At 72.0% G+C, this 56,374-nt stretch carries 51 protein-coding genes, 1 tRNA gene and 1 pseudogene (2 of these 53 cut by a window edge); 33 read left to right on the top strand and 20 right to left on the bottom strand.

What is annotated here, in order from left to right; all coding sequences use genetic code 11:
- The 7 genes from ACFZBB_RS03705 to ACFZBB_RS03675 all read left to right on the top strand — a co-directional run.
- Positions 1-888, top strand: partial view of a helix-turn-helix domain-containing protein gene (locus ACFZBB_RS03705; protein WP_391117364.1) — the 3' portion only. 117 nt of this gene lie to the left of the window's left edge; the window shows 888 of its 1,005 coding nt (coding positions 118-1,005); its start codon lies off the left edge, out of view; it ends in the stop codon at positions 886-888.
- 176 nt (positions 889-1,064) lie between these two features.
- On the top strand, positions 1,065-2,417 hold the full coding sequence (locus ACFZBB_RS03700) for an MFS transporter (protein WP_391117362.1): 1,353 nt from the start codon (positions 1,065-1,067) through the stop codon (positions 2,415-2,417).
- A gap of 165 nt (positions 2,418-2,582) precedes the next feature.
- Complete coding sequence (locus ACFZBB_RS03695) at positions 2,583-3,758, top strand: uroporphyrinogen-III synthase (RefSeq protein ID WP_391117360.1); 1,176 nt, start codon at positions 2,583-2,585, stop codon at positions 3,756-3,758.
- Positions 3,759-3,866: 108 nt separating this feature from the next.
- Positions 3,867-4,484 (top strand): ABATE domain-containing protein, encoded by a 618-nt coding sequence (locus ACFZBB_RS03690; RefSeq protein ID WP_391117358.1) that lies wholly within the window; start codon positions 3,867-3,869, stop codon positions 4,482-4,484.
- A gap of 161 nt (positions 4,485-4,645) precedes the next feature.
- Positions 4,646-6,910, top strand: coding sequence for a UvrD-helicase domain-containing protein (locus ACFZBB_RS03685; RefSeq protein ID WP_355342985.1), 2,265 nt, complete (start codon positions 4,646-4,648; stop codon positions 6,908-6,910).
- 405 nt (positions 6,911-7,315) lie between these two features.
- Positions 7,316-8,761 (top strand): malic enzyme-like NAD(P)-binding protein, encoded by a 1,446-nt coding sequence (locus ACFZBB_RS03680; RefSeq protein ID WP_391047160.1) that lies wholly within the window; start codon positions 7,316-7,318, stop codon positions 8,759-8,761.
- A gap of 222 nt (positions 8,762-8,983) precedes the next feature.
- On the top strand, positions 8,984-9,265 hold the full coding sequence (locus ACFZBB_RS03675) for an HU family DNA-binding protein (protein WP_355342991.1): 282 nt from the start codon (positions 8,984-8,986) through the stop codon (positions 9,263-9,265).
- A 113-nt stretch (positions 9,266-9,378) separates the two neighbouring features.
- Here ACFZBB_RS03675 and murA read toward each other — a convergent pair whose 3' ends face one another.
- Positions 9,379-10,728: a UDP-N-acetylglucosamine 1-carboxyvinyltransferase gene (gene murA, locus ACFZBB_RS03670; RefSeq protein WP_391117355.1), complete on the bottom strand. Its 1,350-nt coding sequence runs from the start codon at positions 10,726-10,728 to the stop codon at positions 9,379-9,381.
- A gap of 279 nt (positions 10,729-11,007) precedes the next feature.
- On the opposite strand from murA, the gene ACFZBB_RS03665 reads away from it, so the two are divergent.
- The 7 genes from ACFZBB_RS03665 (at position 11,008) to ACFZBB_RS03635 (ending at position 20,422) form a co-directional block, all read left to right on the top strand.
- Positions 11,008-11,586: a YqgE/AlgH family protein gene (locus tag ACFZBB_RS03665; protein WP_391117352.1), complete on the top strand. Its 579-nt coding sequence runs from the start codon at positions 11,008-11,010 to the stop codon at positions 11,584-11,586.
- Positions 11,587-11,597: 11 nt separating this feature from the next.
- On the top strand, positions 11,598-11,897 hold the full coding sequence (locus tag ACFZBB_RS03660) for a DUF3039 domain-containing protein (RefSeq protein ID WP_093716639.1): 300 nt from the start codon (positions 11,598-11,600) through the stop codon (positions 11,895-11,897).
- Between the two features lie 36 nt (positions 11,898-11,933).
- Positions 11,934-13,205, top strand: a complete 1,272-nt coding sequence (locus ACFZBB_RS03655) for a hypothetical protein (RefSeq protein WP_391117350.1) — start codon at positions 11,934-11,936, stop codon at positions 13,203-13,205.
- Between the two features lie 287 nt (positions 13,206-13,492).
- On the top strand, positions 13,493-15,124 hold the full coding sequence (locus tag ACFZBB_RS03650; RefSeq protein WP_391117348.1) for a family 20 glycosylhydrolase: 1,632 nt from the start codon (positions 13,493-13,495) through the stop codon (positions 15,122-15,124).
- A gap of 267 nt (positions 15,125-15,391) precedes the next feature.
- On the top strand, positions 15,392-16,264 hold the full coding sequence (locus ACFZBB_RS03645) for an FAD binding domain-containing protein (protein WP_391117346.1): 873 nt from the start codon (positions 15,392-15,394) through the stop codon (positions 16,262-16,264).
- Positions 16,261-18,015, top strand: a complete 1,755-nt coding sequence (locus tag ACFZBB_RS03640; RefSeq protein ID WP_391117344.1) for a 2Fe-2S iron-sulfur cluster-binding protein — start codon at positions 16,261-16,263, stop codon at positions 18,013-18,015. Before ACFZBB_RS03645 ends, ACFZBB_RS03640 begins: the two co-directional genes overlap by 4 nt.
- A gap of 97 nt (positions 18,016-18,112) precedes the next feature.
- Entirely contained in the window at positions 18,113-20,422 is a 2,310-nt protein-coding gene (locus tag ACFZBB_RS03635; RefSeq protein WP_391117342.1) for a molybdopterin cofactor-binding domain-containing protein, read from the top strand.
- Positions 20,423-20,724: 302 nt separating this feature from the next.
- Here the strand turns inward: ACFZBB_RS03635 and ACFZBB_RS03630 are convergent, their stop codons facing one another.
- From ACFZBB_RS03630 to ACFZBB_RS03605, 6 genes and pseudogenes are all read right to left on the bottom strand, one after another.
- Entirely contained in the window at positions 20,725-21,474 is a 750-nt protein-coding gene (locus ACFZBB_RS03630; protein ID WP_391117340.1) for an isocitrate lyase/phosphoenolpyruvate mutase family protein, read from the bottom strand.
- A complete protein-coding gene (locus ACFZBB_RS03625; protein ID WP_391117338.1) occupies positions 21,471-21,917 on the bottom strand; it encodes a carboxymuconolactone decarboxylase family protein in 447 nt (148 codons plus the stop codon). Before ACFZBB_RS03625 ends, ACFZBB_RS03630 begins: the two co-directional genes overlap by 4 nt.
- A 118-nt stretch (positions 21,918-22,035) precedes the next feature.
- Entirely contained in the window at positions 22,036-22,719 is a 684-nt protein-coding gene (locus tag ACFZBB_RS03620; RefSeq protein ID WP_391117336.1) for an NAD(P)-binding domain-containing protein, read from the bottom strand.
- 58 nt (positions 22,720-22,777) lie between these two features.
- Positions 22,778-23,026: pseudogene (locus ACFZBB_RS03615) on the bottom strand (TetR/AcrR family transcriptional regulator); the annotation flags it as partial.
- Complete coding sequence (locus tag ACFZBB_RS03610) at positions 22,948-23,265, bottom strand: hypothetical protein (protein WP_391117334.1); 318 nt, start codon at positions 23,263-23,265, stop codon at positions 22,948-22,950. The pseudogene ACFZBB_RS03615 and the gene ACFZBB_RS03610, both read right to left, overlap by 79 nt.
- Positions 23,266-23,425: 160 nt before the next feature.
- Positions 23,426-23,500 (bottom strand) — tRNA-Cys (locus ACFZBB_RS03605).
- A gap of 301 nt (positions 23,501-23,801) precedes the next feature.
- On the opposite strand from ACFZBB_RS03605, the gene ACFZBB_RS03600 reads away from it, so the two are divergent.
- From ACFZBB_RS03600 to ACFZBB_RS03585, 4 genes are all read left to right on the top strand, one after another.
- Positions 23,802-25,214, top strand: coding sequence for an MFS transporter (locus tag ACFZBB_RS03600; protein WP_391117528.1), 1,413 nt, complete (start codon positions 23,802-23,804; stop codon positions 25,212-25,214).
- Between the two features lie 180 nt (positions 25,215-25,394).
- Positions 25,395-27,185 (top strand): DEAD/DEAH box helicase family protein, encoded by a 1,791-nt coding sequence (locus ACFZBB_RS03595; protein WP_391117332.1) that lies wholly within the window; start codon positions 25,395-25,397, stop codon positions 27,183-27,185.
- Positions 27,186-27,427: 242 nt separating this feature from the next.
- Positions 27,428-28,168 (top strand): helix-turn-helix domain-containing protein, encoded by a 741-nt coding sequence (locus ACFZBB_RS03590; RefSeq protein WP_355343033.1) that lies wholly within the window; start codon positions 27,428-27,430, stop codon positions 28,166-28,168.
- Positions 28,169-28,738: 570 nt separating this feature from the next.
- Positions 28,739-29,533, top strand: coding sequence for a S16 family serine protease (locus ACFZBB_RS03585; protein WP_391117330.1), 795 nt, complete (start codon positions 28,739-28,741; stop codon positions 29,531-29,533).
- On the opposite strand, the gene ACFZBB_RS03580 is transcribed toward ACFZBB_RS03585, so the two are convergent.
- From ACFZBB_RS03580 to ACFZBB_RS03550, 7 genes are all read right to left on the bottom strand, one after another.
- Positions 29,530-30,885 (bottom strand): MFS transporter, encoded by a 1,356-nt coding sequence (locus ACFZBB_RS03580; protein ID WP_391117328.1) that lies wholly within the window; start codon positions 30,883-30,885, stop codon positions 29,530-29,532. The two genes, ACFZBB_RS03585 and ACFZBB_RS03580, sit on opposite strands and share 4 nt — an antisense overlap.
- Before the next feature lie 120 nt (positions 30,886-31,005).
- A complete protein-coding gene (locus ACFZBB_RS03575) occupies positions 31,006-31,617 on the bottom strand; it encodes a helix-turn-helix domain-containing protein (protein ID WP_391117326.1) in 612 nt (203 codons plus the stop codon).
- Between the two features lie 102 nt (positions 31,618-31,719).
- Positions 31,720-32,691 (bottom strand): glycine betaine ABC transporter substrate-binding protein, encoded by a 972-nt coding sequence (locus ACFZBB_RS03570; protein ID WP_391117324.1) that lies wholly within the window; start codon positions 32,689-32,691, stop codon positions 31,720-31,722.
- A complete protein-coding gene (locus ACFZBB_RS03565) occupies positions 32,688-33,635 on the bottom strand; it encodes an ABC transporter permease subunit (RefSeq protein ID WP_391117322.1) in 948 nt (315 codons plus the stop codon). The genes ACFZBB_RS03570 and ACFZBB_RS03565 overlap by 4 nt, the downstream gene beginning before the upstream one ends.
- Positions 33,632-34,927, bottom strand: coding sequence for a betaine/proline/choline family ABC transporter ATP-binding protein (locus ACFZBB_RS03560; RefSeq protein WP_391117320.1), 1,296 nt, complete (start codon positions 34,925-34,927; stop codon positions 33,632-33,634). The genes ACFZBB_RS03565 and ACFZBB_RS03560 overlap by 4 nt, the downstream gene beginning before the upstream one ends.
- Positions 34,920-35,567, bottom strand: coding sequence for an ABC transporter permease (locus ACFZBB_RS03555; protein ID WP_355343051.1), 648 nt, complete (start codon positions 35,565-35,567; stop codon positions 34,920-34,922). The genes ACFZBB_RS03560 and ACFZBB_RS03555 overlap by 8 nt, the downstream gene beginning before the upstream one ends.
- A gap of 41 nt (positions 35,568-35,608) precedes the next feature.
- Complete coding sequence (locus tag ACFZBB_RS03550; protein WP_391117318.1) at positions 35,609-36,079, bottom strand: Lrp/AsnC ligand binding domain-containing protein; 471 nt, start codon at positions 36,077-36,079, stop codon at positions 35,609-35,611.
- 124 nt (positions 36,080-36,203) lie between these two features.
- Here ACFZBB_RS03550 and hppD point away from each other — a divergent pair, with 124 nt between their 5' ends.
- Both hppD and ACFZBB_RS03540 read left to right on the top strand, forming a co-directional pair.
- Positions 36,204-37,319 carry a 4-hydroxyphenylpyruvate dioxygenase gene (gene hppD, locus ACFZBB_RS03545; RefSeq protein WP_355343054.1) on the top strand — a complete coding sequence of 372 codons (1,116 nt, stop codon included), beginning with the start codon at positions 36,204-36,206 and terminating at the stop codon, positions 37,317-37,319.
- A gap of 66 nt (positions 37,320-37,385) precedes the next feature.
- Positions 37,386-38,756, top strand: coding sequence for an FAD-linked oxidase C-terminal domain-containing protein (locus ACFZBB_RS03540; RefSeq protein ID WP_391117316.1), 1,371 nt, complete (start codon positions 37,386-37,388; stop codon positions 38,754-38,756).
- Positions 38,757-38,781: 25 nt separating this feature from the next.
- On the opposite strand, the gene ACFZBB_RS03535 is transcribed toward ACFZBB_RS03540, so the two are convergent.
- Positions 38,782-39,261 (bottom strand): SsgA family sporulation/cell division regulator, encoded by a 480-nt coding sequence (locus ACFZBB_RS03535; RefSeq protein WP_355343286.1) that lies wholly within the window; start codon positions 39,259-39,261, stop codon positions 38,782-38,784.
- Between the two features lie 319 nt (positions 39,262-39,580).
- On the opposite strand from ACFZBB_RS03535, the gene ACFZBB_RS03530 reads away from it, so the two are divergent.
- From ACFZBB_RS03530 to ACFZBB_RS03520, 3 genes are all read left to right on the top strand, one after another.
- Positions 39,581-40,774: an RDD family protein gene (locus ACFZBB_RS03530; RefSeq protein WP_391117314.1), complete on the top strand. Its 1,194-nt coding sequence runs from the start codon at positions 39,581-39,583 to the stop codon at positions 40,772-40,774.
- A gap of 117 nt (positions 40,775-40,891) precedes the next feature.
- Positions 40,892-41,635: an RDD family protein gene (locus tag ACFZBB_RS03525; RefSeq protein WP_391117312.1), complete on the top strand. Its 744-nt coding sequence runs from the start codon at positions 40,892-40,894 to the stop codon at positions 41,633-41,635.
- 74 nt (positions 41,636-41,709) lie between these two features.
- The gene (locus tag ACFZBB_RS03520; RefSeq protein WP_391117309.1) at positions 41,710-42,183 is read left to right on the top strand and encodes an RDD family protein; all 474 of its coding nucleotides are present in this window, start codon (positions 41,710-41,712) and stop codon (positions 42,181-42,183) included.
- Between the two features lie 96 nt (positions 42,184-42,279).
- On the opposite strand, the gene ACFZBB_RS03515 is transcribed toward ACFZBB_RS03520, so the two are convergent.
- Entirely contained in the window at positions 42,280-42,624 is a 345-nt protein-coding gene (locus ACFZBB_RS03515; RefSeq protein ID WP_391117307.1) for a hypothetical protein, read from the bottom strand.
- Between the two features lie 316 nt (positions 42,625-42,940).
- On the opposite strand from ACFZBB_RS03515, the gene ACFZBB_RS03510 reads away from it, so the two are divergent.
- Both ACFZBB_RS03510 and ACFZBB_RS03505 read left to right on the top strand, forming a co-directional pair.
- On the top strand, positions 42,941-45,349 hold the full coding sequence (locus ACFZBB_RS03510) for an immune inhibitor A domain-containing protein (RefSeq protein WP_391117305.1): 2,409 nt from the start codon (positions 42,941-42,943) through the stop codon (positions 45,347-45,349).
- A gap of 166 nt (positions 45,350-45,515) precedes the next feature.
- Positions 45,516-45,839: a hypothetical protein gene (locus tag ACFZBB_RS03505; RefSeq protein WP_391117303.1), complete on the top strand. Its 324-nt coding sequence runs from the start codon at positions 45,516-45,518 to the stop codon at positions 45,837-45,839.
- Positions 45,840-45,999: 160 nt separating this feature from the next.
- On the opposite strand, the gene ACFZBB_RS03500 is transcribed toward ACFZBB_RS03505, so the two are convergent.
- Positions 46,000-46,590 carry an isochorismatase family protein gene (locus ACFZBB_RS03500; protein WP_391117300.1) on the bottom strand — a complete coding sequence of 197 codons (591 nt, stop codon included), beginning with the start codon at positions 46,588-46,590 and terminating at the stop codon, positions 46,000-46,002.
- A gap of 229 nt (positions 46,591-46,819) precedes the next feature.
- Positions 46,820-48,148 (bottom strand): nicotinate phosphoribosyltransferase, encoded by a 1,329-nt coding sequence (locus ACFZBB_RS03495; protein ID WP_391117298.1) that lies wholly within the window; start codon positions 48,146-48,148, stop codon positions 46,820-46,822.
- Between the two features lie 153 nt (positions 48,149-48,301).
- Here ACFZBB_RS03495 and clpS point away from each other — a divergent pair, with 153 nt between their 5' ends.
- From clpS to ACFZBB_RS03455, 8 genes are all read left to right on the top strand, one after another.
- Positions 48,302-48,613, top strand: coding sequence for an ATP-dependent Clp protease adapter ClpS (clpS, locus tag ACFZBB_RS03490; protein WP_188282151.1), 312 nt, complete (start codon positions 48,302-48,304; stop codon positions 48,611-48,613).
- Positions 48,613-49,170, top strand: a complete 558-nt coding sequence (locus ACFZBB_RS03485; RefSeq protein ID WP_391117526.1) for a DUF2017 family protein — start codon at positions 48,613-48,615, stop codon at positions 49,168-49,170. Before clpS ends, ACFZBB_RS03485 begins: the two co-directional genes overlap by 1 nt.
- A 191-nt stretch (positions 49,171-49,361) precedes the next feature.
- Positions 49,362-50,834 (top strand): amino acid permease, encoded by a 1,473-nt coding sequence (locus ACFZBB_RS03480; protein WP_391117295.1) that lies wholly within the window; start codon positions 49,362-49,364, stop codon positions 50,832-50,834.
- 55 nt (positions 50,835-50,889) lie between these two features.
- Positions 50,890-51,300 carry a Mov34/MPN/PAD-1 family protein gene (locus tag ACFZBB_RS03475; protein WP_391117293.1) on the top strand — a complete coding sequence of 137 codons (411 nt, stop codon included), beginning with the start codon at positions 50,890-50,892 and terminating at the stop codon, positions 51,298-51,300.
- Between the two features lie 59 nt (positions 51,301-51,359).
- A complete protein-coding gene (locus tag ACFZBB_RS03470) occupies positions 51,360-51,464 on the top strand; it encodes a putative leader peptide (RefSeq protein ID WP_317452711.1) in 105 nt (34 codons plus the stop codon).
- 96 nt (positions 51,465-51,560) lie between these two features.
- Positions 51,561-51,839, top strand: a complete 279-nt coding sequence (locus tag ACFZBB_RS03465; protein ID WP_391117290.1) for a MoaD/ThiS family protein — start codon at positions 51,561-51,563, stop codon at positions 51,837-51,839.
- Positions 51,839-52,789 (top strand): cysteine synthase, encoded by a 951-nt coding sequence (locus tag ACFZBB_RS03460; RefSeq protein WP_355343092.1) that lies wholly within the window; start codon positions 51,839-51,841, stop codon positions 52,787-52,789. Before ACFZBB_RS03465 ends, ACFZBB_RS03460 begins: the two co-directional genes overlap by 1 nt.
- A gap of 258 nt (positions 52,790-53,047) precedes the next feature.
- The gene (locus ACFZBB_RS03455) at positions 53,048-53,800 is read left to right on the top strand and encodes an MBL fold metallo-hydrolase (RefSeq protein ID WP_188282156.1); all 753 of its coding nucleotides are present in this window, start codon (positions 53,048-53,050) and stop codon (positions 53,798-53,800) included.
- A gap of 79 nt (positions 53,801-53,879) precedes the next feature.
- Here the strand turns inward: ACFZBB_RS03455 and ACFZBB_RS03450 are convergent, their stop codons facing one another.
- Together ACFZBB_RS03450 and ACFZBB_RS03445 are read right to left on the bottom strand one after the other, a co-directional pair.
- Entirely contained in the window at positions 53,880-55,139 is a 1,260-nt protein-coding gene (locus tag ACFZBB_RS03450) for a PTS transporter subunit EIIC (protein WP_391117287.1), read from the bottom strand.
- Between the two features lie 211 nt (positions 55,140-55,350).
- Positions 55,351-56,374, bottom strand: partial view of a PTS transporter subunit EIIC gene (locus ACFZBB_RS03445; RefSeq protein ID WP_391117284.1) — the 3' portion only. Its footprint extends 275 nt past the window's final position; the window shows 1,024 of its 1,299 coding nt (coding positions 276-1,299); its start codon lies beyond the right edge, outside the window — the gene reads right to left on this strand; the stop codon is at positions 55,351-55,353.

Raw genomic sequence — 56,374 nt, 5'->3', positions numbered from 1 at the left:
ACCGCGCTGTCGGCGCTGACCGGTCTCGTCGCCAAGGCCATGGCCAGTGCCTCCGACGGCCGGCCGCCGCGCTACCGCGCCTACCCGCCCGATGTGGCGCTGCTGCCGCAGCTCAAGCACCGGGCCGACGCCCTGGACCTGGCGCGCTCGGCGGCGGCCGACCTGCTGGAGAGCTACCGGGCCACCGCGCGCCGCCGTGACGCCGGGCTGCTGATCGAGGTCATCACCGGGGCGGAGGCGCTGCGCCAGCGGCTGCGGCAGATCCAGGCGGACGCGCGCGACGAGATGCTGTGGTTCTGCAAGGCGCAGTACGTGGCGATGCCGTCGGGCAGCAACACCGCCGAGTTCGACGCGCTGGAGCGCGGGGTCCGCTACCGGGTGCTCTACGAACGGGACTTCTTCGACGACGAGAGCGCCGTCGGCAACATCGCGGCGGCCGTGCGGAAGGGCGAGATCGCCCGCGCCGTCCCGCACCTCCCGCTGCGGCTGGCCGTCGCCGACCGCTCGGTGGCGATCTTCCCGCTGGTCCCCGGCGGCCCGCACGGCAGCCCCGAGGAACCGTCCACCGCGCTGGTCCGCGACAGCAGCCTCCTCGACGCGCTCATCGCGCTCTTCGAGCGCTACTGGGAGGACGCCGTACCGCTGCACGTCGACGCCTCGGGCGCGGTCACCGGCGCGGCCGACGTCGGCCCCGCGGACCCGTTGTCGTCCACCGACCGGCGGCTGCTGTCGCTGATGGTCGCCGGGGTCGCGGACAAGGCGATAGCCACCCAGATGAACCTCAGCCGCCGCACCCTCCAGCGGCGCGTGCAGAGCATGATGGAGCTGGCGGGCGCCACCACCCGCACCCAGCTCGCCTGGCAGGCGGCCCGCCGCGGCTGGCTCTGAGACCACGCCCCGGCACCAAGACCAGGCACCGGCTGCTGCACCCACCACGAGGGCCGGCTCACAGCCGGGCGCGGACGCGGGTGAGTGCATGGTTGCGCTCGTGTCACCTCGGGGCACGGGGCGGTAACGCGGCGTTTCTAGTGTCGGGCCCGACAGTCCACCCTGGGAGGCGCGTGATGAGTCGCTGGATCGAGCAGTGGGACCCCGAGGACGAGCGGTTCTGGAACGAGGGCGGCGGCAAGCGGATCGCCCGCCGCAATCTGGCCTTCTCGGTGCTCGCCGAGCACATCGGCTTCTCGATCTGGAGCCTGTGGTCGGTGATGGTGCTGTTCATGGGCCCCGCGTACGGGGTCGACCCGGCGGGGAAGTTCTTCCTGGTGGCGATGCCGACGCTGGTCGGCGGGATCATGCGGGTGCCGTACACCTTCGCGGTCGCGAGGTTCGGCGGCCGGAACTGGACCGTCGTCAGCGCCCTGCTGCTGCTCGTGCCGACCGTCACGGCGGCGTTCGTGATGAAGCCCGGGGTCTCGTACACCACGCTGATGGTGGTCGCGGCGCTGACCGGCGTCGGCGGCGGGAACTTCGCGTCGTCCATGACGAACATCAACTCCTTCTACCCGCTCCGGGAGAAGGGCTGGGCGCTGGGGCTCAACGCGGGCGGCGGCAACATCGGGGTGCCCGTGATCCAGCTCGTCGGGCTGCTGGTGATCGGCACCGCGGGCGCCGCCCACCCGCGGGTCGTGCTCGCCGTCTACATCCCGCTGATCGTGGTCGCGGCCACGCTCTGCGCGCTGTCCATGGACAATCTGGCGCCCGTGCGGAACGACACCGGCGCGGCCCTGGACGCGGCCAGGGACCCGCACACCTGGATCATGTCGTTCCTGTACATCGGCACGTTCGGCTCGTTCATCGGCTACAGCTTCGCCTTCGGGCTGGTGCTCCAGAACCAGTTCGGCCGCACCCCGCTCCAGGCCGCCGACCTCACCTTCATCGGCCCGCTGCTCGGCTCGCTGATCCGCCCGGTCGGCGGAAGGCTCGCCGACCGCTACGGCGGCGCCCGCATCACGCTGTGGAACTTCCTCGCGATGGCCGTCGCGACCGGTGTCGTCGTCCTCGCCTCGGAGCGGAAGTCGCTGGCGCTGTTCCTCGTCGGCCTCATCGCGCTGTTCGTGCTCACCGGCGTCGGCAACGGGTCGACGTACAAGATGATCCCGGGCATCTTCCAGCGCGAGGCCGAGGCGCGCGGTCTGGCGGGCGAGGAGGCCGCCGCGCACGGGCGCAGGCTGTCGGGCGCCGCGATGGGGCTGATCGGCGCGGTCGGCGCGCTCGGCGGCGTCGGCATCAACCTCGCCTTCCGCGAGTCGTTCCTGAGCCGCGCCACCGGCACCCCCGCCTTCGTCTCCTTCCTCGCTTACTACGCGCTCTGTTACGCCGTCACGTGGGCCGTATACCTGCGGCGACCGGCGCGGGCGGCGGACGGGGCCGGGCGGACGGCGCCTGCCGGGACCGCCGTCCACGCGCGGGTGTGAGCGGCGGAGGCGTCCGTAACATCCGGGTCATCCCGGTGAATCGAACCCGTCACCCCGCCTTGGGACGATGCGGCTCCGGCGGGGCGGCCGGGAGGGCGGCGGCGGATCAGGGACGGTCCGCCCGCCGTCCGGTACGCGTAACTCCAGCAAAAGTGGGGCGGAGCCATGCAGGCGCAGGCGACCAGGAACAGCGATCCGGGCCGGGGCGGTGGGGTGCCGCCCCTGGCCGGGTTCACCGTCGGGGTGACGGCGGCCCGCAGAGCCGACGAGCTGGCCGCGCTGCTGGAGCGGCGCGGCGCGGTCGTGCTGCGGGCGCCCGTCCTGCGCATCGTGCCGCTGCCCGACGACACCGAACTGCTGGAGACCACCAGGCGACTCATCGCCGACGCACCCGATATCGTGGTCGCCACCACCGCGATCGGCTTCCGCGGCTGGATCGAGGCCGCCGACGGCTGGGGCCTGGGCGAGGCGCTGCTGCGCAGGCTCGGTGAGGTCGAACTCCTCGCCCGCGGGCCCAAGATGCGTGGCGCGGTGCGCGCGGCCGGGCTGCGCGAGGCGTGGTCACCGGCCTCGGAATCGATGGCCGAGGTCCTGGAACGCCTGCTGGACCAGGGAGTCGAGGGCCGCACCGTCGCCGTCCAGCTGCACGGCGAGCCGCTGCCCGGCTTCATCGAGTCGCTGCGGGCGGCCGGGGCGACCGTTGTGGCGGTGCCGGTCTACCGCTGGATGCCGCCCGAAGACCTCGGGCCCGTCGACCGGTTGCTCGACGCCGTCCTGTCCCGGTCGGTCGACGCGCTGAGCTTCACCAGCGCCCCGGCCGCCGCCTCCTTCCTCGACCGGGCCCGGCAGCGCGGCCGTCGCGACGCACTCCTCGCCGCGCTGCGCCATGACGTCATGACCGCCTGCGTCGGCCCGGTCACCGCGCTGCCGCTCCAGGGCCACGACGTGCCCACCCGGCATCCCGAACGCTTCAGGCTCGGACCGCTGGTGCAGCTCATCGCCAGCGAACTGCCCGGCCGCGTACGGCCGTTGCCCGTCGCCGGGCACCATGTCGAGATCCGCGGGCACGCCGTCGTCGTGGACGGGACGCTGCGGCCGGTGCCGCCCGCGGGCATGGCCCTGCTGCGGGCGCTGGCCCGCCGCCCCGGCTGGGTCGTCGCCCGCGGCGACCTGCTGCGCGCCCTGCCCGGCTCCGGCCGCGACGAACACGCCGTCGAGACCGCGATGGCCCGGCTCCGTACCGCCCTGGGCGCCCCCAAGCTGATCCAGACCGTCGTCAAACGCGGCTACCGGCTCTCCCTCGACCCGCACGCGGACGACAAATACGGCTCGGCGCCGTAAGCCGGTCAGGCAAGCGCGGGCACAGCGGTCCGGACACGCCCTAGACCCCGCGACGGCCGCCGGGCACCCTGGGGGGAAGGTGACGGGCGGGCGGGAAGGCGGCTGACCATGAGTGGAACGAGCCCGCTACGGTTCGACACCGGCCGGCTGTGTCTCGATCTCGTCGCCACCCGCACCGGCCGCCCCGAGCAGGAGCGGCTCGGCACGCCCGACCGGCTGGCCGCGTGGCTGTACGGGACCGGCCTGGTGCCGCGCGCGCCAGGGGAGGCGGCGCGGCCCGACCTCGCCGTGGACGACGGCTGGCTGAGCGGATTCCGCGGCCTGCGCGCCGTCGTCTGCCGAGTCGTGACCGCCGAGGTCGCCGGTGAGCGGCCTGCCGCCGCCGACATCGCCGAGCTGAACGCGACGGCGCTGGCCGCCCCGCCCGCCCCGCGCGCGGTCCCCGACGAGGGCGGCGCCCTGATCCGTACGCTGGCCGCGCCCCCGGAACCCGCGGGACTGCTCGCGGCCGTCGCCCGCGACGCCGTCGCGCTGTTGACCGACCCGCTGGCCCGTACGCAACTGCGCCGCTGCGAGGGTGAGAGCTGCTCGCTGGTCTACCTCGACACCTCCCGCGGCCGGCGCCGCCGCTGGTGCAGCAGCGAGATCTGCGGAAACCGCGAGCGCGTCGCCCGGCACCGCCGTCGCACCACCACGCGCGGGACTCTCACCTCGCCCCAGGGCTGACCCGCCGGGGTCCCCGGCCCGCCGGAAAACTGACCGCGCCTCAGACCCGACCGCACGGCGGAGTGTGCAGAAGCCCGCAGGTCGCGTACGGTTGCAGGCTGCCCCACGTGCCCCGTCACGTACGTGGGCGGCGCATGACGCAATGAAGAAGGGGGTCCTGCGTGGCCGCGCAGACCACAGCCCACCTGGGGGTCCGGGATCAGGAGATCGCCGTCGAGCAGGCGCATCTGGACCGGGTGTACCACCGCCTCGAAGAGAAGATCGACGAAGCCGAGTTCCTGATGAAGGACGCCGCCCAGCGCGGCCACGTCGGCACGCCGGGCGCGCTCGCCGAACGCGACGCGCAGGTCTTCCGCGCGGGGGTCCACCTCAACCGGCTGAACAGCGAGTTCGAGGACTTCCTCTTCGGCCGGATCGACCTGCTGCGGGGCAAGGACGGCAAGAAGGGCGCCGACGGCGCCTTCACCTCCGTCGAACCCGCCGACGACGCCGTCCGCGAGGACCGGACCGCCGACATCGCCGAGACCCTGCACATCGGCCGGATCGGCGTCCTGGACAGCGAGTACGCGCCGCTGGTCATCGACTGGCGGGCCCCGGCCGCCGCGCCCTTCTACCGCTCCACCCCGGTCGCGCCGGGGCGCGTGGTGCGCCGCCGGGTGATCCGCTCCAAGGGCCGCAAGGTGCTCGGCGTCGAGGACGACCTGCTGCGCCCCGAGCTGACCACCGGGCTGCCGGTCGTCGGCGACGGCGCCCTGATGGCGGCCCTCGGCCAGGCCCGCAGCCACACCATGCGGGACATCGTGGCGAGCATCCAGGCCGAGCAGGACATGGTGATCAGGGCACCCGCCGCGTCCGTCACCGAGGTGACCGGCGGCCCCGGCACCGGCAAGACCGCGGTCGCCCTGCACCGGGCCGCGTACCTGCTCTACCAGGACCGGCGGCGGTACGCGGGCGGCATCCTGTGCGTCAGCCCGACCCCGCTGCTGGTGTCGTACACCGAGGGCGTGCTGCCGTCGCTCGGCGAGGAGGGCCAGGTCGCGATCCGCGCCGTCGGTTCGCTGGTCGACGGCGTCTCCGCCGATCTGTACGACGAGCCCGCGGTCGCCCGGATCAAGGGCTCGCTGCGGATGCAGAAGGTGCTGCGCAACGCGGCCCGCGGCGCGCTCGACCTGACGCCCGGCCGCCCGGCGACGCTGCGCGTGGTCGCCTTCGGCCGCCGAGTGGAGCTGTCGGAGCAGGAACTGGCGGGCATCCGCCACAACACGCTCGGCGGCACCGCGCCCGTCAATCTGCTGCGCCCGCGCGCCCGCCGCCTGCTGCTGGACGCGCTGTGGCGCAAGACCGGCCGCCGCTTCGACGATCCGGAACTGGCCGCGGAGGAACGCCAGGGCTTCGACGAGGACATCAGCACCGAGCAGGACTTCACCGACTTCCTCGACGCCTGGTGGCCGGTGCTCCAGCCGCGCGCCGTGCTGGCCGCGCTCGCGGACGAGAAGCGGCTGGCCCGCTGGGCGCGCCGGGTGCTGTCCCCGCCGGAGGTCCGCCGGGTGGCGCGCTCGCTGCGCAGGACCGGCGCCACCGCGCACGACGTGGCGCTGCTGGACGAACTCGACACGCTGCTCGGGCCGGTGCCGCGCCCCAAGCGCCGCGAGGCCGACCCGCTGGACCAGCTCACCGGCCTGGACGAGGTCACGACCTTCGCCGACCGGCACGACGCGGGTCGCCGCAGCCGGGCCGAGCGCCTGGACGAGGAGCGCACCGAGTACGCGCACGTCATCGTGGACGAGGCGCAGGACCTGACGCCGATGCAGTGGCGGATGGTCGGGCGCCGCGGCCGTACGGCCACCTGGACGATCGTCGGCGACCCGGCGCAGAGTTCCTGGACGGACGTGGACGAGGCGGCGCGGGCGCGCGACGAGGCGCTCGGCACCCGGCCCCGGCGGCGCTTCACCCTCACCGTCAACTACCGCAACCCCGCCGAGATCGCGGAGGTCGCCGCCACCGTGCTGGCGCTCGCCATGCCCGGCATGCAGTCGCCGCGCGCCGTGCGCTCCACCGGCGTACTGCCGCAGTACGCGGTCGCGGGCGACGACCTCGGCGCGGACGTACGCCGGTCCGCCGCGCGGCTGTTGGAGGAGGTCGACGGCACGGTCGGCGTCGTCGTCGCCATGAACCGCCGCGCCCAGGCCCGCGGTTGGCTCGAAGGACTCGGCGAGCGCGTCGTGGCGCTGGGCAGTCTGGAGGCCAAGGGCCTGGAGTACGACGCCACGCTCGTGGTGTCCCCCGCCGAGATCGCGGAGGAGTCGCCCGCGGGGCTGCGGGTGCTGTACGTGGCCCTGACGCGGGCGACGCAACGCCTGATGGTCCTCGCGGCCGAGGGCGATTTGCCGGACGCCGAGGGAGTGCCGGACCTGCTGCGCCCCTGACCGGGCCGTGGGTCCGAGAACGGGTCCGGGCACGGATCCGACAACGGATACTGGCACGGTTCCGAAAACGCCGTGGGCGCCCCCTCGGGAAGAGGGGGCGCCCACGTGACGTATACGACACCGGCCCGCCATGCTCGCCTCGCGGCAAGTGGGCGCTCGAAGCGCCTAAGGTTGGGCCCGGGGGCTTGGATCGAGCCGGTGCCGTACTCAGGCTAACAAACGGCTCCGGGAACCTCTTCCCGGCGGACGAAAATCTCTTCCTCGGTCCACCCGGTTGCGCCGCTCCCGCATCGCGGAAGTATTCTTCCAATCTTCACCCCACGCGGGTTTACGCGTACCCGTCGGTAGGTGCAACGATCGACGGGCAGCACCACCAGCAGCAGAGGAACCGGAAGAAGGTCCGTCATGGCAACGGCGCCAAGCGTCTCGTACTCGATCACGGTACGGCTGGAGGTCCCCGCCAGCGGGACCGCGGTCAGCCAGCTCACCACCGCGGTGGAGTCCTCGGGCGGTTCGGTCACCGGCCTGGACGTCACCGCGTCGGGTCACGACATGCTCCGCATCGACGTCACCGTCGCCGCCAGCTCCACCGCGCACGCCGACGAGATCGTCGGCAAGCTCCGCGGCATCGAGGGCGTCGCCGTGAGCAAGGTCTCCGACCGTACGTTCCTCATGCACCTCGGCGGCAAGATCGAGATGCAGTCCAAGCACCCGATCCGCAACCGTGACGACCTCTCCATGATCTACACCCCCGGCGTCGCCCGGGTCTGCATGGCCATCGCGGAGAACCCCGAGGACGCCCGCCGTCTGACCATCAAGCGCAACAGCGTGGCCGTCGTCACCGACGGCTCCGCCGTTCTCGGCCTCGGCAACATCGGGCCGAAGGCCGCGCTGCCGGTCATGGAGGGCAAGGCGGCCCTCTTCAAGCGCTTCGCCGGCATCGACGCCTGGCCGCTGTGCCTCGACACCCAGGACACCGACGAGATCGTGGCGATCGTCAAGGCCATCGCCCCCGGCTTCGCGGGCATCAACCTGGAGGACATCTCCGCGCCGCGCTGCTTCGAGATCGAGGCCCGGCTGCGCGAGGCTCTGGACATCCCGGTCTTCCACGACGACCAGCACGGCACCGCCATCGTGGTGCTCGCCGCGCTCACCAACGCGCTGCGCGTGGTCGGCAAGCAGATCGGCGACGTACGCGTCGTCATGTCCGGCGCGGGCGCGGCCGGTACGGCCATCCTCAAGCTGCTGCTGGCCGCCGGAGTGAAGCACGCGGTGGTCGCCGACATCCACGGCGTGGTGCACTGCGACCGCGACGACCTGGTGGAGGCGTCGCCGGACTCGCCGCTGCGCTGGATCGCCGACAACACCAACCCCGAGGGCGTCAGCGGCACCCTGAAGGAGGCCGTGACCGGCGCCGACGTCTTCATCGGCGTCTCCGCGCCCAACGTCCTGGACGGTACGGACGTGGCGCGGATGGCGGACGGCGCGATCGTCTTCGCGCTCGCCAACCCCGACCCCGAGGTGGACCCGGGCGTGGCCCGCGAGACCGCCGCCGTGGTCGCCACCGGGCGCAGCGACTTCCCCAACCAGATCAACAACGTCCTGGTCTTCCCCGGCGTCTTCCGCGGCCTGCTGGACGCCCAGTCCCGCACCGTGAACACCGAGATGATGCTGGCCGCCGCGCACGCCCTCGCGGACGTGGTGGGGGAGGGCGAGCTGAACGCCAACTACATCGTCCCCAGCGTCTTCAACGACAAGGTCGCGGGCGCGGTCGCCGACGCCGTACGCGACGCGGCCAAGGCGCAGGGACCGGCGGTGGCCGCCGCGGCGACCGCGCCGGGGGCGGTCTGACAATCCGTCCGACAAACGGATTCGATGCGTCGACCATGTGACGACAATCCGTCATCCCCGTGGTGTCCCCGTGCAATCGCATCGTTTTTTGTGCGACTCGCGCGGTCGGTGGATTGGCTTTCCCCCCATATATGGGGGCAGGATGCACACCTGGGCAGTGAGGCACACAGCAACAGCTTCGAGCTCGCGCCCCCATGGCAGAAAGAACACGGGAGTACAGATATGAACCGCAGTGAGCTGGTGGCCGCTCTGTCCGAGCGCGCCGAGGTGACCCGCAAGGACGCCGACGCCGTACTGGCCGCGTTCGCTGAGACCGTCGGTGAGATCGTGGCCAAGGGCGACGAGAAGGTCACCATCCCCGGCTTCCTGACCTTCGAGCGCACCCACCGTGCCGCTCGGACCGCGCGTAACCCGCAGACCGGTGAGCCGATCAACATCGCGGCCGGCTACAGCGTGAAGGTTTCGGCGGGCTCCAAGCTCAAGGAAGCCGCCAAGGGCAAGTAATCACATCGCCAAAGGGCGGCTTCTCCCGGGGGAGAAGCCGCCCTTTCGCATGGGACGGGCCGCACGACAGCGGTACGGCGGGCCGCACGGTCGGCGTACGGCTGCCGTACCGCTCAGGAAGCGACCGCGCCCGCGGGCTGGGGCAGCTCGATGTGGGCGCCCAGGCTCTCCAGCTTGGCGAGGAAGTTCTCGTAGCCCCGGTTGATCAGGTCGATGCCGTGCACGCGCGAGGTGCCCTGCGCGGCCAGCGCCGCGATCAGGTACGAGAAGCCGCCGCGCAGGTCGGGGATGACCAGGTCGGAGCCCTGGAGCTTGGTCGGGCCCGACACGACCGCGGAGTGCAGGAAATTGCGCTGCCCGAAGCGGCAGGCGGAACCGCCCAGGCACTCGCGGTAGAGCTGGATGTGCGCGCCCATCTGGTTGAGCGCGGAGGTGAAGCCGAGCCGGGACTCGTACACCGTCTCGTGCACGATGGACAGCCCCGACGCCTGGGTGAGCGCCACCACCAGCGGCTGCTGCCAGTCGGTCTGGAAACCGGGGTGCACGTCGGTCTCCAGCGCGATGGCGTTGAGCGGGCCGCCCGGGTGCCAGAAGCGGATGCCGTCGTCGTCCACCTCGAAGGCCCCGCCGACCCGGCGGAAGGTGTTGAGGAAGGTCATCATCGACCGCTGCTGGGCGCCGCGGACGTAGATGTTGCCCTCGGTGGCCAGCGCCGCGCTCGCCCAGGAGGCGGCTTCGAGGCGGTCGGGGAGGGCCCGGTGATTGTAGCCGCCGAGCTTGTCGACGCCGGTGATCCGGATCGTCCGGTCGGTGTCCATCGAGATGATCGCGCCCATTTTCTGCAGGACGCAGATCAGGTCCTCGATCTCCGGCTCGACCGCCGCGTTGGACAGCTCCGTGACGCCCTCGGCCAGCACCGCGGTGAGCAGCACCTGTTCGGTCGAGCCGACCGACGGGTACGGCAGCCGGATCTTGCAGCCGCGCAGCCGCTGCGGCGCCTCCAGGTACTGGCCGTCGGCGCGCTTCTCGATCGTGGCGCCGAACTGCCGCAGCACGTCGAAGTGGAAGTCGATCGGCCGGCCGCCGATGTCGCAGCCGCCCAGGCCCGGGATGAAGGCGTGGCCGAGCCGGTGCAGCAGCGGGCCGCAGAACAGGATCGGGATCCGGGAGGAGCCCGCGTGGGCGTCGATGTCGGCCACGTTGGCGCTCTCGACGCGCGTCGGGTCGAGGACCAGCTCGCCCGGTTCCTCACCGCTCTGCACCGTCACGCCGTGGAGCTGGAGCAGCCCGCGTACGACGCGTACGTCACGGATGTCGGGGACATTGCGGAGTCTGCTCGGTCCGCTGCCGAGCAGGGCGGCGACCATGGCCTTGGGCACGAGGTTCTTCGCACCGCGGACACGGATCTCGCCCTCGAGGGGGGTTCCGCCATGAACAAGCAGTACATCGGCGATGTCGGTCATGGATCTCGCGATCTTCGGAACGGTTGGTACGGGGGAGGCCGGGCGCGGCCGGGGTGCTCGCCGCGCGGAGCGCAGGAAGAAATGGTAATGCGCCTACTGACCCGTCCCGGCTGCCGTGAACCTCGGCCAGTGTCATGACTTCGCTACAGCGCGGTGCGTGGCGGACCGCACACCGTCCGCTGCCACGCGCGCCGTACCGCGTGTCGCGCCGTACCGGCGGATGTCCGGGAGTGGCGGTTGCCGCTCCGCCCAGCGGGTTTGTGCGGGATCATGTGTCCCATGACCGAGGTGTCCTCGCTCACCGGAAGACTGCTCGTCGCCACACCGGCGCTCGCCGACCCCAACTTCGACCGGGCAGTGGTGCTCCTCCTCGACCACGACGTGGAGGGGTCGCTCGGCGTCGTCCTGAACCGGCCCACGCCGGTCGGCGTCGGCGACGTCCTGCTGCCCTGGGCGCCGCTGGCGGGCGCGCCCCCGGTGGTCTTCCAGGGCGGCCCGGTCTCGCTGGACTCCGCGCTGGGCCTGGCCGTGGTGCCGGGCGACGTCCGCGAGGGCGAGGACGCGGACCCGCTGGGCTGGCGGCGGGTGCACGGCGCGATCGGCCTGGTCGACCTGGAGGCGCCGCCCGAACTGCTCGCCGCCGAGCTGGGCTCGCTGCGGATCTTCGCCGGATACTCCGGCTGGGGGCCCGGCCAGTTGGAGAAGGAACTGGTCGACGGCGCCTGGTATGTGATCGAGTCCGAGCCGGGCGACGTGTCCTCGCCCGATCCCGAACAACTGTGGCGCTCGGTGCTGCGCAGGCAGCGCAATGAGCTGGCCATGGTGGCCACGTATCCCGACGATCCGTCTCTCAACTAGTCTTGAGTCTTATGAGCACTCTTGAGCCCGAGCGCGGGGCGGGCACCGGCACTCTGGTCGAGCCGACCCCGCAGCTCTCCCATGGTGACGGCGACCACGAGCGCTACGCGCACTATGTCCAGAAGGACAAGATCATGGCGAGCGCGCTGGAAGGCACGCCCGTCGTCGCGCTCTGCGGCAAGGTCTGGGTCCCGGGACGCGATCCGAAGAAGTACCCGGTCTGCCCGATGTGCAAGGAGATCTACGAGGGCATGCCGCTGGGCGGCGGGGACAAGGACAAGTCCGGCAAGGGCAGCGGCGGCAAGAGCTGACGTCCGCGCTCCTCGCCGGCGGAAACAGGGGCGGACGTGGACAGCGGTCAGGGTGACGACGGCGCGTTCGGCGCGGCGGACGCGCCCGGCGACGACGACGCGAGCGACGGCGAGCGGGTGCACTCGCTCGTCGCGCAGAGCCGGTTCGCCGAGGCGCACGCCCTCGTCAGCGACGCCTTCGTGGAGCGCAACGGCAGCGCGGGCTACCTGCTGCGCGCCTGGATTCTCGCGCAGGAGAAGCGGCGCCCCGAGGCCCGCGAGTCGGTCGACTGGGCACTGGCGCTCGCCGGGCCCGCGGAGGCGGCCGATGTCTTCGTGCTGGCCGGGGTCGTGCTGCTCTCGCTGGACGAGCCGCACGCGGCGTTGACCGTCGCGCTGCGCGCCACCGGCGCCGACCCCGACGGCTGGGAGCCGTCGGTGCTGCTCTCCGATGTCTACCGGCGGCTGGGCCGGGTGCCCGACGCGGTGGCCGCCGCCCGCCGCGCGGTCGCGCTCGCCCCGCAGGAGGCCGAGGCGCAGGTCGCGCTGGCCCGTTCGCTGACCTCGGGGCGCGGGCTGCTCGGCCGGGTGCCCAAGCGGCACCGCGCCGAGCACCAGAGCGCGGTGGAGCGGGCGCTGATGCTCGGCGCCGACCCCAGCCAGCTCACCGCGCCGCGCGGCGGGGCACTGGCCGGGATCATCGCCGTCGTCCTGTTGGTGGGCGTGCAGCTCTTCCGGATCGCGACCGGTGACGTCTGGCAGATCATCGCCACCGCCGCCGGGGCCGCGGCGGCCCTGGTCCTGATCGTGGTCCTGCTGACGGTGGCGGGGCGCCGCTCCGGTACGCCGCTGCCCGCCCGGCTGCGGGGCATCCGTGCCACCGTCCGTACGGAGCTGGCCGCCGATCCCTGGCTGCGGCGGGTCCGTGAGATCAACGCCGTCGCCGTACTCCCGCTGGTGCCGTTGGTCACCACCGTGCTGCCCTGCGTCAAGGAACGGCAGCGCGCGCCGTGGCCGCTGTGGGCGGTCTCCGCCGTGACCGCGGCCGGTCTGGCCGCCGTGGTCGTCGTCGGCCTCGCCGTCCGCTGGTGGTACGGCGGGCCCTTCGCCGAGCGCGCGTTCCTGCGGAGCTGGAACGGGCGTGTGCAGCTCGCGGCCGTGCTCGCGCTGCTGGGTGCCACCCTCGCCCTGGCCTCCGCCCCCGACGTGCCCCACTCCGCGTGGCAGGCTCTCACCGTCGCCCACTTGGCGTGGCTGCTCCTCGGTGTGACCCTCACCGTCCTGCTGGCCGTGCGCGCCCAACGCGAGAGGGCGGCTGCCGCCTTCTGACCGCGGGTCCCGAAAACGGGGGTACGCTCCCCCGCCGCCTTTCCCCGCACCCGGGTGAGGGCTGGTCGCGCAGTTCCTCCCCCAGCTACCGCCGGGAGGTGTCCCCAGCGCCCCTCGGGGCCCGTTTGCCGGGGCACGTTTGCCGCGGGCGGGTGAGCCGAGCTTTTCAGGGGCGCGGGGAACTGCGCGACCAGGCGTGACGCTTCCGCGGTCGGAGAACGGTCCTCGGCCGGGCAGCTGCGGGATTGGTCTATGCCAATCGCGGATTACGGGTCAGGATGGCCCCCATGGACCTCATTCCGGCCCCGCGCCATCAGACCCCGTACGGCACCGACGACGCCTTCGTCCTCGGGCCCGAGACGACCCTCACCGCGACTCCCGGCGCCGAAGGCGCCGCGCGCTGGCTGCGCGGAGTGCTCGCGGCAGCGACGGGCCTGCCGCTGGCGCCGGTGGAGCCGTCCGGGAAGGACGTGATCCGGCTGGCGGTGGACGACGCGGTGGCCAGGGACCTGGGCCCCGAGGGCTACCGCATCATGGCGGCGCCCAACTCCGGCGTGCACGTCTTCGGCGGGAGCCCCGCCGGCGTCTTCTGGGGCGCGCAGACCCTGCGCCAGCTCCTGGGGGCCGACGCCTTCCGCCGGGCGCCCCTGGGAGAGCGCGAGTGGCGCGTGCCGACCTGCCAGATACAGGACGCGCCCCGCTTCGCCTGGCGCGGCTTCATGCTCGACGTGGCACGGCACTTCATGCCGAAGGACGTCGTGTTCAAGTACCTCGACCTGATGGCCGCCCACAAGCTGAACGTGCTGCACTTCCACCTCACCGACGACCAGGGCTGGCGGGTGGAGATCAAGCGCTACCCGAAGCTGACCGAGGTCGGCGCGTGGCGCGAGCGCACGAAGGTCGGGCTGCGCGAGTCGCCGCTGTGGGACGAGCGCCCGCACGGCGGTTACTACACCCAGGACGACATCCGCGAGATCGTCGCGTACGCCGCCGAGCGGCACATCACCGTCGTCCCCGAGGTCGACATCCCCGGCCACTCGCAGGCCGCCATCGCCGCGTACCCGGAGCTCGGCAACACCGACGTCGTCGACACCTCGGCCCTCTCCGTGCTGACCACGTGGGGCGTCAACCCCAATGTGCTCTCGCCCGCCGAGAGCACCCTGCGCTTCTACGAGAACGTCTTCGCCGAGCTGTTGGAGCTGTTCCCCGGCGAGTTCTTCCACGTCGGCGGCGACGAGTGCCCCAAGGACCAGTGGCGCGCCTCGCGTTCGGCGCAGGAGCGGATGCAGGAGCTGGGCCTGGAGGACGAGGACGAGCTGCAGAGCTGGATGATCGGCCACTTCGACCACTGGCTGACCGAGCGCGGCCGGCGGCTGATCGGCTGGGACGAGATCCTGGAGGGCGGCCTCGCCGAGGGCGCCGCCGTGTCGTCGTGGCAGGGATACGCCGGCGGCATCGCGGCTGCCAAGGCCGGACACGACGTGGTGATGTGCCCCCAGACCCATGTCTACCTGGACTGGCGGCAGTCGGAGGACCCCGAGGAGCCGGTGCCGATCGCGCACGCCCGCGGCCTGGAGGACGTCTTCCGCTTCGAGCCGGTTCCGCCGCAGCTCACCGAGAAGGAGGCGGCGCACGTCATCGGCGCCCAGGCCAACATCTGGACCGAAGTCATGGACTCCGTACGGGTGCTGGACTACATGGCCTTCCCGCGGCTCGCCGCCTTCGCCGAGGTCGCCTGGTCGGACCTGCCCGCCGCCGACGAGCGCGACTGGCCGGAATTCGAAGCCCGGATGCGGACCCACTACGCCCGCCTGGACGCCCTGGGCGTGGAGTACCGGCCGCCGGGCGGCCCGCTGCCGTGGCAGCGCCGCCCCGGAGTCCTCGGCCGTCCCAAGGACGGTCCGCCCCCGATCGTGTGACTGATTCCGCAACTTCCGCACCCGGCGCGGGCGGAGCTGGCACGGTGGAGTGGCGTACCGTCGCAACACACCCGAAGGATGGCAATTCCGGCACAGCGGTTGATTCCGTCAGGGCCGTACGATCGCGCCCGTGACGGACGGATCGGTACTTCGTGGACCCTCGCGTTGACCACCGTGGAACATGTGCCAGAGTTGCCACGTCCAGGCTGTGAGCACGTACGGTACGGCTACCGCGCGACGGAGGAAGGCCGGGAAGGGGCAGGCTGCGTGAGCACGTATGCACGGCAGACGGCGGAGAACGTGACGCTGCCGTCCTCGCTCGACGAGGCGGTGGAGGCGCTCGCCGCCATGCCCAGCGCCGTGCCCGTCGCAGGCGGCACCGACCTGATGGCGGCGGTGAACTCCGGGCTGCTGCGCCCGGACGCGCTGGTCGGCCTCGGCCGGATCAGTGAGATCCGCGGCTGGCAGTACGCGGACGGCGCGGCGCTGCTCGGCGCCGGACTGACCCACGCGCGGATGGGGCGGCCGGACTTCGCCGCCCTCATCCCCGCGCTCGCCGCCGCCGCCCGCTCCGCGGGACCGCCGCAGATCCGCAACGCGGGCACCCTCGGCGGCAACATCGCGACCGCGGCCCCGACCGGCGACGCCCTCCCGGTGCTCGCCGCGCTGGAGGCCAGCGTCATCGTCGCCGGACCCGAGGGCGACCGCGAACTCCCGGTCAGCCACCTGCTCACCGGCATGGACCCGCTGCGCCCCGGCGAACTCCTCGCCTTCGTGAGGATTCCGCTGCTGCACGCGCCGCAGACCTTCCTCAAGGCCACCGGGCGCACCGGACCGGGGCGCGCGATCGCCTCCGTCGCGCTCGTGGTCGACCCCGCGCGCCGCCAGGTGCGCTGTTCGGTGGGCGCGGTCGCGCCGGTGCCGCTGCGGCCCCTGGAGGCCGAGCAGTGGGTCGCGGGCCTCATCGGCTGGGACGGCGACCGCAATCTCGCCCCCGAGGCGTGCACGGCCTTCGGCGAGTACGTGGCCGCCGCGTGCATCCCGGACCAGGAAGGTGTCGAACTGCCGCCCGCCGCCGTCCAGCTACGCCGTACCGTGGCCGCACTGTCCCGTCGAGCGCTCGGGAGGGCACTGGCATGACCGACCAGCCGCAGCCGCAGCCGGGCGCACCCGGCACCGACGACAGGTCGGGCACGTCCGGCGGGTCCGGTACGTCGTCCGGCACGTCGGGGACCTGGCAGCCCGTGCCCGGCGGCGGGGACTACGACCCCGACCAGACCATGCACGTCTCCTTCGCGGCCCAACTGCCGCCGGAGCCGCGGCCGGGCGAGGACCCGCTCGGCGCGCACGGCCCGGCGGGACCGCCCGTCACCGGTGAGGGCGACCCGGTCACCCAGTGGTCGATCCCGGTCATAAAGGACGACGCGGACGGCGACTCGGGGGAGTTCTCCGTCGGCTCCTTCGCCTCGCCGTGGGACCAGGCGCCGTCGCCCGCGCCCACGCAGTCCTTCCCCGCCGGGATGTTCGGGCAGGGCGCGGCGGCCGCCGCGCAGGCCCAGGCGGCCGCTCAGGCCGCCGCCCAGGCGCAGGCCGGGCAGGGGACACCGCAGGACCAGCTCACCGGGCAGTGGGACTTCAGCGGCGTCGGCACCGGCATCGACCCCGGTACGGGCCTGGGCACCGGCCTGGGCGCGGGAGTTGACGAGGGGCTGCCCTGGCCGCCCACCCAGGCCGCCTGGTCCGCCGCCGTCGACGACCCGGAGGGCCCGCCGCCCGGCGCGGGACACCAGGCCACCGCCGACAGCGCGTTCACGCACCACGGCCTCGACGCCGACTACGACACCGGCCACGACCCGGCGGCCAGGACGCGCGCCCCCGGCGACCCCGAGAGCCCCGGCAGCGCGGGCGCGCTGCACGACCCCGAGGGCCTGTCGGACGGCCTCACCCCGCTCACCGGGATCGGCGCGCTCGACGGCGTCGACGGCCTGTCCGCGCTCGACGGTCTCAGCGGCCTCGACGCCCTGCCGGGCGGTCTGGACGGCCTGTCCGCGCTGCCCGCGCTCGACGGCGGCGAGGAACTGGTGGCGAACGGCCACGTATCGGACGGCCACGTATCGGACGGACTCGGGCCGGACGGCCTCGCGCCGGGCGAACTGCCCCCGGCCGGGCCGCTCCCCGACGCCGTGGACGGCCTCACGCCCGACCCCCTCGCCCCCGACCCCCTCGCCCCGGATTCCGGTACGGCGGAGGCGGACGGCGACCTCGCGGCCGACGAGGCCGAGCGGGAGCCGGAGCCGGAACCCGTCGAGGAGACCCACAGCGAACACCCCCTCGCCTCCTACGTCCTGCGCGTCAACGGCGCCGACCGCCCGGTGACCGACGCCTGGCTCGGCGAGTCGCTTCTCTACGTGCTGCGCGAACGCCTCGGCCTCGCCGGCGCCAAGGACGGCTGCGAACAGGGCGAGTGCGGAGCCTGCTCCGTCCAGGTCGACGGCCGTCTGGTCGCCTCCTGCCTGGTGCCCGCGGCCACCGCGGCGGGCAGCGAGGTCCGTACCGTCGAGGGCCTGACCGTGGACGGCCGCCCCTCCGACGTCCAGCGCGCGCTCGCCGAATCCGGCGCCGTACAGTGCGGCTTCTGCATCCCCGGCATGGCGATGACGGTGCACGACCTGCTGGAGGGCAACCACAAACCCACCGACCTGGAGACCCGCCAGGCGCTGTGCGGCAACCTCTGCCGCTGCTCCGGCTACCGCGGCGTCCTCGACGCCGTCGACCAGGTCATCGCCGCCCGCGAGGCCGCCGCCGACGACCCCGACAACCCGTCGTCCGCGGCCTCCTCCACCGCCGCCCGCGTCCCGCACCAGGGCGGCCCCTCGGGAGGCGCCGCATGACCGGCGACGCCGCCGTCCGGCCCCCGCGCCTCACCTCGTTCACCCCCTCTGCCGTCACACCCCCTGCCATCACCGACCGGCCGTCCGGAGGCGCCGTATGACCGGCATCATCGACGGACCGGGGCCCGTCGCGGAGACCCTGGCGGGCGCGGGGGCGGTACGGGGGATCGGCGCGTCGCTGCCCTCGGCCGACGCGCTCCAGAAGGCGCAGGGCACCTACCCGTACGCGGCGGATCTGTGGGCCGAGGGGCTGCTGTGGGCGGCCGTGCTGCGCTCGCCGTACCCGCACGCGCGGATCACCCGGATCGACACCAGCGAGGCCGTCGCGATGCCCGGCGTGCGGGCCGTCGTCACGCACGAGGACGTGCCGGGCGACGCGATGCACGGCCGCCGGGTCGCGGACCGCCCGGTCTTCGCCGAGGACCTGGTCCGGCACCACGGCGAGCCGATCGCCGCCGTCGCCGCCGACCACCCCGACACCGCCCGGCTGGCCGCCGCCGCGATCCTCGTCGAGTACGAGGTGCTGGAGCCGGTCACCGACCCCGAGAAGGCGTTCGCCGCCGAGCCGCTGCACCCCGACGGCAATCTGATCCGGCACATCCCGCTGCGCTTCGGCGACCCCGACGCGGTCGGCGACGTCATCGTGGAGGGCCTGTACCGGGTCGGCCGCCAGGACCCGGCCCCGATCGGCGCCGAGGCCGGACTCGCCGTCCCGCGCCCGGACGGCGGCGTCGAGCTGTACGTCGCCTCCACCGACCCGCACGCCGACCGCGACCTGGCCGCCGCCTGCTTCGGCCTCGAACCCGACCGCGTCAAGGTCGTCGTCACCGGCGTGCCCGGCGCGATGGGCGACCGCGAGGACTCCGGGGTCCAGCTCCCGCTCGGCCTGCTCGCGCTCAAGACCGGCTGCCCGGTCAAATTCGTGGCCACCCGCGAGGAGTCCTTCCTCGGCCACGCCCACCGCCACCCCACCCTGCTGCGCTACCGCCACCACGCCGACGCCGAGGGCCGCCTGGTCAAGGTCGAGGCCCAGATCCTGCTCGACGCGGGCGCGTACGCCGACGCCTCCTCCGACGCGCTCGCCGCCGCCGTGGCCTTCGCGGCCGGTCCCTACGTCGTCCCGCACGTCTTCGTCGAGGGCTGGGCCGTACGCACCAACAACCCGCCGTCCGGCCACGTACGCGGCGAGGGCGCGCTCCAGGTCTGCGCCGCGTACGAGGGCCAGATGGACAAGCTCGCCGCGAAGGTCGGCCTGGAGCCGGCCGAGATCCGGATGCGGAACGTCCTGGCCACCGGCGACCTGCTGCCCACCGGCCAGACCGTCACCTGCCCCGCGCCCGTCGGCGAGCTGCTGAAGGCCGTACGCGACGCCGAGCTGCCCCCGCTGCCCGACGGCGACGACGAGTCGCAGTGGCTGCTGCCCGGCGGCACCTCGGGCGCGGGCGAGCCGGGCGCGGTACGGCGCGGGGTCGGCTACGCGCTCGGCATGGTCCACGTGCTCGGCGCCGAGGGCGCCGACGAGGTGTCGACCGCGACCGTACGCGTCCACGACGGCCGCGCCACCGTCATCTGCGCCGCCGTCGAGACCGGCCAGGGATTCACCACGCTGGCCCGGCAGATCGTCCAGGAAGTCCTCGGCATCGACGACGTCCAGGTGCTGCCGTCCGACACCGACCAGCCGCCGTCGGGACCGTCCGCGCGCGGACGCCACACCTGGGTGTCCGGCGGCGCCGTCGAGCGCGCGGCCAAGATGGTCCGCACCCAGCTGCTCCAGCCGCTCGCCGCCAAATTCGGCATGTCCGTCGAGCTGCTGTCCATCGCCGACGGCAAGATCACCTCGTACGACGGTGTGCTGTCCACCACCGTCGCCGAGACCCTCGACGGCAAGGAGCTGTGGGCCACCGCGCAGTGCCGCCCGCACCCCACCGACCGGCTCGACGACACCGGCCAGGGCGACGCCTTCGTCGGCCTCACCTTCTGCGCGATCCGCGCCGTGGTCGACGTCGACATCGAACTGGGCGCCGTGCGCGTGGTGGAGATGGCCGTCGCCCAGGACGTCGGCCGCATCCTCAACCCCCGCCAGCTCGCCGCCCGCATCGAGGCCGGGATCACCCAGGGCGTCGGCCTCGCCCTGATGGAGGACCTCCGCGCGCCCCGAGGCATCGTCAAACGCCCCAGCCTCACCGGATACTCCCTGCCGACCGCCCTCGACGCCCCTACGGTCCGCATCATCCGGCTGGTCGAGGAGCGCGACGTCCTCGCCCCCTTCGGCGCCAAGGCCGTCTCCGCCGTCCCCGTCGTCACCGCCCCCGCCGCGGTGGCCGCCGCCGTCCGCGCCGCCACCGCCCGCCCCATCCCCCGCCTCCCCATCCGCCCCCAGGCCGCGGTGGTCAAGCCCCAGAACTAGGGCCTGTCCGGCGGATCATGGGCGGTCCAGGCGGCGTCTGGTGCTCCCCCGGACTCCGTCCGGGGGGGACCCCTGAGCGCAAGGCGCCGGGATGGCCTCATGGCGGAGCTATTCGGGTATGCGGCAACGCGGCGGGCGTGCGGGCCAGGTGCCGAAGGGGCCGTTCGTGATCCGCCGGACAGGCCCTAGCCCCTCCGGGGCGGGTTGAGCCTTTCAGGGGCGCGGCCGCGGCTGAGCGTGCCGGTCCACCGCGCCCCTGAACAACGTGGCCCGGCGCCTTTACGCGGCGCGCGCCCGGCGGGTCACAGGCGCATGCCGGCTGCCATGTCGCGGACGGCTTCCAGGGCTTGTTGCTGGAGGCCGCCGCCGAAGGTGACGCGGGTGGCGCCGAGGAAGCCCAGCTCGCGGGGGGAGGGCCCGCCGGGACGGCAGAGGGCGTTGAGGGGGAGCGGGACGGCTTCGGCGATCTCGGCGAGGAGGGCGGGCGGGGCGAGGATCGGGTAGACGCAGTCGGCTCCGGCGGCGGCGTAGAGCAGCCCGCGCTCGACGGCGGCGCCGGTCGTACGGTCACCGCGCAGAAACGTGTCGATGCGCGCGTTGACGACCAACGCGTCCCCGGCGGCGGCGCGTACGGCCGCGAGCCGGTCCGCCTGCCGCCGGGGCTCGACCAGCCCCCCGGGCCCCGGCTCGGAGTCCTCCAGATTGCACCCGACGGCCCCGGCCTCCAGCAGCCGCTCGACCAACTCCTCGGGCGCCAGCCCGTATCCGGCCTCGACGTCGGCCGACACGGGGACGTCCACGGCCCGCGTGATCCGCCGGATCGCGGCGAACATCTCGTCGGCGGGCGCCTCGCCGTCCTCGTACCCCAGCGACGCCGACACCCCGGCGCTGGGCGTCGCCAGCGCCGGGAAGCCCGCGTCCGCGAACACCCGCGCGCTGGCCGCGTCCCACGGCCCGGGCAGCACCAACGGATCGGCGGCGTCCCGCCCGTGATGCAGCGCCAGCAGCGCCTTCGCGCCCCCCGCCCCCGCCCCGGCCCCCGCGCCGCTCACGCGCTCGCCGCCGGCTGCGTCCTGAACGTCACGTTGAACCGGTTCCACGCGTTGATCGCCACGATCGCGGCCCCCAGCCGCGCCAACTCGTCCGCGTCGAAGTGCTTCGCCGCCCGCGCGTACACCTCGTCCGGCACGAACCCGTCCGTCAGCAGCGTCACCGCCTCCGTCAGCGCCAGCGCCGCCCGCTCCTTCTCGCTGTAGACGCCGTCGACCTCTTCCCACGCGCTCAGCAGGAAGATCCGCTGGTCGCTCTCCCCGGCCTTCCGCGCGTCCTTGATGTGCATGTCAAGGCAGAACGCGCACCGGTTGATCTGCGACGCCCTGATCTTCACCAGCTCCGCGACCACGGGGTCGAGCCCCTTCGCCGCCGCCTGGCTGAACCCCAGCATCGCCCGGAACGCGTCCGGCGCGTGCTTCGCGTAATCCACTCGCTCACTCATACCGATGACGCTACGGCCTGATCGCCCCGCGCCCTTGTACCACTCCCGCCCCAAATCCCTGGGCCAGTCGCGGCGGGAGCGGAAGGGCGGCCCGGTTTAGGGCCCGGCTGACCCGGCTTCAGCTCTCCGCCGCCGCCAGGGCCGCCTCGATGTCGGCGACGGAGGCCGGCACCGGGGGCTCTGCCATGAAGTCGGCCACCGACTTGTCCGCGTAGGGCAGCCCGTACGCCGCCGTGCCGGGCTGGAACCGCCGGCCCTCGGCGAGCGGCCCGGCGTCCACGGTGTCGAAGCCGAGCAGATCGAGCAGCTCAGCGGCGTACGCCTTCGCGTCGGCGTCGTCACCCGCGATGGGCAGGGCGCTGCGGTCGGCCGCTCCCGCCGGACGCGGCAGCGCCGCCAGGTGCTTGAAGAAGATGTTGTTGAACGCCTTCACCACGTGGGCCCCGTCCAGATACCCCTGGAGCAGCCCGCTGTCGGTGGTCTTCTTCCCGACCAGTTCGGGGATGTCGCCGTCGCGCTGCGGGTAGTAGTTGCCGGTGTCGATCACGGTCTTGCCCGCCAGCGGCTCCCGCGGAATCCGCGGGTACGCCTTGACCGGGACCGTCACCACCACCCAGTCCCCGGCGGCGGCGGCCTCCGCCGCCGTACCCGCACGGGCTCGTGGACCGAGCTCCGCGACGAGGTCCGCGAGGGTTTCCGGCCCCCGGGAGTTGCTGAGCACCACATCGAGCCCGCTGTCGACCGCCAGCCGGGCCAGGGTGCCGCCGATGTTTCCGCTGCCGATCAGTCCCAAAGTCGCCATACGGGCGGCAACCGCCACGGCCACGTCAGTATTTCCGCCGGTCGGGTCGTTCACCCTGTCAGCGGCGTCGGTGCGGCCCGAGTGCGAGGAGCACGTCGCCGAGCTGGGCGGCGGTCAGGGGCGGCGCGGGCAGGGGCGGCACGGGTAGTTCCGGCGCGTCCGGCCGGGTCCGGAAGCCGTCGAGGAGCAGGGCGAGCGGCCGGGCCCAGGCGTCCGGCGCGACGGCGCTCAGCGCGGGCACGACCCGGCCGAGCGCGGCGAGGACGAGCAGCACGTCCTCGGTGGTGAGGTCCGGGCGTACGGTGCCCTGGCCTGGCCGCGCCGCAGCAGGTCCGTGACGGTGGCGTGGAATCCGACGGCCGCGTCGAGGACCGTCACGTCGTCGGGCTCCCAGTCGGAGAAAAGGCAGCCGTTCTGCTCGTCGTCGATGTCGACGTAGAGGTTGCCGTCCAGGGTCCAGGGATGGCGCTGCTGGTTCAGGTGCTGATCAAGTGTCGCGATGGTCTCAGCTCGCTCACCCGCGGGGAACACGAACACCGTGCGCATGGATCGGAGCCTAGGCGGTCCCTCTTCGGGGCGGCTACGAGTTATTCAAGGCTGGTCCGGGGCCCGTGGGGAGGTGCGTCCGGCGATCATGGAGACGGACAACCAGAAGGGCGGCGCCCTCGCGGGGTGCCGCCCATTTGATTTGCCTGGTCAAAGGCGTTGGAGGCCGTGACCGGAATCGAACCGGCGTAACTCGCTTTGCAGGCGAGTCCCTCAACCACTCGGGCACACGGCCAGGTGTGTGTGCGGTGTGGTTCGACCTTCGCGGGTGGGGCGGGGGTGGGTCAAGGGTGGGGGAGGGGGTGCAACGGGACTGCCATACGGCGTTCATGAACGGGGGTGCGGGCCGGGGCGGGAACGCGGCCGGGGCGAGGGCGGGGCGTAGGGCGAAAGGCGGAGGGAAAGGCGGTCGCAGGGCAGGGGTGAAAGGGGCTGATGCCCCTTACCCTTGGCTGGTGACTGCCTCCGACACTCGCCGTGACCAGCGGCTTCCTGGAATCGACCCCGAGACCGCCCCGGACGCGCTGGAAGGCGTGATGGGGCGGTCGTACCGCGCGCTGACCCTGGGCATCGTGTCGGTGGTGCTGATGATCGCGTTCGAGGCGACCGCGGTGGGGACGGCGATGCCGATCGCGGCGCGGGAGCTGGACGGCCTCGGGCTGTACGCGTTCGCGTTCTCGGGGTATTTCACGACGTCGCTGCTCGCGATGGTGGTCAGCGGGCAGTGGTGCGACCGGTCGGGGCCGCTGCCGCCGCTGGCGGCGGGCATCGGCGGCTTCGCGGTGGGGCTGGTGATCAGCGGGACCGCGCAGTCGATGTGGCCGTTCGTGCTCGGCCGGGCCGTGCAGGGGCTCGGCGGCGGGCTGGTGATCGTCGCGCTGTACGTAGTGGTCGGCCGGGCGTATCCGGAACGGCTGCGGCCCTCGGTCATGGCCGCCTTCGCGGCGTCGTGGGTGGTGCCGTCGATCGTCGGGCCGCTGGTGTCGGGGACGGTCACGGAACAGCTCGGCTGGCGCTGGGTGTTCCTGGCCATCCCTGTCCTGGTGGTGCTGCCGCTCGCCGTCATGCTGCCGCCCCTGCGGCGGGCCGCGCACGCCCCCGACCCGGCCCCCGAGACGCTGCCCGAGGCCCCCGAGCCGGTCGCGCCGCCCGTACGGGACGGGCGGCGGATCTGGTACGCGGTGGCGCTCGCGACGGGCGCGGCGCTGTTGCAGTACGCGGGCCAGGACATCAGCCCGCTCTCGGTGATACCGGCCGTCGCGGGCATCGTGCTGCTCGTACCGTCCGCGCTGCGGCTGCTTCCGCCCGGCACCTTCCGCGCGGTGCGCGGGCTGCCCACGGTGATCCTGATGCGCGGGATCGCGGCGGGCACCTTCATCGCCGCCGAGAGCTTCATCCCGCTGATGCTGGTCACCCAGCGCGGCCTGTCCGCCACCATGGCGGGTCTGTCGCTGGCGGGCGCCGGGCTCACCTGGGCGCTCGGCTCGTACGTCCAGGCCCGCCCGCGCCTGGCACCGGTCCGCGAACGCCTCGCGCAGTTCGGCATGGTGCTGTCCGCCGCCGCCATCTGCGGCGCCTCCCTCGCCCTCGTCCAGTCCGTACCGGTCTGGATCGTGGCCGTCGCCTGGTGCGCGGGCGGCCTCGGCATGGGCCTGGTCATCTCCACTCTCAGCGTCCTGATGCTGGAGCAGTCCGCCCCCGCGGAGGCCGGCGCCAACTCCGCCGCCCTCCAGGTCTCCGACGCCCTCTCCAACGTCCTCCTGGTCGCCGCCGCCGGCACCGTCTTCGCCGCCCTCGGCGGCGGCACCGTCGGCGCCACCGCCGACGCCTCCACCGCCTCCCCGGGCCACCCCGCCGCCTTCGCCGCCGTCTTCCTCCCCGCCGCCGCCCTGGCCCTCGCAGGCGCCTTCGTAGCCGCCCGCCTCCGCCCCCACCCGAAATCGGCGTGAGGCCGACCGCCTGCGCCCGGGACGGCGTATCACCGTACGAGACGGCGTCCGCCCGCCCGTATGTGAGCTGAGTCGCACACGGGTGGTGCGGTGGCGTCGGGACGGGGGTGAGGGGGTGCGGCCGGTAGGCTGAGGCGGTTTTCGTACCGACCCGCCGCGAGACGAACCTCAACGGAGACCGTGACTACCACCGCCGCATCGCACCCGCACCACCTGTCTCCCGCCTTCCCCGGGCGCGCGCCCTGGGGGACGGCGAACAAGCTTCGGGCCTGGCAGCAGGGGGCCATCGACGCGTACGTCGCCAAGCAGCCGCGGGACTTCCTCGCGGTGGCGACACCCGGCGCCGGGAAGACCACCTTCGCGCTGTCGCTGGCGTCGTATCTGCTCCACAACCACCTGGTGCAGCAGATCACGGTGGTGGCGCCCACCGAGCACCTGAAGACGCAGTGGGCGGACGCGGCGGCGCGGATAGGGATCAAGCTGGACCCGGAGTACAGCGCGGGCCCCGTCGGCAAGGAGTACCACGGCGTCGCCGTGACGTACGCGGGCGTCGGGGTGCGGCCGATGCTGCACCGCAACCGCTGCGAGCAGCGCAAGACGCTGGTGATCCTGGACGAGATCCACCACGCGGGCGACAGCAAGTCGTGGGGCGAGGCGTGCCTGGAGGCGTTCGACCCGGCGACGCGGCGGCTGGCGCTGACCGGGACGCCGTTCAGGTCGGACACCAACCCGATCCCCTTCGTGGTGTACGAGGAGGGCAACGACGGCATCCGCCGCAGCGCCGCCGACTACACGTACGGGTACGGCAACGCGCTCAACGACGGCGTCGTCCGCCCGGTGATCTTCCTCAGCTACAGCGGCAACATGCGCTGGCGCACCAAGGCGGGCGACGAGATCGCGGCGCGCCTGGGCGAGCCGATGACGAAGGACGCCATCGGGCAGGCGTGGCGGACCGCGCTCGCGCCGACCGGCGACTGGATTCCGAACGTGCTGAAGGCGGCCGACCAGCGGCTGACCGAGGTCCGCAAGGGCATCCCGGACGCGGGCGGCCTGGTGATCGCCACCGACCAGGACTCGGCCCGCGCCTACGCCAAGCTGCTCAAGGAGATCTCCGGGCACAAGCCGACCGTCGTGCTCTCCGACGACCCCGGCTCCTCCAAGCGGATCGAGAAGTTCAGCGAGTCCGAGGACCGGTGGATGGTCGCGGTCCGGATGGTGTCGGAGGGCGTCGACGTACCCCGCCTCGCGGTCGGCGTGTACGCCACGACGATCTCGACGCCGCTGTTCTTCGCGCAGGCCGTGGGCCGTTTCGTACGGTCGCGGCGGCGCGGCGAGACGGCGTCGGTGTTCGTACCGACGATCCCGATGCTGCTGGAATTCGCCAACGAGATGGAGGTCGAGCGCGACCACGTGCTCGACAAGCCCAAGAAGCAGGGCGAGGAGGACCCCTTCGCGGAGGAGGACAAGCTCCTCGCGGACGCGGAGAAGACCGAGGACGAGGCCACGGAGGAGGACATGCTGCCCTTCGAGGCGCTGGAGTCCGACGCGGTCTTCGACCGGGTGCTGTACGACGGCGCCGAGTTCGGCATGCAGGCGCATCCGGGCAGCGAGGAGGAGCAGGACTACCTCGGCATCCCCGGACTCCTCGAACCGGACCAGGTCCAGATACTGCTGCAGAAGCGGCAGGCCCGACAGATCGCCCACAGCCGGAAGAAGCCGGACGAAGAGGCCGATCTGCTCGAACTCCCCGCCGAGCGGCGCCCGATCGTCACCCACCGTCAACTGCTCGAACTGCGCAAGCAGTTGAATACGCTCGTGGCCGCCTACAACCATCAGAGCGGTAAGCCGCACGGGGTGATTCACACCGAATTGCGCCGTGCGTGCGGCGGGCCGCCGAGCGCCGAGGCGACGGCGGGACAGCTCGGCGAGCGGATCAAGAAGGTGCAGGAGTGGGCGACCCGAATGCGATGATGTCGGCCGTATTGTAGAGGGTGGATCTCCAAAGTCGGGTCAAGCCAACGCCCGGATTGTGGACGACCCCTTCCGCTGAGCGGTACCCGCTCGCTACGGTGCCGGTCACGCACGCGCCGTGGCAGTGCAGCCGCGGAGCGCAGCCGGTATGACGACTACCGGCGGCCTCTCCGTGCACTGCCGCGGGACCGGCAGTGCGTTACCGCCGTGGAGATGGCCGCCGCCTACGAGGAGGGGGCGTCGTGACCGCGGAGACGTCTCAAACGCTTGACCGGGGCCTGCGGGTTCTCAAGCTGCTCGCCGACACCGACCACGGCCTGACGGTGACCGAGCTGGCCGCCAAACTCGGTGTGAACCGGACGGTGGTCTACCGCTTGCTGGCCACGCTGGAGCAGCATTCGCTGGTCCGCCGTGACCTCGGCGGCCGGGCGCGCGTCGGACTGGGCGTGCTCGGTCTGGCCCACCAGGTGCACCCGCTGCTGCGCGAGGCCGCACTGCCCGCGTTGCGCTCGCTCGCCGAGGAGATCGGGGCGACCGCCCACCTGACCCTCGTCGACGGCAGCGAGGCGCTGGCCGTCGCCGTCGTGGAGCCGACCTGGACCGACTACCACGTGGCTTATCGCACCGGCTTCCGGCACCCGCTGGACCGCGGGGCCGCGGGGCGCGCCATCCTCGCCGGGCGGGGCATGCAGCCGACGCCCGACGGGTCGCGCTGGGAGCGGTTCGTCGAGGAGGAGTCCCTGGGCGCCCGCCCGGCCGAGGGGCCGCCCGCCGCCCATACCGTCACCGCCACCGAGCCGGTCCGGTACGTCCTCACCCACGGCGAGCTGGAGGCCGGCGCCAGCGGGGCCGCCGCGCCCCTCCTGGGCGTCCCCGGCATCGAGGGGAGCGTCGGCGTCGTCATGCTCGCCGACTCGGTCCCCGAGAGGGTCGGTGCGCGCGTCGTGGAGGCCGCCACGGAGGTCGCCGACGCCCTGCGCTAGGGCGCCCCTGCGCTAGGGCGCTGAGCCTCCCCAGAAGGCTGCCCCCACCAGGCCCCCGGGCCCGTGCCGGGTCCTTTGCCGGGCCACCGGCTGCGTCTTCATGGGCCCGGCCCCGGGGCGGCTGCTTTGCCGGGGGCGGCGGGTCGTGTTTTTGGGGGCGCGGGGAACTGGGCGGCCGGCCACGGTGCTTCCGCAGGTCACCGTCGGTCCCGGCGGGGTGGTTCGGTTGTTGCCGGGCCACCGGCCGGTGGTGGGTTGCTCGCGCAGTTCCTCGCGCCCCTGACGGGGCACTGGTCGTGCGTGCGTGCGGGTAGCTGGGGCCCGGCCCTGGGGCGGTTCTTTTGCCGGGACGCGAGCTACGCGTTTTTGGGCCGCTGCCCTTGAGGGGCTGCTTTGCCGGGGGCGGCGGGTCGTGTTTTTTGGGGGCGCGGGGAACTGCGCGACAAGCCACGGTGCTTCCGCAGGTCACCGTCGGCCCCGGCGGGGTGGTTCGGTTGTTGCCGGGCCACCGGCCGGGTGGGGAGCGGGGGCGTGGCCGCGAGGGCGGGGGCGTGAAATAGGGTCGGCGGCATGCGTAGAAGCAGCGTCTCCCGGCGGACCGTGACTCTGGCCGTCTGCGGAGCAGTCACGGCCGGGCTGCTGGCCGTCGCGGCCCTCGCCCCGCTCCCGATCTCGATCGTGGAGCCGGGGCTGACGGCGAACGTGCTGGGGGCGGACCAGGGGACGCAGGTGATCACGGTGAGCGGGACACCGGTGCGCAGGACGAGCGGGCAACTGCGGATGGTGACGATCCAGGCGACGTCACCGGACGCCTCGGTGCACGTCACCGATGTGCTGAAGGCGTGGTTCAAGAAGGACCAGGCGGCGATGCCGCGCGACTCGGTCTATCCCAGCGGCGGCTCGGTGAAGGAGATCGAGAAGGCGAACCGCAAGGAGATGACCGACTCGCAGGACGCGGCGACGACGGCCGCGCTCAAGCACCTCGGGCTCTCACCGTCCAAGGTGAAGGTCGACCTCCAGCTCGCCGACGTCGGCGGCCCCAGCGCCGGGCTGCTCTTCGCACTCGGCATCATCGACAAGATCAACGGCGACGGCCACGGCGGCGACCTCACCGGCGGCCGGACCATCGCGGGTACCGGGACCATCGACGCCGCGGGCAAGGTCGGCGCGGTCGGCGGGGTGCCGCTGAAGGAGCAGGCCGCGCGCCGCGACGGCGCGACCGTCTTCCTCGTACCGCGCGGCGAGTGCTCCGACGCCAAGGCGGAGCTGCCCGACGGGCTCAGGCTGGTCCCGGTCAACGACCTGGACGGCGCGCTGGCGGCCCTGGCCGCCCTGGACAAGGGCGGAAAGCTGCCGACCTGCTAGACGGACGCCCGCGCGGCGCCCGGCGACACGGCGGGCACGTCGCCGGGCTCGTCGTTCCAGTGCCGGAAGGCGGGCAGGACGAGCGGGCTCAGCGTCGTGAGCAGATAGACGGCGCTGACGGTGGCCATGGCGGTCCGCAGGCCCGCGTACTGGACGAGGAAGCCGCCGAGCAGGCCGCCCAGCGGTACGGCGACCAGGACGCCGGAGGTGACGGCGCCGAAGACGCGGCTGCGCAGCCGCTCGGGGACCAGGCGGACCATCTCGGTGCCGATCATCGGGTTCAGGACCCCGGCGGCCAGCCCGCACACCGCGCAGGTGACCAGGAGCGGGGTCAGACCGGGCACGAAGGCGGCCACGGCCGTCCGGGGGAAGCCGCCGATGAGGAACGCGCCGATGTAGAGGCCGCGTTGCGACACCCGGTGGCCGACGACGCCGTACGTCAGTGAGCCGATCAGCGCGCCGCCGCCGAATGTCCCGGCGACCAGGCCGACGCTCACCGAACCGCCCAGGTGCTCGCGGGCGTCCACCGGCAGCAGCACCGCCGACCACGCCTGGTCCAGCGCGTTGGTCACCATCACCATCACCACGATGGCGAACAGCAGCCGCGCGGCCACCAAGTAGGCGAATCCCTCGCGCAGTTCGGCCCGGTAGCCGCCCGGAGCCCCGGAGGCCGACTCCTTGGACGCCCCCTTGGCCGCCCGCTTCCGCGCCGCCTCCGCCGGCGTCCGGTCCCGTACGCCGATCCCGATCAGCACCGCGGACACCGCGAAGGTCGCCGCGTCGACCAGCAGCGTATTGGTGGCTCCCATCACCGAGATGAGCACGCCCGCCAGCGGGGCGCCGAGCATACGGGCGCCGCGCGACGCGCCCTCGTACGCGCTCGACGCCCGCGCCACGGTGGTGTCGGCGCGTTCGGCGAGCCGGGGCATCAGCACCTCGCGGGCGGTCTCGCCGGGGGCGTGGAAGAGGCCGCTGACGCCGACGAGCGCGAGCAGTTCCCAGTAGCGCAGCCCGACGGTCAGATGCAGCAGCGGTACGGCCGCCATGGCCGCCGCGCACACCACGTCCGACACGACGCTCGTGACCGCGTAGCCGAGCCGGTCGATCAGCGGCCCGCCCAGGATCGCGGCGAGCACGACCGGCAGGGTGGCCGCGAAGGCGACCAGACCGGCCCGCGCCGGGCTCCCGGTGGTCTCCAGCACAAACCACGGGACGGCGACGACGGTGAGCATGTTCCCGGCGATCGAGACCACGTTGGCGGCCAGCAGCACCCCCAGCGGGCGCCGGTCGCGGGCCGGTCCCGACCCGTCGGGCCGGTGGTGGGCGTGCGGTATCGCGGTGCGTGCGGGCATGGCGAATTCCCCCGTGACGATTGGGCGTTGATACGGAGTTACGGAGCCGGTACGGACAGGGAGCCGGTACGGATACGGATACGCGTGCGGTGACGGCGCGCGCGGCGCGGGGGAGCGGGGTCAGTCGGACGCGATCGGGAACTCGTGGAACTGCACCCGGACCCGCTCACCCTCCGGCCCGTCCGTCTCCCGCTCGCGGAAGGACTCCACGAGCGCGTGCACCTGCTCGCTCAGCTCCACCGCGTCCTGTGGCGTGAGGCGCAGCGTGAAGCGGCTGGAGTCCCACGCCTCCTGCCAGACTTTCGGCCAGGTGTGCATCGTGCTCATCCAGGTCGCCACCTGCTCGGCGCTGCTGGTGGCGTGCTCGACCAGGAAGGTGCTCATCGCGGCGCGCACCTCCAGGTCGGGGTGGCGGACGAACTCCCCGATGCTGTCGAAGCGTTGGCCCCGGTGCACCGCCTTCCACCAGCGCTCGCGCGCGGTGCCGCGGCCGGGGTCGTCCTCGACCAGGCCGAACGAGGCGAGCTGGCGCAGGTGGTAGCTGGTCGCACCGCTGGACTCGCCGAGCCGGTCGGCCAGTTGGGAGGCCGTGGCGGGGCCGTGGTCGCGCAGCGCGGCCAGCAGCCGCATCCGCAGCGGGTGGGCGAGGCCGCGCAGCGACCTGGCGTCGAGGGTCAGCAGATCCTCGTCCGAGATCGGGCCGATCGGCACCGCGTCCTTCTTGTCCGTCATGGACACCACTTTAGGCGCGTGCAAAGCACCTTTGCAACGCTCTTTTGCAAAACAGCTTTGCATCCACGTCTGAGCCGTACCCCGCGAGCCCCGCAGGGCCCCTCACCCGTTCTTGATGAAGCCCTCGGCGATCAGCCACTTCTTCGCCACGTCGTGCGGGTCCTGCCCGTCCACGTCCACCTGGGCGTTCAGCTTCTGCGCGACCGCCGTGTCCAGCTTGGCGCTGATCGGGTCGAGGAGCTCGGCGATGGCCGGGTACTTCTTGAACGCCTTGCTGTAGATGACGGGCGCCGCGTTGTAGTTGGGGAAGAAGTGCTTGTCGTCCTCCATGACGGTCAGGTGCATCGACTGGATGCGGCCGTCGGTGGTGTACACCTCGCCCAGCAGGCAGGAACCGCTCTTGTTCACCTGGGTGTAGATGATCCCCGCGTCCATCTTCTGGATCCGCGAGCTGGGGATGTTCATGTCGTAGGCCTTCATCATGCCGGGCAGCCCGTCCTGCCGGGAGGCGAACTCGTTCTCCACGCACAGCGTCACGGCCTTGGGGTCCTTCTTCGCCAGCGCGGCCACGTCGGAGAGCGTCTTGAGGTGGTACTTCGCGTTGTTGGGCCGGCTGACGGCGAGCGAGTACGTGTTGTTCAGCGTGGACGGCGGCAGCCAGGTCAGGCCGTTCTTCAGGTCCGCGTCGTGCACGGCCTGCCACTGCGCCTGGGGGTTCTTGATGGGTTCCGTGTGCCCCAGATACGTGATCCAGGCGGTGCCGGTGTACTCGTACATCGCGTCCGCCTGACCGGACTTGACCGCCTCGCGGGCGCCGATCGAGCCGGTGATGTTCGTCCGGTCCAGCACGCTCGCGCCCGCCGCCTTGAAGGCGAGGCCGATCATCTCGCCCAGGATGATGTTCTCGCTGAAGTTCTTGGACGTGATCACCAGGTGGGCGCCCTTGAGGGGTTCGCCCTGCCCGATCGAGCCCGGCTTGACGTTGTCCACCAGCGGGCTGCCGCTGGTCAGCCCGCAGGACGCCAGCAGGGCGGCGCCGCAGAGCGCCACGAGCCCCGTACGCCGCCGCGTCACGCCGTCACCTCCAGGCCGCGGGGCCGCATCAACTGCTCGGCGACCGAGGCCAGCCAGTCCACGAACAGCGCGAGCACCACCGTCAGCACCGAGCCGAGGATCAGCACCGGCATCCGCTGGTTGACGATGCCGGAGGTGATCAGGTCGCCGAGGCCGCCGCCCCCGCCGAAGGTGGCCAGCGTGGCGGTGCCGACGTTGAGCACCAGCGCGGTCCGCACGCCCGCGAGGATCAGCGGTACGGCGAGCGGCAGTTCGACCTTGGCGAGCACGCCGGGCGCCGACATGCCGATGCCGCGCGCGGCCTCCACCAGCGTCGGGTCGATGGCCTTGAGCCCCGCGACGGTGTTGGAGAGCACCGGCAGCACCGCGTACGCCACGATGCCGATGATCGCGGTGCGGGCGCCGATGCCCAGCCAGATCACCAGCAGCGCCAGCAGGCCGATCGCCGGAGTGGCCTGGCCGATGTTGGCGAGCGCGGTCACGAACGGCGCGACCCTGCGCAGCCGCCGCCGGGTCAGCGCGATGCCGACGGGGATGGCGATCACCAGCACCCAGAAGGTGGAGATCGCGGTCAGCTTCACGTGCTGCCAGAGCCGGAGTTGCACATTGCCGTCGTCGAGCGAATTCTTCTCGATCGCGTCCAGGTGGATGTTGGTGATCCACAGATACGTGGCGAGCAGCACGGCGGCCAGCACGGCCGGGGTGAACACCAGCTTCTTCCAGGTCAGTTTGGGCTTCGGCCTGGTCGCGGCGGGCGCGGGCCCACCCTCGTGCTCCTCGTGCTCCGTACCGCCGTCGTCGTCGCGGAAGGCCAGGCCGCGCACCTCGTGCTCGCCGGGGGGACGGCGCTCCCCGGCGTCGCGGGTGTCCCGGCCCGACGGGTGGGAACGGCCGCCGTCGGCGCGGCTCGCCCCCGTCGCGCGGTCCGGCCTGTCCGGGCTCATGACGCCGGCTCCGCGCCCGCCGCGCCCTCCTGCTCGGCGCGTGCCCGCTCCTCCTCGTGCCCCTGCCCGGCCTGCGACTCGGCCAGTTCGTGCTGGTGCTCCATCGCGGTGAGCCGGTCGGCCTCCAGCATCTCCTGCACCGAGTTCATCAGCGTCTCCATGTCGACCACGCCCACGAATTCGCCGCGCCGCCCGGTCACCGCCACCCGCCCGCCGCTGTCGGTCAGCACCGCCTCCAGTGCGTCCCGCAGCGTCGCGTCCCGGGTCACCGTGTCGTGCACGATCGTGCCCGCCCGCGCCAACGACCCCTTGGCGCGCATCAGATCACCGCGCCGCAGCCACTTGTACGGGCGCCGCCGCCGGTCGAGCAGCAGCAGTTCGTTGTGCTGGCTGGTGCGCAGCCGCTCGAAGATCGACTGCAACGGCTCGTCGACGCCCACCGCGGGGAATTCGGCGATGCCGACATCGCGCACGCGGGTGAGATTGAGCCGCTTGAGCGCCGCGCCGGCGCCGACGAAGCCGGACACGAAGTCGTCGGCCGGGTTGGTGAGAATGGCCTCCGGCGTGTCGAACTGGGCGATGTGCGAGTGCTCACGGAGCACCGCGATCCGGTCGCCGAGCTTGATCGCCTCGTCGAAGTCGTGCGTGACGAAGACGATCGTCTTGTGCAACTCGTGCTGGAGCCTGATCAGTTCGTCCTGGAGATGGTCGCGGGTGATCGGGTCGACCGCGCCGAACGGCTCGTCCATCAGCAGCACCGGCGGGTCGGCCGCCAACGCCCGTGCCACGCCCACGCGTTGCTGCTGTCCGCCGGAGAGCTGGCGGGGGTAGCGGCCGTGGAACTCCCGCGGGTCCAGGCCCACCAGGTCGAGCATCTCCTCGACCCGGTCCTTGACCCGCGACTTGCTCCAGCCGACCATCTTCGGCACCAGCGCGATGTTCTCCGCGACCGTCATGTGCGGGAAGAGACCGGACGACTGGATCGCGTACCCGACCTTGCGGCGCAGCTTGACCGGGTCGATCGCGGTGACGTCCTCGTCGTTGATCCTGATCCGCCCGGACGACGGCTCGATCAGCCGGTTGATCATCTTCAGCGTGGTGGACTTGCCGCAGCCGGAGGGCCCCACGAAGATCACCGTCTCACCGGCCTTGATCTCCATGCTGACGCTGTCCACGGCCGGGTCCTGGCTGCCCGGATAGCGCTTGGTCAGGTTCTCCAGCTCGATGGTGGCGCCCGCCACCCCGGTGGGCGCCGGCTGCTCCCGGTCCTCCGGTGACCACCGCTCAGACACGGATCCCCCTCGGAATGGTCAGACGGCCGATGCCCACGTACGCGGCGTCGAAGAGCAGCGCGAGGACGATGATGCCGAGCGTGCCGGACAGCACCTCGTTGAGCGCGTTGGCGCTGCCCAGCGACGCGATGCCGCGGAAGATCTCGTTGCCGAGGCCGGGGCCCGAGGCGTACGCGGCCACCGCCGCGATACCCATCAGCATCTGGGTGGCGACCCGGATACCGGTCAGGATCGGCGGCCAGGCCAGCGGCAGCTCCACCCGCAGCAGCCGGGCCACCCTCGACATGCCGATGCCCTTGGCCGCGTCCACCAGCGCCGGGTCCACACCGCGCAGCCCGACGATGGAGTTGCGGACGACCGGCAGCAGCCCGTACAGGGTCAGCGCGGTCACCGTCGGCGGCACGCCCAGGCCCAGGACCGGGATCAGCAGACCGATCAGGGCCAGCGACGGGATGGTGAGGATGGTCGCGGTCGAGGTGACCGCGAGATTGCCCGCCCAGTCGCTGCGGTAGGTCAGGACGCCGATCAGGACGCCGATCACGGTGGCGAGCACCATGCACTGGAACACGGCGCTGGCGTGCTGGAAGGCGTCGGTGAGCAGTTGCTGGTGCCGGTTGGAGAGGTACTGCCAGAAACTCACCGCGCCCCCACCTCCCCGTCTCCTTCGACCGCGTGGCGCGTCTACGTGTCGCGCGCCGCCTGCTCCACCAGCGGGATGATCCGCAGCGGGACCGGGTTCTCCATGACGATGGCCGTGGCGGCCCGGACAATCCCATCAAAGCCGACAACCCGGTCGATCACCCGCTGGAGATCGGCGTTGGAACGCGCCACCAGACGGCAGAGCATGTCGCCCTGACCGGTCGTGGTGTGCAGCTCCAGCACCTCCGGCACGGTGGTCAAGTGCGCCCGTACGTCGACCCCTTGACCCTGCTTGATCTCCAGCGTGGCGAACGCCGTCACCGGATAGCCGAGCGCCGCCGGGTCCACCTGCGGGCCGAAACCGCGGATCACCCCATTGGCCCTCAGCCGGTCGAGCCGCGCCTGCACCGTGCCGCGCGCCACCCCCAGCCGCCGGGACGCCTCCAGCACGCCGATCCGCGGCTCCCGGTCCAGCAGCGTGATCAGCCGCCCGTCCAGCGCGTCGATCCCCATGCCCCGCCGCCTTCCGTGGTCATGCTGCACAGATTGACCCGTCGATCCTCGCCTCCACTGTGCAGACTGTCCACTGGAATCCGGAACTATTGCGCACCCTGACAAGCGGCGGGAGGCTTTTGTCATGACTGAGACCCAGGATGCTTTCCCGGTAAAGGGCATGGACGCCGTCGTCTTCGCCGTGGGCAACGCCAAACAGGCCGCGCACTACTACTCCACCGCTTTCGGCATGCGCCGCGTCGCCTACTCGGGACCCGAGAACGGCAGCCGCGAGACCGCCTCCTACGTCCTGGAGTCGGGCGGCGCGCGCTTCGTGTTCACCTCCGTCATCAAGCCCGCCACCGACCACGGCCGCTTCCTGGCCGACCACGTCGCCGCCCACGGCGACGGCGTCGTCGACCTCGCCCTGGAGGTCCCGGACGCGCGCGCCGCGTACGCGTACGCCGTCGAGCACGGCGCCACCGGCCTCACCGAGCCGTACGAGCTGAAGGACGACCACGGCACCGTCGTGCTCGCCGCCATCGCCACGTACGGCCAGACCCGGCACACCCTGGTCGACCGCACCGGCTACGACGGCCCCTACATGCCGGGCTTCGTCGCCGCGGAGCCGGTGGTCGAGCCCCCGGCGCGGCGCTTCTTCCAGGCCATCGACCACTGCGTCGGCAATGTCGAACTCGGCCGGATGAACGAGTGGGTGGCCTTCTACAACCGGGTCATGGGCTTCACCAACATGAAGGAATTCGTCGGCGACGACATCGCCACCGAGTACTCGGCGCTGATGTCCAAGGTCGTGGCCGACGGCACCCTCAAGGTGAAGTTCCCGCTCAACGAGCCGGCCGTCGCCAAGAAGAAGTCCCAGATCGACGAGTACCTGGAGTTCTACGGCGGCCCCGGCGTCCAGCACATCGCGCTGGCCACCAACGACATCGTCGCCTCCGTACGCGCCATGCGCGCCGCCGGTGTCGAATTCCTCGACACCCCCGACTCCTACTACGACACCCTCGGCGAATGGGCGGGCGAGACCCGCGTCCCCGTCGAGACACTGCGCGAACTCAAGCTCCTCGTGGACCGCGACGAGGACGGCTACCTGCTCCAGATCTTCACCAAGCCGGTCCAGGACCGCCCGACCGTCTTCTTCGAGATGATCGAGCGCCACGGCTCCATGGGCTTCGGCAAGGGCAACTTCAAGGCCCTGTTCGAGGCGATCGAGCGGGAGCAGGAGCTGCGCGGCAACCTCTGATCTCACCCTGTGGTCTCGCGGGGTCCCGCCCTTGAGGGCGGGGCCCCGGCCTGTCAGGGTGAACACATGCACGATGAACTGATCACCGCACTGCGCGGCGGCCTGCCGCCGGAGGCGGTACTGACCGACCCCGACGTCGTCGCGGCGTACTCCCAGGACATGGCGAGCTTCTCCGCCGTCGGCACCCCGGCGGCGGTCGTGCTGGCCCGCAGCACCGAGGACGTGCAGCACGTCATGCGGACCGCGACCGCGCACCGGGCGCCGGTCGTACCGCAGGGGGCGCGGACCGGGCTGTCCGGCGGCGCCAACGCGATGGACGGCTGCATCGTGCTCTCGCTGGTGAAGATGGACCGCATCCTGGAGATCGACACGGTCGACCGGATCGCCGTGGTCGAACCGGGCGTCGTCAACGCCGTGCTGTCCAGGGCGGTCGGCGAGCACGGCCTGTCCTACCCGCCGGACCCGTCGAGCTGGGAACAGTGCACGATCGGCGGCAACATCGGCACCGGCGCGGGCGGCCTGTGCTGCGTGAAGTACGGGGTGACGGCCGAGTACGTCCTCGGCCTCGAGGTGGTGCTGGCCGACGGGCGGCTGCTGACCACCGGGCGGCGCACCGCCAAGGGCGTGGCGGGATACGACCTCACGCGGCTCTTCGTCGGCTCCGAGGGCACCCTCGGCATCGTCGTGAAGGCGGTCCTCGCGCTGCGGCCCGCGCCGCCGCGCCAGCTCGCCATGGTCGCCGAATTCCCGTCGGCCGCCGCGGCCTGCGCCGCCGTCTGCTCGATCATGGAGAGCGGCCATGTGCCGTCGCTGCTGGAGCTGATGGACGGCACGACCATCCGCGCGGTCAACGCGATGGCGAACATGGGCCTGCCCGAGACCACCGAGGCCATGCTGCTCGCCGCCTTCGACACCGCGGACCCGGCCGCCGACCTCGCCGCGGTCGGCGAGCTGTGCACGGCGGCGGGCGCCACCGACGTGGTGCCCGCGGAGGACAGCGCCGAGTCCGAGATGCTGCTCCAGGCGCGCCGACTGTCGCTGACGGCGCTGGAGACGATCTCGACGGCCATGATGATCGACGACGTGTGCGTACCGCGCGCGAAGCTCGGCGAGATGCTGGACGGCGTCGCGGACATCTCGGCCAAGTTCGGCCTGACGATCGGGGTGTGCGCGCACGCGGGCGACGGCAACACCCACCCCGTGGTCTGCTTCGATGCGCACGACCCCGACGAGGCCCTGCGGGCCCGCGAGTCCTTCGACGAGATCATGGCGCTCGGTCTCGCGCTCGGCGGCACCATCACCGGCGAGCACGGCGTCGGCCTGCTCAAGAAGGACTGGCTGGCCCGCGAACTCGGCCCCACCGGCGTCGAGTTGCAGCGCGGCGTGAAGGCCGTCTTCGACCCGCTCGGGCTGCTGAATCCGGGCAAGCTGTTCTGAGGGCCGCGCCGGGCGTGCCCGGCCCTCACGCCCCCGCGTCCGGCGTCTCGTCCTTCCCCGACCACGGATCACTCAGCCACAGCTCGTCCCGCGTGGTCGGGGCGAGCAACCGGCTGAGACCGTCGTCCATGCCGAGCTGCTCGTGCTCGGTGCCCGGCGGCACCACCCGCAGCGTCCGCTCCAGCCAGGCCGCGACCGGGGACGAGGGCGCCTCCAGCAGCGCGTTGCCGTCGGGGGAGCTGAGGGCCAGACAGATCACGCTGCGGCCGTTGACCTTCGTCGGCCAGATCCGTACGTCACCGTGACCGCACGGCCTGAACACCCCCTCCACGATCAGCTCGCGGGCGAAGGTCCAGTTCACGGGGGCGTCGGAGCCCACGTGGAAAGTGATGTGCACGGCAAAGGGATCATCCGTGCGATAGGCCAGCCTGGCGGGTACGGGGATGCTCCGCTCCGGCGACAGCACTAGCTGCATTTCCAGTTCGCGTTCCACCACGGTGTGCATCGACTCGACATCCTTTCCTCGGCGCGGCAGCCCCATTTCGCGTTCCGCGTGTTCCGCGGTGTCTTCGGTGACGCGCAGCGGGTGCTGCGCCGGGGCCTGCACCAGGAGAGAGCGCGTACCACTCCAACCATTACGCGGGTTCGCGGGATTCGGTTCAAATTTCCCGAAGCACGGGCACGAGGGGGCGCGTACGGGTAAAGACAAGTACGCCCTCCGAAGCCGGGCGGCGCGGGGAACGGCGGTCACGCCGGGCCCGCGCGTCTGGTAGATGTGGACGTCACAAACCCCCCAGACCGAGCAGATACGGATTCCGTGAACCATGAGCGCACCCACTTCTGGCTCCTCCGGTTCCTCCTCCGCGTCCCCGGCCCCGGGCTACTACCCTGACCCCTCGGTCCCGAACTACATCCGCTACTGGAACGGCTCCACCTGGGTGCCGGGTACGAGTCGGCCCGCGCCCGCCGCGGGTGAGGCGCCGGTTCCGTCCCCGTCCCCTTCTTCTTCCCCTCCGCCCGCCCCGGCGATGGACGAGTCCGGGCCAATGTTCCTCGACGAGGACCCGGGGGCGCCGCACTCCGACTTCGGTACGTCGGCGCCGGCCCCGGCGTCCGCCCCGGAACCCGCTCCGGCCTGGCCCCGGCCCGCCGGGCAGGCGCCCGGCGCCGAGCCACCGCGGATCTCCTGGGGCGCCGCGGGCACGGCCGCCGCGCCGGGCGTGCCCGCCCAGCAGTCGCGGCCCGCCGCCGAGCGGCCCCAGCCGCAGACACCGCCCCACCAGCCGCAGGCCCAGCCTCAACCGCACGCCCAGGCCCAGGCCCAGCCTCAACCGCACGCCCAGCCGCGGCCGCAGGCCACCCCCAAGCCGGAGCCGCAGGCCCAGCCGCAGCCGCAGGCCGCGCCCTGGGCGCAGCAGGTGCACCATCTGGCCCGGCAGTCGGCGGGGGAGCAGGAGCGGCCCGCGGGCGAGGAGCGCCCGGCGCCGTGGCGGCCCCCGGCCGGTGACCCGTTCCTGAGCATGATCTCGGCGCAGGGGCGGCCGGGCGCGCTGGTGCGGCGGTTCGCGGCGCGCGTGGTCGACACGGTGCTGTTCTGCGCGGTGACCGCCGCCGCTGCCGTACCGCTGGGCACGGCCGCGTACCACCACATCCACACGAAGGTGGACGACGCGAAGCAGAGCGGCGAGACCGTCAAGGTGTGGCTGATCGACGGCACGACGGGCCTTGAGCTGGCCGTGGTGCTGCTGGTGGCGGTCCTGGCGGGCCTGCTGCTCGAAGTGCTGCCGACCGTCAAGTGGGGGTGCACGCTGGGCAAGAAGCTGGTGGGCCTGCGCGTGCTGGACGTCGAGGCGCAGATCCCGCCGACCTTCGGCCCGAGCCTTCGCCGCTGGCTGACCCACACCGTGCTGGACGTCCTGGTCGTCGGCGTCATCGGCCTCGCCTGGTGCCTCTTCGACCGCCCGTGGCGCCAGTGCTGGCACGACAAGGCCGCGCGGACGTTCGTGGCGGCCGACTGAGCCCGCCTGCGGGGCCGCGCCGTACGTCCGGGTCGGCGCCCTTCGGCCGGGACGGCGCCGTACTCCGAACGGAGTCCGCAGCGGGCGGGCGGCCGGTGTCCGGGTTTGACTCGGGACATGAGTACCGATCAGCCAGCGCCCGGTTCCCCCCAGGACCCCTTCGCCAAGCCGCCAGGCGACCAGGCCGGCGGCCCGTACAACGGCGCCCAGGGCACCCCGCCGCCGGGCAATCCGTACGGCGGCGACCCGTACGGCGGCGGTCCCGCCACTCCCGGCGGCCCCGACAACCCCTACGGCGGCGGTCCCGGCGGCCCGGCGAATCCGTACGGCGGCGGGGGTCCCGGCGGCCCGGGAAACCCGTACGGCGGCGGTCCCGGCGGGCCCGGTGACCCCAACAACCCCTACGGCGGCGCCCCGCAGGACCCGCTGGCCGGGATGCCGCCGCTGGCGGACGGCGGCAAGCGCGTGCTGGCCCGCGTCATCGACGTGATCATCGTGCTGATCCCGGCCGGTCTGCTGGACTGGGCGGCGGGGGGCACCGACAACCTCAGCAGCGGCAAGTCGGCGGTCGGCGGCGCCTTCTTCGCGGTGCTCGGTTTCCTCTACGAGTGGTTCATGACCCGGTCCACCGGCCAGACGGTGGGCAAGAAGCTGATGAAGCTGCGCGTCGCGATGCTGGAGAACGGCAGCGTGCCCACCTCCGCGGCGGCGGGGCTGCGCGCCCTCGTGCTGTGGCTGCCCGCTTTCTGCTGCAGCTGCGTCTGGTTCGTGATCATCGGCATCACGGTGCTGTTCGACAAGCCGTACAAGCAGGGGCTCCATGACAAGGCCGCCAAGACGGTGGTCGTCCAGACCGCCTGACGGGCCGGCGGCCGGGCGGAAAGGCGTCGCACACGCCCTGTACCGCCACCCGGATGGCTGATTGACTGAGCGTCATGAGTGCAGACCAGCCGTCCGGGATGGCCCCGCTCGCCTCCCTCGGCCAGCGGTTCCTGGCCCGGGTCGTCGACACCGTGATCCTGATCGTCCTCGACGTGGTGCTCAGCGCGGCGGTATTCGGCGGTGATCTGTCCCATCCGGGTGACGCGGGCCGCAGCAAGGAGATCCTCGCGGGGGCGGCGACCTTCATCGCGTACTTCCTCTACGAGGGCGCCATGACGGCCGCCCGCGGGCAGACCCTCGGCAAGATGCTGCTGCGGATACGCGCGGCCCGCCTGGAGGACGGCGCGGTCCCCGGCGGCGTCGGCTGGACGCGGGCCGCGGTCTACGCGCTGCCCGGCGTGCTCGTCACGATCCTGATCGGCCCGCTCTTCTGGCTGCTCAACTCCCTGTGGTGCACCTGGGACAAGCCGTTCCGGCAGTGCCTGCACGACAAGGCGGCCAGGACCGTGGTCGTGGCCGCCGTCTGACGCGGAGAAGCGGTGGAGCGGTGGCGCCGTGAAGTGCCGAAGTGCCTTCAGTGGTGACATGCGGTGCGGGTCTTCCGCGCGGGTCCGCGCCGGGCTTCAGCGTCGTAGTGACACCTCGCTGACCCGCGACGACTCGCGTACGCCGCGACCGCCGGCCGCCCGTGGGAGCGGGCGCTGTGCGGGGGACGGTTGGGCGCCGGACTCGGCGGGGGGAACGGTGGAACCGGTGGAGGCGCTGGGCCGGGCCTGGGCGGACCGCACCCGGGCGACAAAGGGCAGGGTGCCGGTCACCGCGACGAGCAGGCCCAGGATCAGTCCCGCCGCGCAAATGACGGCGACTCCCACGCCGGACCGTGCGTCCGACAGCAGGAGCATCGCGAAGGTGGACAGGACAACGGTCAGGGAACCGTAGGCGAGTTGCGCGGTCGTAGGACGTGGCATTGGGGGAATCCGTCCTCGGTAGCGGGCTGGCTCTACGCTTCGGCATGCCCGGCCCGAACATGGGGTAAGCGTGACCTAACCCACGGTGCGGAGCACGAGGGGGCGCACAGGGTCGCAAGCGTGTCAGGCATCTCATCCTGCGGACGGCGGAGCCCGTCAACGCACGGACGGCGGCGGCCGGTTGGCGTGACCTGTGGGTCCGCTGAGCGGTGCCGGGAAACCGGTAAACGTACTGGCCTGCCATGCTCAAGTCAAGATCTGTTTTTTCTCCCGTCACTCCGATGCAATGGCCTTTCCCAAGGGGAGGTCAAAAATCTTGAAAACGCAGCGGAGGATCACCAAACCCGCCGCCCTGGCCCTCGCGATAGCCGTGTTGGGCGTCACCGCGGTCACCACCGCGGGGGCGTACGCGGCTCCCGCCGAGAAGGGGCAGCCCGCACCCGTGGCCAGCCACGATCCGGCGGAGAACCAGGCCCACGATCTGCCGGGCCCGTTCAGCGAGAAGCAGTCGGCCGAGCGCACGGCCGCACTTCAGCAGGTCGTGAACGGCGACGCGACCGTGCAGCAGCGCGGCGGCTCGAAGGTCGTCCAACTCGGCTCCGGCAAGGGCAAGAAGAGCAAGTACGTCGAGCTGGGCCGCGAGCAGACCGACAAGATCTTCACGATTCTTGTCGAGTTCGGCGACCAGGTCGACAACACCACGACGTACGACCCGGACGGCCCCGACGGCCCGCAGCCGCCGGTCGTGAAGTACGGCGGCGACCCGGGCCCCGCGCACAACACCATCGCCAAGCCGGACCCGAAGAACGACAACAGCACGGCCTGGCAGGCGGATTACAACCAGCAGCACTTCAACGACCTCTACTTCTCGCACGACGCGAAGAAGGAGTCGCTGGCGAAGTACTACGAGAAGCAGTCCTCGGGCCGCTACTCGGTGGAGGGCGAGGTCTCCGCCTGGGTCAAGGTGCCCTGGAACGAGGCCCGTTACGGCTCCAACTACTGCGGCGCCAGCACCTGCTCCAGCGCCTGGGACCTGATCCGCGACGCCACCACCGCGTACGTCGCCGACCAGAAGGCCCAGGGCCGCACCGACGCGCAGATCAAGGCGGACCTGGCCCAGTACGACCAGTGGGACCGCTACGACTACGACGGCGACGGCAACTTCAACGAGCCCGACGGCTACATCGACCACTTCCAGATCGTGCACGCGGGCGAGGACGAGTCCGCGGGCGGCGGCGCCCAGGGCACGGACGCGCTGTGGGCGCACCGCTGGTACGCCTACGGCACCGACGCGGGGCGCACGGGCCCGGCCGACAACAAGGCCGGCGGCACCCAGATCGGCAACACCGGCGTCTGGATCGGTGACTACACCCTCCAGCCGGAGAACGGCGGACTCGGCGTCTTCGCGCACGAGTACGGCCACGACCTCGGCCTGCCCGACGAGTACGACACCACGTACGTCGGCGAGTCCAGCGTCGGCTTCTGGTCGCTGATGTCCTCCGGTTCCTGGATGGGCACCGGCAAGGACTCGATCGGCGACCTCCCGGACGACATGAGCGCCTGGGACAAGCTCCAGCTCGGCTGGCTCAACTACGGTACGGCCAAGGCCGCTTCGCGCTCGACGACCAAGCTGGGCGTCGCCGAGTACAACACCAAGGACAAGCAGGCGCTGATCGTCTCGCTGCCCGACAAGGCGGTCACCACCGCCATCACCGCGCCCGCCGAGGGCAGCAAGCAGTGGTGGAGCGGCAGCGGCGACAACCTGTCCAACACCCTGACCCGCTCGGTCGATCTGACCGGCAAGTCCTCGGCGTCGCTCGCCCTCAAGGGCTGGTGGGACATCGAGGAGGGGTACGACTACCTCTACACCGAGGCGTCCGCCGACGGCGGGGCCACCTGGACCGCGCTGGACGGCACCGCCAACGGCAGGTCCATCCCGCGCGACGGCGGCGGCACCCCGGCGCTGACCGGCACCAACGGCGCGTACCAGGACCTGTCCTTCCCGCTGGACGCCTACGCGGGCAAGCAGATCCAGCTCCGCTTCCGCTACCTGACCGACGGCGGCGTGGCCCAGCAGGGCTTCGCGGCCGACGCGATCTCGGTCACCGCGGACGGCGCGACCGTCTTCACCGACGGCGCCGAGACGGACGACAACGGCTGGACCGCCAAGGGCTTCTCCCGGATCGGGGCGTCGTTCACCAACGACTACCCGCAGTACTACATCGCGGAGAACCGGCAGTACGTCTCGTACGACAAGACGCTGAAGACCGGCCCGTACAACTTCGGCTGGACGAGCACCCGGCCGGACTGGGTCGAGCACTACCCGTACCAGAACGGTCTGCTGGTCTGGCTGTGGGACACCTCGCAGTCCGACAACAACGTCGGCATCCACCCCGGCTCTGGCCAGATCCTGCCGATCGACGCCCACGCCAAGGCGGAGAAGTGGTCGGACGGCAGCGTGATGCGCAACCGCATCCAGGCGTACGACTCGCCGTTCAGTTGGTTCCCGACCGACGGCTTCACCGTGCACACCAACGGTGTCGCCGCCAAGGTCAAGGCGAAGCTCGGCAACCCGGTCTTCGACGACCACTACGGCTCCTACTGGGACGCCGCGAACCCGACCGGCGGGGTGAAGGTGCAGGACACCAACACCCGGATCACCATCGTCGGTGAGGCGCTCGACGGCAGCACGATGACCCTCCAGGTCGGGCCGGCACACCGCTGATCACCGGGACGATCACCGATCACCGGGCTGATCACCGGGACGGTCACCGCACGAAGATCGTCCTGATCGGGTCGCACCCGCTGTGACCTGCTGTTTCATCCGGGTTCATCCCGCGTTCGGCCGTCGTCCTCTGGTGGGCGGCGGCCGAACGGCTGATGATGTGACCATGGCGGTCGGCGGATTCACCAAGCTCCCGGGCGGCACGGTCGTCGTCGCACTCGGCCTGCCGCATCCGGCGTGCCCCGAACGCACGGTACGGGTCGTGGTGCACGCCCAGAACCGGCAGCGCGCCCTCACCCGGCTCAGCAACCTCGGCTTCCGCGGCGCCCGGCTCACCGGCAACGCCGAGCCGCCCACGCCCGACGAGGTCACCGCGGTCCTGCACCACCCGGACGGCCTGGTCTGGCGCGAATACCGCGGCGCGGGGGACGTCGGCGACAGCACCGAGCTGTGGCACCCGATCTCGGCGCTGAACCGTACTCCGCGCTAGGGCCTGTCCGGCGGATCACGAACGGCCCCTTCGACCCCTGGCACGCACGCCCGCCGCGTTGCCGAAATACCCGAATAGCTCCGCTGTGAGGCCATCCCGGCGCCTTGCGCTCGCACGCGCCGGGCGCCGCCTGGACCGCCCATGATCCGCCGGACAGGCCCTAGCCGGAGACCACCGGGGCGCCGGTCAGCTCCACGCCCGCCTCGCGCAGCTCCACCAGCGCCCGGTCGGTCGTCGTGGGCGCCACGCCCGCGGTCAGCGAGAGCAGCACGCGGGTGGTGAAGCCGTCGCGTACGGAGTCCAGCGCGGTCGCCCGCACGCAGTGGTCGGTGGCGATGCCCACCACGTCCACCTCCGTGACGCCGCGCTCGCGCAGCCAGCCGGTCAGCGCCGCGCCGTTCTCGTCCAGGCCCTCGAAGCCGCTGTACGCCGCCGCGTACGCCCCCTTGTCGAAGACCGCGTCCACCGCGCCGGAGGCGACCGCGGGCGCGAAGTTCGGGTGGAACCCCGCGCCCTCCGTGCCCGCGACGCAGTGCACCGGCCACGACGTCACGAAGTCCGGCCGGTCCGAGAAGTGCGAGCCCGGGTCGATGTGGTGGTCCCTGGTGGCCACGACGTGCCGGTAGCTGCCCGCCGACTCCCCGATCAGGTCCGTGATCGCCGCGGCCACGTCGGCCCCGCCGGTCACCGCGAGGCTGCCGCCCTCGCAGAAGTCGTTCTGCACGTCGACGACGATCAATGCGCGGTGCATTTTGCCCTTCCGGCGGAAAGTGTGGAAACGGTCCCGAGCCTAGGGGTGCGTTCCCCCCAACGTAAGACGTTGCCCTCCCCGCTGCGCGGGGAACCGCGCGCTCAGCCGTCGACGGGCCGCACGTCACCGTCGGCCCCGGAGGGGCAATTCGGTTGTCTCGCGGCCACCGGGCCGGTGGTGGGCCGCTCGCGCAGTTGCTCGCGCCCCTGACGGGGCGCCCCTGCGGCGGTCACATCAGTTCGGTGGGGAGGACGGGCTCGCCGCGGGAGAGCTGGGTCGCGGAGAGGGGCAGCCCCGCGCGAGCGGTGATGTGGCGGGCGCGGGCGGAGTCGAGGGGCTCGCGGCCGATGACCTCGCCGTGGCGGACGAGGGGGACGAGGAGCTGGCGGTCGGCGAGCTCGGCCGGCACGGCCCCGGTGCCGACCACCTCGGCGGCGGCGACGCCGTCCTCGTCGAGCCGCCGGGCGGCCCACTTGCGGCCGCCGACGCTCGTCTTGCCGCCGAGGGACTTCTTGGCGACGGAGACCAGCGGCTCGTCGGGGTCGTCGGAGGTGGCGCGGGCCACGAGCTTGTAGACCATCGAGCAGGTGGGGTGCCCGCTGCCGGTGACCAGGGAGGTGCCGACCCCGTAGGCGTCCACGGGCGCGGCGGCCATCGAGGCGATGGCGTACTCGTCCAGATCGGAGGTCACGATGATCTTCGTGTCCTTGGCGCCGAGGTCGTCGAGCTGCTGGCGCACCCGGTAGGCGAGCAGCAGCAGGTCGCCGGAGTCGATCCGGACCGCTCCCAGCTCGGGCCCGGCGATCTCCACGGCGGTGCGCACGGCGCTGGTGAGGTCGTATGTGTCCACCAGCAGCGTCGTGCCGCGGCCGAGCGCGTCCACCTGGGCGGTGAACGCGTCGCGCTCGGTGTCGTGCAGCAGCGTGAAGGCGTGCGCGCTGGTGCCGATGGTCGGGATGCCGTACCGGAAACCGGCGGCGAGGTTGGAGGAGGAGCCGAAACCGCCGATGTACGCGGCCCGCGAGGCGGCCACCGCGGCCAGCTCGTGGGCGCGCCTGGCGCCCATCTCCATCAGCGGACGGCCGCCCGCGGCCACCGCCATCCGGGAGGCCGCCGCGGCGATCGCCGAGTCGTGGTTGAGGATCGACAGGATGACCGTCTCCAGCAGCACGGCCTCGGCGAAGGTGCCCTCGACGCGCAGGATCGGCGAGCCGGGGAAGTACACCTCGCCCTCCGGGTATCCCCAGATGTCGCCGGTGAAGCGGTAGCCCGCCAGCCAGTCGAGGGTCGCGGAGTCCACCACGCCCTCGCGCTCCAGGAATTCCAGCACGGGTTCGTCGAAGCGGAAGTTCTCCACCGCGTCGAGGACCCGGCCGGTGCCGGCGACCACTCCGTAGCGGCGCCCCTCGGGCAGCCTGCGGGTGAACGCCTCGAAGACCGAGCGGCGCTGCGCGGCGCCGCTGCGCAGGGCGGCCCGCAGCATCGTCAGCTCGTACCGGTCGGTGAACAGGGCGGTGGACGGCACGTCCACCGGCAGTCCCAGGTCTGCTGTGCTCATGGCGAGGATGCTACCCCCAATACTCGTCAGAGTGACGATTTCTCGGGGCAAGTGTGCGGTGCCGCACACCGGCGGATTCCGCGCCGGCGCAAAACCCCCCATTCGGCGGTGCCGCGCACGCCCATTTGTGCGAGGCGCCACAGGAGCGGCAGCATGGAACCTGTGAGTGTCGCGCCAGTAGAAGTCGAGCGTCCCGAAGCGAGCGAAGCGCCTTTCGAGGTTCCCGCGCCGGACGTGCCGTGGGTGACCCTCGTCCACAACGACCCCGTCAACCTCATGAGCTACGTGACGTATGTCTTCCAGACCTACTTCGGGTACTCGAAGGGCAAGGCCAAGAAGCTGATGGAAGACGTCCATTACAAGGGCCGCGCCGTGGTGTCGAGCGGCACCCGCGAGGAGATGGAGCGCGACGTGCAGGCGATGCACGGATACGGTCTGTGGGCCACCTTGACGCAGGACCGCTGATGGGCCGCCGCGCCCGGGCGGGCTACTTCGAGCGGGTCCGCGGCGGCGGCGCCGCGATCGAGCTGGACACCGTGGAGATCTCCATCCTCCGCAGCCTCACCGCGCAGTTGCTCGAACTCGTCGGTCCGGGAAACCAGCCCGCCGAGGCCGACGACGACCCGCTGGCCGCGCTCTTCACCGAGGGCCCCAGCAAGCCCCCGGAGGACCCGGCGCTGGCCCGGCTCTTCCCGAGCGCGTACGAGGAGACCGCCGACGCCGCCGAATTCCGCCGCTTCACCGAGAACGACCTGCGCGCCCGCAAGCGCGAGGACGCCCTCGCCGTGCTGCGCGCGCTGGACGCGGGCGGCCCGCTGATCCGGCTCACCGCCGACGAGGCCCGCCAGTGGCTCGGCACGCTCAACGACCTGCGGCTGTCCATCGGCGCCCGGCTGGAGGTCAGCGAGGACGAGCGCAGCGAGCTGTACCACCTGCCGGACGAGGACCCGCGCAAGCCGCTGATGCTCGCCTTCCAGTGGTTCGGCCTGCTCCAGGAGACCCTGCTCGAAGCCCTCACCTGAGCCGCGCCCGACCGTCATCTCGGCCGCGCCCGGCCCTCACCTGAGCCGCGCCCGAGCCGCGCCCCACCCGCGCCCGAGCCGCGCCCCACCCGCGCCCGAGCCGTATCCGCCCCTCATCCGGCCCGCACCCGACCTGACGGACCGTCGGCCGCCGACGGGCGGCGCCGTACCGCACGTGGTACGAATCCGGCATGACGGACGTGACGGGTGGAACGGACGGGCAGGACGGGACGGGCGAGGCCCCGGCGGGAGACGAGGGGTACGCGCGCGGCCTCGGCAGCCGCCAGATCCAGATGATCGCCATCGGCGGCGCGATCGGCACCGGCCTCTTCCTCGGCGCGGGCCGCGCCATCCACCAGGCGGGCCCCGGCCTGGTCCTGATGTACGCCGTCGCGGGCGTCGCCATCTTCGTCATCATGCGGGCGCTGGGCGAACTCCTCACCTACCGCCCGGTGTCCGGCTCCTTCGCCGACTACGCCCGCGAATTCCTCGGCCCCTTCGCGGGCTTCGTCACCGGCTGGACGTACTGGCTGATGTGGGTGGTCACCGGCATGGCCGAGGTCACCGCCGCCGCCACCTACCTCGCGTACTGGTGGCCCTGGATCCCGCAGTGGACCGCCGCCCTCGGCTTCCTCGTCCTGCTCTTCGCCGCCAACCTGATCTCCGTGCGGCTCTTCGGCGAGGTCGAGTTCTGGCTGTCGATGGTGAAGGTCACCGCCATCGCGGGCATGATCCTCATCGGCGTCGGCGTCCTCACCCTCGGGGTGTCCGCGGCCGGTGACACCGCCTCGGTCGGCCACCTGTGGCGCGACGGCGGCGTCTTCCCCAACGGCGTCGGCTCCTCGCTGCTCACCCTCCAGATCGTCATGTTCGCCTACCTGGCCGTCGAACTCGTCGGCGTCACCGCGGGCGAGGCCGAGAACCCCCGCGAGACGCTGCCCAAGGCCATCAACACCCTTCCCTGGCGCATCGGCCTGTTCTACGTCGGCGCGCTCGCCGTCATCCTCTGCGTCGTCCCGTGGACCGAATTCCGGCCCGGCGTCAGCCCGTTCGTGGCCGCCTTCGCCCGGATCGGCATCCCCTTCGGCGCGGGCATCGTCAACTTCGTGGTGCTCACCGCCGCCCTGTCGTCCTGCAACTCCGGGATGTACTCCACCGGGCGCATGCTCCGCGACCTCGCCGTCAACGGCCAGGGCCCGCGGGTCTTCACCCGCCTCACCGCCCGCCGCACCCCGGCCACCGGCACCCTGGTCTCCGTCGCCCTGATGGGCACCGGCGTGTGGCTCAACTACGTCGACCCCGCAGGCGCGTTCACGTACATCACCGCCTTCGCGACCGTCGCCGCCGTCTGGACCTGGGGGGTGATCCTCGCCTCGCACATCCGCTACCGCGCCGCGGTCAAGGACGGGCGCGCGGCGGCGGCCTGGTTCACCGCGCCCGGCGGCGCCGTCGCCAGTTGGCTCGCGCTCGCCTTCCTCGTCCTGGTGCTGGTGCTGATCGGCGCCGACGCCGACGCCCGGATCTCGCTGTACGGCGTCCCGCTGTGGCTCGCGCTCCTGGCCGGCGGCTACGCGCTGCTCAAGCGCCGCAATCCGGCCGCCTTCGCCCGCAGGGCCCACCTGGCGCCCGCCCCCACCCCGGTGACCGTGACCACCGGGCCGTGAGCGCTGGGCCCCGGCCACCGGCCCGTGAGCGCGCAGCCCCTGTTATTTTTCCCGCATGCTCACCATCACCCAGGACCTGTACGACCGGATCGTCGCGCACGCCGAGGCCGACGCCCCCGATGAGGCGTGCGGGGTCGTCGCGGGCCCCGAGGGCAGCGACCGCCCCGAGCGGTTCGTGCCCATGCTGAACGCGGCCCGCTCACCCACCTTCTACGAGTTCGACTCGATGGAGCAGCTCCGGCTCGACAAGGAGATGCGGCAGCGCGGTGAGGAGCAGGTGGTGATCTACCACTCGCACACCGCGACCGAGGCGTACCCCTCCCGTACCGACATCTCGCTCGCCCAGGAACCGGGCGCGCACTACGTGCTGGTCTCGCTCGCGGAGGAGTTCCAGTTCCGCTCGTTCCGCATCGTGGACGGTGTCGTCACCGAAGAACCCGTACAGGTCGTGGACTCCTACGTCTGATGGTCCGGATCGTGGGACGGCCGTCTCGGCCCACCAGGGGGAATCGATACGATGACCCCATGGTTCTCTTCGACGTGAGTGACAAGGCGCCGGGCACGCTGCTCGTGGCGCGGCTGCACGTCGACCTGTGCCGCCGCACCAGTGCGGCGTGTCAGGGCGCCTGACCACCCGCGCCCGCTTCCGCACGCACCGCGCAAGACCGCTGAAGCACCGCAGCCCCGCCCCTGTCGTCGTCACCACGCACTCACTGGAGCGCAGTCATGGCCATCGAGGTCCGCATCCCGACCATCCTCCGCACCTACACCGACGGCGAGAAGGCCGTCGAAGGCGCCGGGACCACCTTGGACGAGCTGTTCACGGACCTCGACACCCGGCACGCGGGCCTGCGCGACCGCGTCGTGGACGGCGGCGAGCTGCGCCGCTTCGTGAACGTCTACCTCAACGACGAGGACGTCCGCTTCCTCGACGGCATCTCCACCAAGGTCGCCGACGGCGACAGCGTGACCATCCTCCCGGCAGTGGCCGGCGGCGCGCGCTGATGCGTTACGACAGTTCGCTGGCGGCGGTCGGCAACACCCCGCTGGTCCGCCTGCCGCGCCTGTCGCCGTCCGACGAGGTGAGCGTCTGGGCGAAGCTGGAGGACCGCAATCCGACCGGCTCGGTCAAGGACCGCCCGGCCCTGCACATGATCGAGCAGGCCGAGGCGGACGGCCGCCTCACCCCCGGCTGCACCATCCTGGAGCCCACCTCCGGCAACACCGGCATCTCGCTGGCCATGGCCGCCCGCCTCAAGGGCTACCGGATCGTCTGCGTCATGCCGGAGAACACCTCCTCCGAGCGGCGCGAGCTGCTCGCCATGTGGGGCGCGGAGATCATCTCCTCACCGGCCGCGGGCGGCTCCAACACCGCGGTCCGGGTCGCCAAGGAACTGGCTGCCGAGCACCCCGACTGGGTGATGCTCTACCAGTACGGCAACCCCGCCAACCCGGCCGCGCACTACGCCACCACCGGCCCGGAGATCCTCGCCGACCTCCCCACCATCACCCACTTCGTCGCCGGTCTCGGCACCACCGGCACCCTCATGGGCGTCGGCCGCTTCCTGCGCGAGAAGGTCCCCGGAGTCTCCGTCGTCGCCGCCGAGCCGCGCTACGACGACGTCGTCTACGGCCTGCGCAATCTCGACGAGGGCTTCGTGCCCGAGCTGTACGACGAGTCCGTGCTCACCACCCGCTTCTCCGTCGGCTCCGAGGACGCGGTCCGGCGCACCCGCGAACTCCTGTCGCAGGAAGGCATCTTCGCCGGGGTCTCCACCGGCGCCGCCCTGCACGCCGCCCTCGGCGTGGCCGCCAAGGCGCACCGCGCCGCCCAGCGCGCCGACATCGTCTTCATCGTCGCCGACGGCGGCTGGAAGTATCTCTCGACCGGCATCTACACCGCCGAGTCCACCGAGGCCGCCGTCGCGGCCCTGCACGGCCAGCTCTGGGCCTGACCGCTCGTCGGCCCGCCCGTCGGTCCGCCCGTCCGGCGTTCCAGGACACCCCCCGGTGCGCGGGGGCCCGCGTTGGTGTTCGGCAACCGGCCCCGAGGCCCCCCGTACTGGTGATTCCGCCCACAACGAGGTGCGGGAGAGGCGCGTGAGGACCCCCCGCGCCTTACCCTCTCAAGACATGGCGGACCGTCCCGCCAATCCCCCCACTCCAGCCGGAATGGGGTGATCTGTGGCGCGCCCACGGAGGTGTTTCCAGGAATGAAGCTCACCGTCGTCGGCTGCTCGGGGTCGTTCCCGTCCGCGGAATCGGCTTGTTCGAGCTACCTCGTCGAGGCCGACGGCTTCCGGCTGCTGATCGACATGGGCAACGGCGCCCTCGGCGAACTGCAGCGTCACTGCGGCCTGTACGACCTGGACGCCGTACTGCTCAGCCATCTGCACGCCGACCACTGCATCGACATGTGCGGCTACTTCGTGGCCCGCTACTACCGGCACGACGGCGGCCCCGCCGCCCCGATCCCGGTCTACGGCCCCGAGGGCACCGAGCGCCGTCTGAGCATCGCCTACGGCGACGTGCCGGACGAGAAGTGCATGAGCGAGGTCTTCGACTTCCGCACCCTGGAGCCCGGCGCCTTCCGCCTGGGCCCGTTCGGCATCACCACGGACCTGGTCAGCCACCCGGTCGAGGCGTACGGGTTCCGTATCGAGTACGAGGGCAGCACGCTGGCGTACTCCGGCGACACCGGCCCCTGCGCCGCCCTGGACGGGCTCGCGGACGGCGCCGACCTCTTCTTGTGCGAGGCGTCCTTCACGCACGGCAAGGAGGACATCCCCGAGCTGCACCTCAACGGCCGCGAGGCCGGGGAGGCCGCGGCCCGCGCCCGCGCCGGACGCCTGGTCCTCACCCACATCCCGCCGTGGACCAACCCCTCGGTCAACCTGCGTGACGCGAAGGCCGCCTTCGAAGGTCCGGTCGAACTCGCCGTCTCCGGCGCGGTCTACGAACTCTGACCGGAACGCGGACGGCGGGCCCGTAACCGTATCCGGTCCCGGACCCGCCGCGGGCGGCTGAACTGTCAGCGCGCGTACGTCACTTGGTGATGTCCTCGATCTCCTCCTCGGGCTCGCGGCCCGGGGTGGGGATGTTGAACTTGACGATCGCGAACCGGAAGACGAAGTAGTAGATCGCTCCGAAGACCAGGCCGATCGGGATGATCAGATACGGCTTGGTGGCGAGGTTCCAGTTCAGCGCGTAGTCGATGAAGCCCGCGGAGAAGGTGAAGCCCGCGTGCACGCCCAGCGCCCAGGTGATGGCCATCGACGCGGCGGTCAGCACGGCGTGGATCGCGTACAGCAGCGGCGCGATGAACATGAACGAGAACTCGATCGGCTCGGTGACACCGGTCACGAACGAGGTCAGGGCGAGCGAGAGCATCATGCCCATGACGGCCTTGCGGCGCTCGGGGCGCGCGGTGTGCGCCATGGCCAGCGCGGCGGCGGGCAGGCCGAACATCATGATCGGGAAGAAGCCCGCCATGAACTGGCCCGCGGTCGGGTCGTGGGCGAAGAACCGGGTCAGGTCGCCGTGCACGATCGTGCCGGAGGCGTCCTTGAAGTCGCCGATCTGGAACCAGGCGACGGAGTTCACGAACTGGTGCATGCCGACCGGGATCAGACCGCGGTTGATCAGGCCGAACAGGCCGGCGCCGACCGCGCCGAGGCCGGTCATCCACTCGCCGAAGTTGCTGATGCCCTCGCCGATCGGCTTCCAGACCAGGCCGAAGAAGACACCCATGCCGGTGCCGACGAAGGCCATGATGATCGGGACGAGACGGCGGCCGTTGAAGAAGCCGAGCCAGTCGACCAGCTTGGTGCGGTGGAAGCGCTGCCACAGCACGGCGGCCAGCAGACCCATCAGGATGCCGCCGAGGACACCGGGATTGTTGTACGTGGCCGCGACGTCGACGCCCTTGTTGGCGGTGGTGTTGACGACCGCGTCGGTGACCGGGAACGCCTGGAGGACCCGGCTGTAGACCAGGAAGCCGACCAGGGCGGCCAGCGCGGTGGAGCCGTCGGACTTCTTCGCGAAGCCGATGGCGACGCCTATGCAGAACAGCAGCGGCAGGTTGTCGAAGACCGCGCCGCCGGCCTCGGCGAAGACGGTCGCGACCTTGCCCCAGCCCAGGCCGTCGGCGCCGAAGACGTCGGGCTGGCCGAGCCGGAGCAGGATGCCCGCGGCCGGCAGGACGGCGATCGGGAGCTGGAGGCTCCGTCCCACCTTCTGCAGACCCTGGAACAGGCCGGAGCCCCGCTTCTTCGCGGGAGCCGCCGCGCCGGTGGCCGTACTCATCAGATTCCTCCTGGTGAGGCGGGCGCATGGAAGGGGACGGCCCGCCGCCGTGGTCTATACCACTCAGTGGTGTAGACCAGTTTTAACACGTGAGGGAGGCGTAAAGGAATCCATGATTCCGGATCGTTGCGTGTGCCGTGAGTCACACGCTGGGTGACATGACAAAAGCCCCCAAGCCCGGGGACTTGGGGGCTTTTACGACGCCGAATCGTTACTTTACGTTGCCCTGCTCCAGCTCGGCCTCGATCTCGTCCGGCTCCCGGCCCGGCGTCGCCAGGTTGAACTTCACGATCACGAAGCGGAAGAGCGCGTAGTAGACCACGGCGAAACACGCGCCGACGATCAGCAGCAGCCAGGGTTTGGTGGCCAGGTTCCAGTTCAGGCAGTAGTCGATCAGACCGGCCGAGAAGCTGAAGCCGTCCTTGGCGCCCAGCCCCCAGCAGACCGCCATCGAGACGCCGGTGAGCACCGCGTGGAAGGCGTACAGCAGCGGTGCGATGAACAGGAAGGAGTACTCGATCGGCTCGGTGATCCCGGTGACGAACGACGTCAGGCCGACCGAGAGCATCATGCCGCTGATCTCCTTGCGGCGGTGCGGCTTGGCGGTGTGCGCGATGGCCAGCGCGGCGGCGGGCAGCGCGAACATCATGATCGGGAAGAAGCCGGTCTGGAACTGCCCGGCCGTCGGGTCGCCCGCCAGGAAGCGCGGGATGTCGCCGTGCACGACCGTGCCGTCCGGCTTGGTGAAGTCGCCGAACTGGAACCACACGAAGGTGTTCAGGAACTGGTGCAGACCCACCGTGAGCAGCGCGCGGTTGGCGACACCGAAGATGCCCGAGCCGATGGCGCCGAGGTCCACCAGCCACTTGCTGAAGCTGGTCAGTGCGTCGCCGATCGGCGGCCAGACCCAGGTGCAGATCACCGCGAAGACGATCGCGACCCCGGCCATCATGATCGGCACCAGGCGGCGGCCGTTGAAGAAGCCGAGCCAGTCGACCAGCTTGGTGCGGTGGAAGCGCTGCCAGAAGTACGCGGTCAGCAGCCCGAGCACGATGCCGCCGAAGACACCGGGGTTCTGGTACGTGGCCGCCGCCGCCGTACCGTCCTTGGCGATGCACGCGCCGGCCGACAGTACGGTGTCGGGACCGCAGTCCTTGGGGAACTGGTGCAGCACGCCGTTGTAGACCAGGAAACCGGCCACCGCGGCGAGCGCGGTCGAGCCGTCGGACTTCTTG

Origin of the sequence: Streptomyces sp. NPDC008139, from assembly GCF_042957025.1 — a bacterium.
In the GTDB taxonomy this organism is placed as follows: Bacteria; Actinomycetota; Actinomycetes; order Streptomycetales; family Streptomycetaceae; genus Actinacidiphila.
The sequence above is the reverse complement of the archived record's forward strand: the minus strand, read 5'-3'. Positions and strand labels throughout refer to the sequence as shown.

Excerpts from the sequence above, each read along its gene's own strand:
- ACFZBB_RS03700 (WP_391117362.1), top strand. The coding sequence starts at position 1,065 with ATGAGTCGCTGGATCGAGCAGTGGGACCCCGAGGACGAGCGGTTCTGG.
- ACFZBB_RS03695 (WP_391117360.1), top strand. The coding sequence starts at position 2,583 with ATGCAGGCGCAGGCGACCAGGAACAGCGATCCGGGCCGGGGCGGTGGG.
- ACFZBB_RS03690 (WP_391117358.1), top strand. The coding sequence starts at position 3,867 with ATGAGTGGAACGAGCCCGCTACGGTTCGACACCGGCCGGCTGTGTCTC.
- ACFZBB_RS03680 (WP_391047160.1), top strand. The coding sequence starts at position 7,316 with ATGGCAACGGCGCCAAGCGTCTCGTACTCGATCACGGTACGGCTGGAG.
- ACFZBB_RS03675 (WP_355342991.1), top strand. The coding sequence starts at position 8,984 with ATGAACCGCAGTGAGCTGGTGGCCGCTCTGTCCGAGCGCGCCGAGGTG.
- murA (WP_391117355.1), bottom strand. The coding sequence starts at position 10,728 with ATGACCGACATCGCCGATGTACTGCTTGTTCATGGCGGAACCCCCCTC.
- ACFZBB_RS03665 (WP_391117352.1), top strand. The coding sequence starts at position 11,008 with ATGACCGAGGTGTCCTCGCTCACCGGAAGACTGCTCGTCGCCACACCG.
- ACFZBB_RS03660 (WP_093716639.1), top strand. The coding sequence starts at position 11,598 with ATGAGCACTCTTGAGCCCGAGCGCGGGGCGGGCACCGGCACTCTGGTC.
- ACFZBB_RS03650 (WP_391117348.1), top strand. The coding sequence starts at position 13,493 with ATGGACCTCATTCCGGCCCCGCGCCATCAGACCCCGTACGGCACCGAC.
- ACFZBB_RS03640 (WP_391117344.1), top strand. The coding sequence starts at position 16,261 with ATGACCGACCAGCCGCAGCCGCAGCCGGGCGCACCCGGCACCGACGAC.
- ACFZBB_RS03635 (WP_391117342.1), top strand. The coding sequence starts at position 18,113 with ATGACCGGCATCATCGACGGACCGGGGCCCGTCGCGGAGACCCTGGCG.
- ACFZBB_RS03625 (WP_391117338.1), bottom strand. The coding sequence starts at position 21,917 with ATGAGTGAGCGAGTGGATTACGCGAAGCACGCGCCGGACGCGTTCCGG.
- ACFZBB_RS03620 (WP_391117336.1), bottom strand. The coding sequence starts at position 22,719 with ATGGCGACTTTGGGACTGATCGGCAGCGGAAACATCGGCGGCACCCTG.
- ACFZBB_RS03610 (WP_391117334.1), bottom strand. The coding sequence starts at position 23,265 with ATGCGCACGGTGTTCGTGTTCCCCGCGGGTGAGCGAGCTGAGACCATC.
- ACFZBB_RS03600 (WP_391117528.1), top strand. The coding sequence starts at position 23,802 with ATGGGGCGGTCGTACCGCGCGCTGACCCTGGGCATCGTGTCGGTGGTG.
- ACFZBB_RS03585 (WP_391117330.1), top strand. The coding sequence starts at position 28,739 with ATGCGTAGAAGCAGCGTCTCCCGGCGGACCGTGACTCTGGCCGTCTGC.
- ACFZBB_RS03580 (WP_391117328.1), bottom strand. The coding sequence starts at position 30,885 with ATGCCCGCACGCACCGCGATACCGCACGCCCACCACCGGCCCGACGGG.
- ACFZBB_RS03575 (WP_391117326.1), bottom strand. The coding sequence starts at position 31,617 with ATGACGGACAAGAAGGACGCGGTGCCGATCGGCCCGATCTCGGACGAG.
- ACFZBB_RS03565 (WP_391117322.1), bottom strand. The coding sequence starts at position 33,635 with ATGAGCCCGGACAGGCCGGACCGCGCGACGGGGGCGAGCCGCGCCGAC.
- ACFZBB_RS03550 (WP_391117318.1), bottom strand. The coding sequence starts at position 36,079 with ATGGGGATCGACGCGCTGGACGGGCGGCTGATCACGCTGCTGGACCGG.
- hppD (WP_355343054.1), top strand. The coding sequence starts at position 36,204 with ATGACTGAGACCCAGGATGCTTTCCCGGTAAAGGGCATGGACGCCGTC.
- ACFZBB_RS03540 (WP_391117316.1), top strand. The coding sequence starts at position 37,386 with ATGCACGATGAACTGATCACCGCACTGCGCGGCGGCCTGCCGCCGGAG.
- ACFZBB_RS03535 (WP_355343286.1), bottom strand. The coding sequence starts at position 39,261 with ATGCACACCGTGGTGGAACGCGAACTGGAAATGCAGCTAGTGCTGTCG.
- ACFZBB_RS03530 (WP_391117314.1), top strand. The coding sequence starts at position 39,581 with ATGAGCGCACCCACTTCTGGCTCCTCCGGTTCCTCCTCCGCGTCCCCG.
- ACFZBB_RS03525 (WP_391117312.1), top strand. The coding sequence starts at position 40,892 with ATGAGTACCGATCAGCCAGCGCCCGGTTCCCCCCAGGACCCCTTCGCC.
- ACFZBB_RS03520 (WP_391117309.1), top strand. The coding sequence starts at position 41,710 with ATGAGTGCAGACCAGCCGTCCGGGATGGCCCCGCTCGCCTCCCTCGGC.
- ACFZBB_RS03515 (WP_391117307.1), bottom strand. The coding sequence starts at position 42,624 with ATGCCACGTCCTACGACCGCGCAACTCGCCTACGGTTCCCTGACCGTT.
- ACFZBB_RS03505 (WP_391117303.1), top strand. The coding sequence starts at position 45,516 with ATGGCGGTCGGCGGATTCACCAAGCTCCCGGGCGGCACGGTCGTCGTC.
- ACFZBB_RS03500 (WP_391117300.1), bottom strand. The coding sequence starts at position 46,590 with ATGCACCGCGCATTGATCGTCGTCGACGTGCAGAACGACTTCTGCGAG.
- ACFZBB_RS03495 (WP_391117298.1), bottom strand. The coding sequence starts at position 48,148 with ATGAGCACAGCAGACCTGGGACTGCCGGTGGACGTGCCGTCCACCGCC.
- clpS (WP_188282151.1), top strand. The coding sequence starts at position 48,302 with ATGGAACCTGTGAGTGTCGCGCCAGTAGAAGTCGAGCGTCCCGAAGCG.
- ACFZBB_RS03485 (WP_391117526.1), top strand. The coding sequence starts at position 48,613 with ATGGGCCGCCGCGCCCGGGCGGGCTACTTCGAGCGGGTCCGCGGCGGC.
- ACFZBB_RS03480 (WP_391117295.1), top strand. The coding sequence starts at position 49,362 with ATGACGGACGTGACGGGTGGAACGGACGGGCAGGACGGGACGGGCGAG.
- ACFZBB_RS03475 (WP_391117293.1), top strand. The coding sequence starts at position 50,890 with ATGCTCACCATCACCCAGGACCTGTACGACCGGATCGTCGCGCACGCC.
- ACFZBB_RS03470 (WP_317452711.1), top strand. The coding sequence starts at position 51,360 with ATGGTTCTCTTCGACGTGAGTGACAAGGCGCCGGGCACGCTGCTCGTG.
- ACFZBB_RS03465 (WP_391117290.1), top strand. The coding sequence starts at position 51,561 with ATGGCCATCGAGGTCCGCATCCCGACCATCCTCCGCACCTACACCGAC.
- ACFZBB_RS03460 (WP_355343092.1), top strand. The coding sequence starts at position 51,839 with ATGCGTTACGACAGTTCGCTGGCGGCGGTCGGCAACACCCCGCTGGTC.
- ACFZBB_RS03455 (WP_188282156.1), top strand. The coding sequence starts at position 53,048 with ATGAAGCTCACCGTCGTCGGCTGCTCGGGGTCGTTCCCGTCCGCGGAA.
- ACFZBB_RS03450 (WP_391117287.1), bottom strand. The coding sequence starts at position 55,139 with ATGAGTACGGCCACCGGCGCGGCGGCTCCCGCGAAGAAGCGGGGCTCC.